Origin of the sequence: Vibrio sp. OPT24 (genome assembly GCF_015163545.1) — a bacterium.
GTDB classification, from domain to species: Bacteria; Pseudomonadota; Gammaproteobacteria; order Enterobacterales; family Vibrionaceae; genus Vibrio; species Vibrio cyclitrophicus.
This window is the reverse complement of record NZ_JADDYI010000002.1, coordinates 1-57,671: the sequence shown is the minus strand read 5'-3', so window position 1 is coordinate 57,671 and position 57,671 is coordinate 1. Positions and strand designations below refer to the sequence as shown.

56 protein-coding genes, 1 tRNA gene and 1 pseudogene (1 of these 58 running past the window's edge) are annotated in these 57,671 nt (G+C 44.3%); 29 read left to right on the top strand and 29 right to left on the bottom strand.

The window, feature by feature from the left end:
• The 5 genes from IQO02_RS00575 to ybaK form a co-directional block, all read left to right on the top strand.
• Positions 1 to 274 carry the 3' portion of a SirB2 family protein gene (locus IQO02_RS00575; protein ID WP_009848726.1) on the top strand. Its footprint begins 110 nt before the window's first position, so the window shows 274 of its 384 coding nt (coding positions 111–384); its start codon lies beyond the left edge, outside the window; the stop codon is at positions 272 to 274.
• Between the two features lie 6 nt (positions 275 to 280).
• On the top strand, positions 281 to 1,090 hold the full coding sequence (locus IQO02_RS00570) for a SirB1 family protein (protein ID WP_016767031.1): 810 nt from the start codon (positions 281 to 283) through the stop codon (positions 1,088 to 1,090).
• A gap of 22 nt (positions 1,091 to 1,112) precedes the next feature.
• Entirely contained in the window at positions 1,113 to 1,967 is an 855-nt protein-coding gene (kdsA, locus tag IQO02_RS00565) for a 3-deoxy-8-phosphooctulonate synthase (RefSeq protein WP_022570845.1), read from the top strand.
• Between the two features lie 473 nt (positions 1,968 to 2,440).
• Positions 2,441 to 4,102 (top strand): bifunctional UDP-sugar hydrolase/5'-nucleotidase UshA, encoded by a 1,662-nt coding sequence (gene ushA, locus IQO02_RS00560; RefSeq protein WP_010439183.1) that lies wholly within the window; start codon positions 2,441 to 2,443, stop codon positions 4,100 to 4,102.
• Positions 4,103 to 4,220: 118 nt separating this feature from the next.
• Positions 4,221 to 4,694 (top strand): Cys-tRNA(Pro) deacylase, encoded by a 474-nt coding sequence (ybaK, locus tag IQO02_RS00555; RefSeq protein ID WP_016792916.1) that lies wholly within the window; start codon positions 4,221 to 4,223, stop codon positions 4,692 to 4,694.
• 106 nt (positions 4,695 to 4,800) lie between these two features.
• Here ybaK and rluF read toward each other — a convergent pair whose 3' ends face one another.
• The 3 genes from rluF to IQO02_RS00540 all read right to left on the bottom strand — a co-directional run bounded on the left by rluF (position 4,801) and on the right by IQO02_RS00540 (position 7,010).
• The gene (gene rluF / locus IQO02_RS00550) at positions 4,801 to 5,940 is read right to left on the bottom strand and encodes a 23S rRNA pseudouridine(2604) synthase RluF (protein ID WP_010439188.1); all 1,140 of its coding nucleotides are present in this window, start codon (positions 5,938 to 5,940) and stop codon (positions 4,801 to 4,803) included.
• A 176-nt stretch (positions 5,941 to 6,116) separates the two neighbouring features.
• Positions 6,117 to 6,698 carry a DNA endonuclease SmrA gene (smrA, locus tag IQO02_RS00545; RefSeq protein WP_010439191.1) on the bottom strand — a complete coding sequence of 194 codons (582 nt, stop codon included), beginning with the start codon at positions 6,696 to 6,698 and terminating at the stop codon, positions 6,117 to 6,119.
• A gap of 171 nt (positions 6,699 to 6,869) precedes the next feature.
• A complete protein-coding gene (locus IQO02_RS00540; protein WP_004736246.1) occupies positions 6,870 to 7,010 on the bottom strand; it encodes a DUF3149 domain-containing protein in 141 nt (46 codons plus the stop codon).
• Positions 7,011 to 7,265: 255 nt separating this feature from the next.
• Here IQO02_RS00540 and IQO02_RS00535 point away from each other — a divergent pair.
• Positions 7,266 to 7,342: transfer RNA gene (locus tag IQO02_RS00535), tRNA-Pro, on the top strand.
• Between the two features lie 70 nt (positions 7,343 to 7,412).
• Here the strand turns inward: IQO02_RS00535 and IQO02_RS00530 are convergent.
• Positions 7,413 to 8,300: a TraB/GumN family protein gene (locus tag IQO02_RS00530; protein ID WP_010439194.1), complete on the bottom strand. Its 888-nt coding sequence runs from the start codon at positions 8,298 to 8,300 to the stop codon at positions 7,413 to 7,415.
• Between the two features lie 405 nt (positions 8,301 to 8,705).
• Between IQO02_RS00530 and IQO02_RS00525 the strand changes: the two genes are divergently transcribed.
• Both IQO02_RS00525 and IQO02_RS00520 read left to right on the top strand, forming a co-directional pair.
• Positions 8,706 to 11,357 carry a beta-N-acetylhexosaminidase gene (locus IQO02_RS00525; RefSeq protein ID WP_016796017.1) on the top strand — a complete coding sequence of 884 codons (2,652 nt, stop codon included), beginning with the start codon at positions 8,706 to 8,708 and terminating at the stop codon, positions 11,355 to 11,357.
• 535 nt (positions 11,358 to 11,892) lie between these two features.
• Entirely contained in the window at positions 11,893 to 12,585 is a 693-nt protein-coding gene (locus IQO02_RS00520) for an oligogalacturonate-specific porin KdgM family protein (RefSeq protein WP_010439198.1), read from the top strand.
• Positions 12,586 to 12,846: 261 nt separating this feature from the next.
• Here IQO02_RS00520 and IQO02_RS00515 read toward each other — a convergent pair whose 3' ends face one another.
• A complete protein-coding gene (locus tag IQO02_RS00515) occupies positions 12,847 to 13,287 on the bottom strand; it encodes a DUF411 domain-containing protein (protein ID WP_102282693.1) in 441 nt (146 codons plus the stop codon).
• Positions 13,277 to 16,060: a heavy metal translocating P-type ATPase gene (locus tag IQO02_RS00510; RefSeq protein ID WP_102282694.1), complete on the bottom strand. Its 2,784-nt coding sequence runs from the start codon at positions 16,058 to 16,060 to the stop codon at positions 13,277 to 13,279. Before IQO02_RS00510 ends, IQO02_RS00515 begins: the two co-directional genes overlap by 11 nt.
• A 331-nt stretch (positions 16,061 to 16,391) precedes the next feature.
• Between IQO02_RS00510 and gltX the strand changes: the two genes are divergently transcribed.
• Positions 16,392 to 17,819, top strand: a complete 1,428-nt coding sequence (gene gltX, locus IQO02_RS00505; RefSeq protein ID WP_016767036.1) for a glutamate--tRNA ligase — start codon at positions 16,392 to 16,394, stop codon at positions 17,817 to 17,819.
• Positions 17,820 to 17,939: 120 nt separating this feature from the next.
• Here the strand turns inward: gltX and IQO02_RS00500 are convergent, their stop codons facing one another.
• The 18 genes from IQO02_RS00500 to IQO02_RS00415 form a co-directional block, all read right to left on the bottom strand.
• On the bottom strand, positions 17,940 to 18,404 hold the full coding sequence (locus IQO02_RS00500; RefSeq protein WP_010439209.1) for an Sbal_3080 family lipoprotein: 465 nt from the start codon (positions 18,402 to 18,404) through the stop codon (positions 17,940 to 17,942).
• An 8-nt stretch (positions 18,405 to 18,412) separates the two neighbouring features.
• On the bottom strand, positions 18,413 to 19,636 hold the full coding sequence (locus IQO02_RS00495) for a beta-ketoacyl-ACP synthase (protein ID WP_010439211.1): 1,224 nt from the start codon (positions 19,634 to 19,636) through the stop codon (positions 18,413 to 18,415).
• Complete coding sequence (locus tag IQO02_RS00490; protein ID WP_016767037.1) at positions 19,633 to 20,358, bottom strand: 3-ketoacyl-ACP reductase FabG2; 726 nt, start codon at positions 20,356 to 20,358, stop codon at positions 19,633 to 19,635. Before IQO02_RS00490 ends, IQO02_RS00495 begins: the two co-directional genes overlap by 4 nt.
• Positions 20,355 to 20,819, bottom strand: coding sequence for a hotdog family protein (locus IQO02_RS00485; RefSeq protein ID WP_010439216.1), 465 nt, complete (start codon positions 20,817 to 20,819; stop codon positions 20,355 to 20,357). The genes IQO02_RS00490 and IQO02_RS00485 overlap by 4 nt, the downstream gene beginning before the upstream one ends.
• Complete coding sequence (locus tag IQO02_RS00480) at positions 20,812 to 22,011, bottom strand: beta-ketoacyl-[acyl-carrier-protein] synthase family protein (RefSeq protein ID WP_010439219.1); 1,200 nt, start codon at positions 22,009 to 22,011, stop codon at positions 20,812 to 20,814. Before IQO02_RS00480 ends, IQO02_RS00485 begins: the two co-directional genes overlap by 8 nt.
• 5 nt (positions 22,012 to 22,016) lie before the next feature.
• A complete protein-coding gene (locus IQO02_RS00475) occupies positions 22,017 to 22,640 on the bottom strand; it encodes a DUF3261 domain-containing protein (RefSeq protein WP_010439222.1) in 624 nt (207 codons plus the stop codon).
• Complete coding sequence (locus IQO02_RS00470; RefSeq protein WP_102270628.1) at positions 22,637 to 25,009, bottom strand: MMPL family transporter; 2,373 nt, start codon at positions 25,007 to 25,009, stop codon at positions 22,637 to 22,639. The genes IQO02_RS00475 and IQO02_RS00470 overlap by 4 nt, the downstream gene beginning before the upstream one ends.
• On the bottom strand, positions 24,981 to 25,679 hold the full coding sequence (locus tag IQO02_RS00465; protein WP_010439226.1) for a LolA family protein: 699 nt from the start codon (positions 25,677 to 25,679) through the stop codon (positions 24,981 to 24,983). The genes IQO02_RS00470 and IQO02_RS00465 overlap by 29 nt, the downstream gene beginning before the upstream one ends.
• Positions 25,666 to 26,169 (bottom strand): acyl-CoA thioesterase, encoded by a 504-nt coding sequence (locus tag IQO02_RS00460; RefSeq protein WP_010439228.1) that lies wholly within the window; start codon positions 26,167 to 26,169, stop codon positions 25,666 to 25,668. The genes IQO02_RS00465 and IQO02_RS00460 overlap by 14 nt, the downstream gene beginning before the upstream one ends.
• Before the next feature lie 56 nt (positions 26,170 to 26,225).
• Positions 26,226 to 27,773, bottom strand: coding sequence for an HAL/PAL/TAL family ammonia-lyase (locus IQO02_RS00455; RefSeq protein ID WP_016767041.1), 1,548 nt, complete (start codon positions 27,771 to 27,773; stop codon positions 26,226 to 26,228).
• Positions 27,751 to 29,574, bottom strand: a complete 1,824-nt coding sequence (locus IQO02_RS00450; protein WP_065612672.1) for a glycosyltransferase family 2 protein — start codon at positions 29,572 to 29,574, stop codon at positions 27,751 to 27,753. The genes IQO02_RS00455 and IQO02_RS00450 overlap by 23 nt, the downstream gene beginning before the upstream one ends.
• A complete protein-coding gene (locus IQO02_RS00445; RefSeq protein ID WP_102282695.1) occupies positions 29,567 to 29,929 on the bottom strand; it encodes a 3-hydroxyacyl-ACP dehydratase in 363 nt (120 codons plus the stop codon). Before IQO02_RS00445 ends, IQO02_RS00450 begins: the two co-directional genes overlap by 8 nt.
• Positions 29,930 to 30,018: 89 nt before the next feature.
• A complete protein-coding gene (locus IQO02_RS00440) occupies positions 30,019 to 31,401 on the bottom strand; it encodes an AMP-binding protein (protein WP_016767043.1) in 1,383 nt (460 codons plus the stop codon).
• 6 nt (positions 31,402 to 31,407) lie between these two features.
• Positions 31,408 to 31,965 (bottom strand): septation protein IspZ, encoded by a 558-nt coding sequence (locus IQO02_RS00435; protein WP_016767044.1) that lies wholly within the window; start codon positions 31,963 to 31,965, stop codon positions 31,408 to 31,410.
• On the bottom strand, positions 31,965 to 32,222 hold the full coding sequence (locus IQO02_RS00430; protein ID WP_004739745.1) for an acyl carrier protein: 258 nt from the start codon (positions 32,220 to 32,222) through the stop codon (positions 31,965 to 31,967). The genes IQO02_RS00435 and IQO02_RS00430 overlap by 1 nt, the downstream gene beginning before the upstream one ends.
• Positions 32,223 to 32,232: 10 nt before the next feature.
• Complete coding sequence (locus IQO02_RS00425) at positions 32,233 to 32,493, bottom strand: phosphopantetheine-binding protein (protein WP_004736154.1); 261 nt, start codon at positions 32,491 to 32,493, stop codon at positions 32,233 to 32,235.
• Between the two features lie 105 nt (positions 32,494 to 32,598).
• Complete coding sequence (locus IQO02_RS00420) at positions 32,599 to 33,369, bottom strand: lysophospholipid acyltransferase family protein (RefSeq protein WP_016767045.1); 771 nt, start codon at positions 33,367 to 33,369, stop codon at positions 32,599 to 32,601.
• Positions 33,366 to 34,094 (bottom strand): beta-ketoacyl synthase chain length factor, encoded by a 729-nt coding sequence (locus IQO02_RS00415; protein ID WP_016784739.1) that lies wholly within the window; start codon positions 34,092 to 34,094, stop codon positions 33,366 to 33,368. The genes IQO02_RS00420 and IQO02_RS00415 overlap by 4 nt, the downstream gene beginning before the upstream one ends.
• Before the next feature lie 93 nt (positions 34,095 to 34,187).
• Here IQO02_RS00415 and IQO02_RS00410 point away from each other — a divergent pair, with 93 nt between their 5' ends.
• The 3 genes from IQO02_RS00410 to IQO02_RS00400 are packed head-to-tail and all read left to right on the top strand — an operon-like array spanning position 34,188 to position 36,945.
• Positions 34,188 to 34,577: a hypothetical protein gene (locus IQO02_RS00410; RefSeq protein WP_010439254.1), complete on the top strand. Its 390-nt coding sequence runs from the start codon at positions 34,188 to 34,190 to the stop codon at positions 34,575 to 34,577.
• 28 nt (positions 34,578 to 34,605) lie between these two features.
• A complete protein-coding gene (locus IQO02_RS00405) occupies positions 34,606 to 35,679 on the top strand; it encodes a methyltransferase (protein WP_016767047.1) in 1,074 nt (357 codons plus the stop codon).
• A gap of 24 nt (positions 35,680 to 35,703) precedes the next feature.
• Entirely contained in the window at positions 35,704 to 36,945 is a 1,242-nt protein-coding gene (locus IQO02_RS00400) for an NAD(P)/FAD-dependent oxidoreductase (RefSeq protein WP_010439260.1), read from the top strand.
• Positions 36,946 to 37,070: 125 nt separating this feature from the next.
• On the opposite strand, the gene IQO02_RS00395 is transcribed toward IQO02_RS00400, so the two are convergent.
• The gene (locus tag IQO02_RS00395; protein WP_010439262.1) at positions 37,071 to 37,577 is read right to left on the bottom strand and encodes a hypothetical protein; all 507 of its coding nucleotides are present in this window, start codon (positions 37,575 to 37,577) and stop codon (positions 37,071 to 37,073) included.
• Between the two features lie 139 nt (positions 37,578 to 37,716).
• Complete coding sequence (locus tag IQO02_RS00390) at positions 37,717 to 38,850, bottom strand: flagellar assembly protein FlgT (RefSeq protein WP_016767048.1); 1,134 nt, start codon at positions 38,848 to 38,850, stop codon at positions 37,717 to 37,719.
• A 192-nt stretch (positions 38,851 to 39,042) separates the two neighbouring features.
• Here IQO02_RS00390 and IQO02_RS00385 point away from each other — a divergent pair, with 192 nt between their 5' ends.
• Together IQO02_RS00385 and flgP are read left to right on the top strand one after the other, a co-directional pair.
• Positions 39,043 to 39,678, top strand: a complete 636-nt coding sequence (locus IQO02_RS00385) for a FlgO family outer membrane protein (RefSeq protein WP_010439267.1) — start codon at positions 39,043 to 39,045, stop codon at positions 39,676 to 39,678.
• A 9-nt stretch (positions 39,679 to 39,687) separates the two neighbouring features.
• Positions 39,688 to 40,119 carry a flagellar assembly lipoprotein FlgP gene (gene flgP / locus IQO02_RS00380; protein WP_010439270.1) on the top strand — a complete coding sequence of 144 codons (432 nt, stop codon included), beginning with the start codon at positions 39,688 to 39,690 and terminating at the stop codon, positions 40,117 to 40,119.
• A gap of 296 nt (positions 40,120 to 40,415) precedes the next feature.
• On the opposite strand, the gene IQO02_RS00375 is transcribed toward flgP, so the two are convergent.
• The 3 genes from IQO02_RS00375 to flgA form a co-directional block, all read right to left on the bottom strand.
• Complete coding sequence (locus IQO02_RS00375; RefSeq protein WP_016784737.1) at positions 40,416 to 40,841, bottom strand: flagella synthesis protein FlgN; 426 nt, start codon at positions 40,839 to 40,841, stop codon at positions 40,416 to 40,418.
• A 66-nt stretch (positions 40,842 to 40,907) separates the two neighbouring features.
• A complete protein-coding gene (flgM, locus tag IQO02_RS00370; protein ID WP_010439274.1) occupies positions 40,908 to 41,225 on the bottom strand; it encodes a flagellar biosynthesis anti-sigma factor FlgM in 318 nt (105 codons plus the stop codon).
• Positions 41,226 to 41,404: 179 nt separating this feature from the next.
• Entirely contained in the window at positions 41,405 to 42,151 is a 747-nt protein-coding gene (gene flgA / locus IQO02_RS00365; RefSeq protein WP_029189138.1) for a flagellar basal body P-ring formation chaperone FlgA, read from the bottom strand.
• Positions 42,152 to 42,228: 77 nt separating this feature from the next.
• Between flgA and IQO02_RS00360 the strand changes: the two genes are divergently transcribed.
• The 15 genes and pseudogenes from IQO02_RS00360 to IQO02_RS00290 form a co-directional block, all read left to right on the top strand.
• Positions 42,229 to 43,155, top strand: coding sequence for a chemotaxis protein CheV (locus IQO02_RS00360; RefSeq protein ID WP_010439280.1), 927 nt, complete (start codon positions 42,229 to 42,231; stop codon positions 43,153 to 43,155).
• Positions 43,156 to 43,166: 11 nt separating this feature from the next.
• The gene (locus IQO02_RS00355; protein ID WP_004736174.1) at positions 43,167 to 43,994 is read left to right on the top strand and encodes a protein-glutamate O-methyltransferase; all 828 of its coding nucleotides are present in this window, start codon (positions 43,167 to 43,169) and stop codon (positions 43,992 to 43,994) included.
• Positions 43,995 to 44,248: 254 nt separating this feature from the next.
• A complete protein-coding gene (gene flgB / locus IQO02_RS00350) occupies positions 44,249 to 44,644 on the top strand; it encodes a flagellar basal body rod protein FlgB (RefSeq protein WP_004736175.1) in 396 nt (131 codons plus the stop codon).
• A gap of 4 nt (positions 44,645 to 44,648) precedes the next feature.
• Complete coding sequence (gene flgC, locus IQO02_RS00345; RefSeq protein ID WP_004736176.1) at positions 44,649 to 45,062, top strand: flagellar basal body rod protein FlgC; 414 nt, start codon at positions 44,649 to 44,651, stop codon at positions 45,060 to 45,062.
• Positions 45,063 to 45,079: 17 nt separating this feature from the next.
• The gene (gene flgD / locus IQO02_RS00340) at positions 45,080 to 45,793 is read left to right on the top strand and encodes a flagellar hook assembly protein FlgD (RefSeq protein ID WP_010439286.1); all 714 of its coding nucleotides are present in this window, start codon (positions 45,080 to 45,082) and stop codon (positions 45,791 to 45,793) included.
• 50 nt (positions 45,794 to 45,843) lie between these two features.
• On the top strand, positions 45,844 to 47,148 hold the full coding sequence (gene flgE / locus IQO02_RS00335; protein ID WP_010439292.1) for a flagellar hook protein FlgE: 1,305 nt from the start codon (positions 45,844 to 45,846) through the stop codon (positions 47,146 to 47,148).
• A 272-nt stretch (positions 47,149 to 47,420) separates the two neighbouring features.
• Positions 47,421 to 48,170 (top strand): flagellar basal body rod protein FlgF, encoded by a 750-nt coding sequence (locus IQO02_RS00330; protein WP_004736179.1) that lies wholly within the window; start codon positions 47,421 to 47,423, stop codon positions 48,168 to 48,170.
• 21 nt (positions 48,171 to 48,191) lie between these two features.
• Positions 48,192 to 48,980, top strand: coding sequence for a flagellar basal-body rod protein FlgG (flgG, locus tag IQO02_RS00325; RefSeq protein ID WP_010439295.1), 789 nt, complete (start codon positions 48,192 to 48,194; stop codon positions 48,978 to 48,980).
• A gap of 94 nt (positions 48,981 to 49,074) precedes the next feature.
• Positions 49,075 to 49,851, top strand: a complete 777-nt coding sequence (gene flgH, locus IQO02_RS00320; RefSeq protein WP_010439297.1) for a flagellar basal body L-ring protein FlgH — start codon at positions 49,075 to 49,077, stop codon at positions 49,849 to 49,851.
• Between the two features lie 127 nt (positions 49,852 to 49,978).
• Positions 49,979 to 51,070, top strand: a complete 1,092-nt coding sequence (locus IQO02_RS00315) for a flagellar basal body P-ring protein FlgI (RefSeq protein WP_010439299.1) — start codon at positions 49,979 to 49,981, stop codon at positions 51,068 to 51,070.
• A 10-nt stretch (positions 51,071 to 51,080) separates the two neighbouring features.
• Positions 51,081 to 51,998, top strand: a complete 918-nt coding sequence (gene flgJ, locus IQO02_RS00310) for a flagellar assembly peptidoglycan hydrolase FlgJ (RefSeq protein ID WP_016792926.1) — start codon at positions 51,081 to 51,083, stop codon at positions 51,996 to 51,998.
• 221 nt (positions 51,999 to 52,219) lie between these two features.
• Positions 52,220 to 54,100 (top strand): flagellar hook-associated protein FlgK, encoded by a 1,881-nt coding sequence (gene flgK / locus IQO02_RS00305; RefSeq protein WP_010439302.1) that lies wholly within the window; start codon positions 52,220 to 52,222, stop codon positions 54,098 to 54,100.
• Positions 54,101 to 54,109: 9 nt separating this feature from the next.
• Entirely contained in the window at positions 54,110 to 55,300 is a 1,191-nt protein-coding gene (flgL, locus tag IQO02_RS00300) for a flagellar hook-associated protein FlgL (RefSeq protein ID WP_010439304.1), read from the top strand.
• 420 nt (positions 55,301 to 55,720) lie between these two features.
• Positions 55,721 to 56,857 carry a flagellin gene (locus IQO02_RS00295; protein ID WP_010439307.1) on the top strand — a complete coding sequence of 379 codons (1,137 nt, stop codon included), beginning with the start codon at positions 55,721 to 55,723 and terminating at the stop codon, positions 56,855 to 56,857.
• 632 nt (positions 56,858 to 57,489) lie between these two features.
• Positions 57,490 to 57,671 (top strand): annotated as a pseudogene (locus IQO02_RS00290) (flagellin B); the annotation flags it as partial.

Below are 57,671 nucleotides of genomic sequence, written 5' to 3'. Positions count from 1 at the left end.
TTTCTTGCAGCGTTTCCCTCATATCAATGACTCGCTACTGTTGCTATCGGGTATTGGTTTGATTTTTATTACTGGCTTTATTCCATTTACACCAGCGGCACCATGGTTAACTGAAAAACTAACCTGTGTAATGGCTTACATCGCATTAGGTTTCTTTGCGCTTAAGTTAGGTAAGAACAAGCTATTGAGAGTTTTCTCATTCTTTGGAGCTCTAGGCTGGCTAGCAATGGCAGGCAAAATCGCAATGACAAAGACTCCAACATTTTTCGGTTAATGACGTATGTACGAATTTTTTGATGAAGACTTTGACCAGCTAGAACTTGCTGAAGGTGCATTGATCTTAAATAAGGCCATTGACCCTGAAACTCAAGATAGTTGGGCAGAGCAAGAGCTCGCAAGATTATTAAAAGACGCTGAGTTTGCATTAGTTAATGAAACCGACGAGCAACAGAAGTTTGAATCTTTTATTCGATTATTCTTTTACGAGTGGGGCTTCGTTGGCGATAAAGACGCTTACTTCTCATCGGAAAACGCGTTTATCGATAAAGTACTTGAGAGAAAGAAAGGGATTCCAGTCAGTCTTGGGGCAATCTTCCTTTTTCTTGGTCGCAAGCTAGGCTTCCCTGTAGAGGGTGTCTCTTTTCCGACTCAGTTTCTGCTTAAAGTCAGTTGGTATGGCCAAACTCCGGTCTATATTAATCCTTACAATGGCGAGTATGTTGGTCAGCAAACGTTACGAGCATGGTTAATTGGCCATGATGGCCCATTGGCTAAGCTTAAAAGTGAGCATTTGAAAGTCGCAGACCACCCAACCATTATTGGTAAGTGGTTGGCTTTATTGAAAAGTGCATTGCTGAGAGAAGAACGTTATACGCTTGCATTGAAGTGTACCGATCTTGCTTTGACGTTTGTGCCAGATGATCCATATGAAATCCGTGACCGTGGTTTCATCTATCAGCAACTGGATTGTCACCAGATTGCCGCCACCGATTATCAGTACTTTATTGATCAATGCCCAGATGACCCTGCATCTGAGTTACTTAAATCTCAAGTGAATGTCATGACGGAAAAAACCGTCGTCGTTCACTAATTAATTATTATTTAGAGAGAATATGATGGAACAGAAAATAGTTCACATTGGCGATATGCCAATTGCTAACGATAAGCCATTTACGCTATTTGCGGGCATGAACGTTCTTGAATCTCGCGATCTTGCTATGCAGATCTGTGAGCACTACGTGAAAGTAACAGAGAAGCTGGGCATCCCTTATGTATTTAAGGCGTCTTTTGATAAAGCGAACCGCAGCTCTGTTCACTCATACCGTGGTCCTGGTATGGAAGAAGGTCTCAAAATCTTCCAAGAGCTGAAAGATACCTTTGGCGTGAAGATCATCACTGATATTCACACTGAAGCACAAGCTCAGCCAGTTGCAGATGTGGTTGATGTAATCCAGCTTCCTGCGTTCCTTGCTCGTCAAACTGACCTTGTTGAAGCAATGGCTAAGACTGGCGCGGTTATCAATGTGAAGAAGCCTCAGTTCATGAGCCCAGATCAAGTGGGCAACATTGTCGACAAGTTTGCCGAATGCGGTAACGATAATATCATTCTTTGTGAACGTGGTTCTTGCATGGGCTATGACAACCTAGTCGTTGATATGCTAGGTTTTGGCGTGATGAAAAAATCGTCGAACGGCAGCCCAATCATATTCGATGTGACTCACGCGCTTCAAATGCGTGACCCATCAGGTGCTGCATCTGGTGGTCGTCGTGAGCAAACTGTAGAGCTTGCTAAAGCAGGTCTGGCTACAGGAGTTGCTGGTCTGTTTCTTGAGGCGCATCCTAACCCAGATCAAGCTCGTTGTGATGGTCCTTCAGCGCTACCTCTAGATAAACTAGAGCCGTTCTTGAAGCAGATGAAAGCACTTGATGACCTTATCAAAGGCTTCGATCATATTGATATCAAGTAGTTGATTAAAATTAAGTCGTTCGTTGATATGCTAAATAGCTGAGGCAGTTATTTAACACCAGTCGAAACAAAAAACGCCCACTTTTCGAAGTGGGCGTTTTTTTATCTAGAATCTGCGTTGAGGTCATGTTCTAGTTTAAAGAGTTGTTAATGAAGCGTGTAATATCTCCAAAAATGAGTGCATGAGTGTGAGGTCTGTCCTGTAAGTTGTAAATTGCTGACATGCATCACACTTTGTAAGTAAACGATTGCCTGTGATGCAGGGGAAGTTTGAGTGTAATCTCATAAATTTGTTACACTTAACTATTGATCTATGCGTGACCAATTCGACATAAATATGAAATCGTCGTGTTACATCCAGAATGTTAATTTAATATAAGTCATGTTGAAGTCTTATTGTTCGAACTCTAGGAAAGGGTCGCAATAGGTCATAAAAAAGCAGTGGATTCCCCTAAAAAGTTCAAAGGTATGACAATGAAGCAACGCCTTATTCTAAAGACAGCACTCAGTGCTGCAATCCTAGCGACATTAGCTGGGTGTGCGTCTCAATCAACCCATGATTGGAACCAAGACGAAACTTACAAGCTAACGATTCTTCACACAAACGACAACCATGGTCGTTTCTGGCAGAACAAATACGGCGAATACGGCATGTCTGCACGTAAAACGCTAGTTGATCAACTTCGCGCAGAAGTTGAAGCTGAAGGCGGTAGCGTGTTGCTTCTATCTGGCGGTGACATCAACACTGGTGTACCAGAGTCAGATTTGCAGGATGCGGAACCTGATTTCAAAGGTATGAATAAAATTGGTTACGATGCAATGGCATTGGGTAATCACGAGTTTGATAACTCATTAGACGTACTACAAAAGCAGATCGACTGGGCTAATTTCCCAATGCTATCTGCAAATATCTACGATAAAGCAACAGGCGAACGCAAGTTCCAAGCTTACGAGATGTTTGAAAAGCAAGGTATTAAGATTGCGGTTATCGGCTTGACCACTGAAGACACGGCAAAAATCGGTAACCCTGAGTTTATCGCGAGCATTGACTTCCGTGACCCTAAAGAAGAAGCGAAGAAGCTGATCGCGGAACTTAAAGAAACAGAAAAGCCAGATTTAATCTTCGCTGTGACTCACATGGGTCACTACGAAAACGGCCAGCGAGGGGTTAACGCTCCGGGTGATGTAGCACTTGCTCGTTACCTAAACGAAGGTGACCTAGACATGATCGTTGGTGGTCACTCTCAAGAGCCTGTATGTATGGAAGGCCCTAACGTTGCGAAGAAAAACTTCAAGCCGGGTGATGAGTGTAAGCCAGACGTTCAAAACGGTACTTACATCGTTCAAGCTCATGAGTGGGGCAAGTACGTAGGCCGTGCTGATTACGAGTTCCGTAACGGCGAACTAGAGATGGTGAGCTACGATCTGGTTCCAGTTAACCTTAAGAAGAAAGTTAAGATTGACGGTAAGAAGCAACGTGTTCTTATTCAAGATGAAATCGCACAAGATCCAGAGTTGCTTGAATTCCTACGTCCTTTCCAAGAGCAAGGTCAAGCACAGCTAGAAGTTCAAATTGCAGAGACAAATGGCAAGCTTGAAGGTGATCGTAACGTGGTGCGTTTCCAACAAACTAACCTAGGTCGTTTGATTGCGACTTCTCACATGGAGCGTGCAAAAGCAGACTTTGCTGTGATGAACTCTGGTGGCGTACGTGACTCAATTGAAGCAGGTAATGTCACTTACAAAGATGTGCTGAAGGTACAACCTTTTGCAAATATCCTGACTTACACGGACATGACGGGTAAAGAAGTTCTAGATTACCTAAATGTCGTGGCAACTAAACCAATCGATTCTGGTGCTTACGCTCAGTTTGCTGGTATCTCAATGACAGTAGAAAACGGTGAAGTATCGAATGTGTTTATCGGTGGTAAGCAGCTTCGTTTAGACGAAACTTACCGCTTCACAGTGCCAAGCTTTAACGCTGCTGGCGGTGATGGTTACCCTAAATTATCTGATCACCCTGGCTTTGTGAACACAGGTTTTGTTGATGCTGAAGTACTAAAAGAGTACCTAGAAGCGAACAGCCCGGTTGACGTGAACAAGTACGCACCTTCTGGTCAAATGGTTTATAAGTAATTGACCCCAGTTGATGAGTCAATAGGTGCTAAATTAGATTGACTCTAGCACCATGATAAATTTAACTAAAGCGACGCCTCGGCGTCGCTTTGTGTTTATCTATCGTTTGGATTTTGTTATGACCCCTGCAATCAACTTTGCCAAGAAAAAGAAAATTGTTCATACCGTGCATCAGTATCATCATGATGCGAATAACACGAACTATGGATTAGAAGCCGTTGAAGCGCTTGGTCAAGATCCCAAACGTGTATTCAAAACGCTCTTGTTCTGTTTGAATGGAGTGGCGAAAAATTTGGCGGTTGCCGTTATTCCCGTCGACCAGAAGCTAAATCTAAAGTTGGCAGCAAAAGTGGCGAAAGGTAAAAAAGCAGAGATGGCTGATCCTGATATTGCTCAGAAAACGACAGGTTATGTGGTGGGAGGAATCAGTCCTCTTGGTCAGAAAAAAGCATTGCCTACCTTTGTGCATTCCAGCGCTACCGATTTTGAAACGATATGTGTGAGTGCAGGGAAGAGAGGATTAGAGATAGAGTTAGATCCGAAAGACTTAGTACTACTTACGCGTGGCCAGTTTGCGGAACTATGCCTGTAGCTTGTACTTTCCATAACGATAAACGTACATACTCACAAATAAAAAAGCCCGCTAGACTAATCTAGCGGGCGTTTCTTTATCGACAGTCCACCGGAAAGGGTTGTGACTACTTTTTCAGGCCTAAAGTACCACCAACACGTTTAGCAGCTGGTTTGTTCGGTCTGTTTGAATCTTGGCTGCGGTTTGTCGGCTTACCGCTTCTACGTTCGTTATTGTCGCGATCTGTGCGATTGCGATCCGAACGGCTTTTATCTGAATTAGAACGCTCTGAACGAGAGTTTGATTTCCAGTTCTCGGTATTGCCACCGCCACTGCTTTCACCATTCGATGAATTACGGCCTCGTTTCGAGTTAGGTGCATGACGGAATTCGTCCGCATTGTTACCACGATAGGTGCGAGTACGATTTTCGTTTTGATTGCGGCGCGCTGTGGAAGTTTGGTTTTCTTCACGGCTGTCGAAAAGTTTTGCGTCTGTCGCTTTACGAATGCGTTGGCCCTTAGCGTTCATTTTTGACGCGTCTTCAGTACTTACAGAGCCTTCACACATCGCTAAAATTTCAGTGATCTCTTCGTCGCTCAGGTAGCGCCATTTTCCGTTAGGAATACCGTCTAGTGAGATGTTCATAATACGAACACGGCGCAGCTTAAATACTTCATAACCCAGAGCTTCACACATACGGCGAATTTGGCGGTTAAGGCCTTGCGTTAGTGTGATTCGGAACGAGAACTTAGTCTCTTTCTCTACCTTACATGGCAAGGTAACAGTATCGAGAATATGAACGCCAGCGCCCATTTGCTTCAAAAACTCAGTCGTAATTGGTTTGTCTACACGGACCACGTATTCTTTCTCGTGGTTGTTACCTGCACGTAGGATTTTGTTTACGATATCGCCATCGTTAGTTAAGAAGATAAGACCATCAGAAGGTTTATCTAGACGACCAATAGGGAAAATACGTTTGTGGTGGCCGATAAAGTCGACGATGTTGCCAGGAATATCACGTTCAGTGGTGCAGGTGATGCCTGTTGGTTTATTAAGAGCAATGTAGATCGGCTTCTCTTTTGAGCGAACAGGTTTATTGTCGATCTCAACATCATCACCGGGCAAGACTTTAGTACCCATTTCAGGGATCTTACCGTTAATAGTAACTCGGCCTGCATCAATGAGTTTGTCGGCTTCGCGGCGTGAGCAAAAGCCAGTTTCACTGATGTATTTATTAAGGCGTTTAGCTTGGGATTCTTGTGACATGATATTCTCTTAGCGTTTCACAACGGAAATATAGATAAACAAAAAGCAACCTTTGGATAGTTGCTTTGAGTTGGGGTTCGTTAACTAAAGACAATTTTAGCACTTGGTGTGAGTCTAGGCACTAAATATCGATCTTGATGCAAAATCGCTATCAGGTACTTATCTGTTTCAACGAGTTAACTGGTGCGTTTTTGATGGCGCTCTCTGTTCTCTAGCTTTTTGTCATTGCTCTTTCTGAGCATTACGTACACTGCGCCAGTACCACCATGAAATTGCTGAGCAGAATGAACACATTGAACATCGTTAATTTGCATGAGCCAATTCGCCACGTAGCTTTTCATCATAGCTGGTGGATTTGAGCGCTCACCTTTACCGTGAACAATGATGACGGTGCGAACATCCATTCTTAAACACTGGCGTAAAAATGAGAGCACTTCGTTACGAGCGTCTTTCAGTGTTTTTCTATGAAGGTCGAGTTTGGCTTGAATAGGATATTTTCCTAAGCGCAGCTTTTTGTATACGCCTTCTTGTACGCCATCTTTCTTATAAGCAATGACGTCGTCTGGTTTGACCATTGGAGAATAGTCGAGTGAAAGGTAATCTTTTTCATCCTCAGACAGCCACATCGCGGCTTCACGCTTGGCAAGGTGAGATTCGGTAACTCTATGTACCTTTTGATGTTCAGCGGTGTCATGGTCGATACGCTTAACATCGCCCATCATTTGTTGGAATAACTCTAAGTCGTCATCATGAGACATAGTGTTCATCTCAAGTTGGAGAAGGATAGGGTAAGTATACCTAAGTTGAGACAGGGTTTGAAAATGAAAAAACCGGAGCAGGCAAGAGATATCTACTCCGGTGCAAAGCGTTTTAACATTTATTTATCAAGAAAATGATACTTAAAAGTAAATGATCCAGGCTGAGCGATTCTAGTGAGGAGATTTTTCGGTCATAACTTTGTAGATGAAGAAGCCTCCATAGAACATCATGAGACCTAGAGCCCCGAATATTACTATCATTGAAGATAGTCCCACTGCATTACCAAATAGGAGTTCTAGCCAAAAGTCCATGTGTATACCTCAAAGTTATATGACACGGCTTAGTGTATTAACTGGTGTTATCAATTTACTGATCTGGATCAATCCTGTTTCATAAGTTAAATACTTGTTGGCAACTGTGTGTTTTTCGTCACATTGGCATTGGAGTTGTACGTCTTTTGTTCGAACGATTCGATATTGTAAAAAAGAGTGAAAAAAGCTCTTGCGCATAAATTCAGAATCCGTATTATACGCTTCATCGACAGGCAAACAGCCCGTTAGATATCTCGGTGAATAGCGCAGCTTGGTAGCGCATCTGGTTTGGGACCAGAGGGTCGGGGGTTCGAATCCCTCTTCACCGACCACATTTAGAAAGCCTGCTCATTGAGCAGGCTTTCGTCGTTTCAGAGCATTGAAAATGGGGTTTGAACCTCGCTAGTTTTTTGCATCTACCTCAAATTGACACTCGGCTTGTTGGCTTTGTGATTGTTGAGTGACAATGAAACCTTTCTCTTCTAATAACTGTAAAAGGTTGCCTTCTCCGATGAGGTGTAAAGTACCAACGACGAGCAAGTAGTGTCCCTTTGAATCCAGTTTCCAATCATTAGCGAAGAGCTTGTTTGCCCAGTCGATATTTCGATCGGTTAGGAATGCTTTTTCTAGGTCATGTGGCATTTCCGACAGTTTCGCAAACTGCTCTAGTTTCGCTATATCTCCCGCTTTCCAACTCTCGATTAAGCAGTGAGTGTCGTCATCAATATGATCGAATTGTTCGAGGCTAGTCGTTAACCATTCTTTACCAGAATCTTTTTGTCCTGAAATTAGATCTATTTGAAATTGTAGAGGCTCTAAGCTGATAACAGGCACATCTTGAATCGTCGCCTTGTAAGCCAAAGTAGCATCAACACCGCCGGCCGATGCGTAGCCAAGATTCTTCAACTGTTGCATTTGTATCGATATCGCTGTCGCCCAAGGTGGGGCATTAAGTAGTTGCTGAGTTGGCATGTCTAATGACTTTGTTATGTCGACCAGCATTTGTTCTTGCTCTTCGTTTAATACATCACTCGTAGTCACTTTAGGCGTGGGATATACAACGCCCTCTGACTTTCTGACATCCGTTTCGACAATTAGCCCGTCACTCTTTTTCAACGTGTCAGTGATCTGTGTGGGAAGCGGGTACATGCTCTCGTTACCTACATGTATCGATCCTAGGATAGTGAGCGTCAAATCATCCTTTTTTGCTTGCCAATAAAGAGGTTCGGCGACCGCTTGCTTTGCGGAAAAGGCGAGAGTGAGTAACGTAAAGTACAAGAATGTGCGCAAAGAGAGCTCCTTTAGAAAGAAATAAACTCGTTAAAAAGGGTTTTGACGGAGTTTTTTAACGGTTTTTTTTGAGAACGATGTCACGTTGTTTGTACGAAAAGTATAACAACACCAACAAACTGTTAAACCTTTCTCTCTACCAACGACATGATTTTATGAAATCCTTTGAAAAGATTGTGATTTAATTCTCAGTTATTACGTCAAAATAAAAGTGACGGAAGTGTCGTTAATCGTAACTTGATGATTTTATTAAAATTAAATTTATCAATATTTTTTAGATTTGAAGCTGATCACTGAATTGGCCTGATTTAATTCACGGCAAAAAATAAGCCCATATAGTTTATCTAACTTTCGAAGCGCTCCACTTTGCTTCTGACTCAATTTTTAAATTAATGGGTGAATACGATGTTGAAGAGAAACTTACTATCTGTAGCAGTATTGGCTGGCTTGACGGGTTGTGCAGTAACGCAAGCACCTGAGCAACGGGTTGTTAATGCACTGGCTGATAACCTTGATGTGCGATATGAAATCCTAACCAATCACGGTGCGAATGAGGGTATGGCTTGTCAGGACTTAGGTGCTGAGTGGGCGTCATGTAATAAAGTGAACATGACCTTGACCAATGACGGTGAAGCGATTGATTCGAAAGATTGGACTATCTACTTCCACAGTATTCGCCTTATTTTAGATGTTGATAACGAACAGTTTAAAATCACTCGTGTAACGGGTGACCTACACAAACTAGAGCCTACAGATAAGTTCGATGGTTTTGCGGCTGGTGATGAAGTGATTCTTCCACTGACGAGTGAATACTGGCAACTGTTTGAAACCGACTTTATGCCAGGTGCATTCGTAACCGCGCCAAACGCAGAACCTAAGATGATTGCTTCATTGAATACGGAAGATGTCGCGTCATTCGTAACGGGCCTAGAGGGTAACAACCTTAAACGTACACCTGATGACAATAACGTAATGGCTACAGCGGTGACGCGTTTCGAAAAGAATGCGGATCTAGCAACGCAAGACGTATCAACAACGCTATTACCAACGCCAATGTCGGTGGAAGCGGGTGAAGGTTCAGTCAGCATTGCTGGTGGTATTGCCCTACCAAAAGACGTATTCGATGCTGATCAGTTCGCTGCAATTGAAGAACGTGCAGATGTGGTAAACGTAGATGTGAGTGGTGACCTTCCAGTAAGTGTTACCGTTGTTCCTACTCAGTTTACGGGTGATTTAGCAAAATCTGGCGCTTATGAACTAAGCATCTCGGAAGAGGGGATTGCGATTAAAGCGTTTGATAAAACAGGTGCTTTCTACGCAGTTCAGTCTATTTTTGGCCTAATAGACAGTCAGAACGCTGAATCATTACCACAACTGTCGATCAAAGATGCGCCACGTTTCGATTACCGTGGTGTGATGGTGGATGTTGCTCGAAACTTCCACTCAAAAGATGCCATCTTAGCAACGCTAGATCAAATGGCAGCATACAAGATGAACAAACTGCACCTTCACCTAACAGATGATGAAGGCTGGCGTTTAGAAATCCCAGGTTTACCAGAGCTAACGGATGTAGGGTCTAATCGTTGTTTTGATTTGGAAGAGCAAAGCTGTTTACTGCCTCAGCTAGGTTCAGGTCCAACAACAGACAACTTTGGCTCTGGTTTCTTTAGTAAAGCGGATTACGTCGAGATTTTAAGCTACGCAAAAGCGCGCAGCATCGAAGTCATTCCGGAAATTGATATGCCAGCACACGCTCGTTCTGCTGTGGTATCGATGGAAGCGCGTTACACTCGCCTAATGGCGGATGGTAAAGAAGCGGAAGCAAATGAATACCGCTTGATGGATCCACAAGATACATCGAACGTGACGACTGTTCAGTTCTACGATAAGCAAAGCTTCATTAATCCATGTATGGAATCTTCAACTCACTTTGTTGATAAAGTGATCTCTGAAGTGGCAGCAATGCACCAAGAAGCGGGCGTTCCACTAACGACTTGGCACTTCGGCGGCGATGAAGCGAAAAACATCAAGTTAGGCGCTGGCTTACAAGATATTAATGCAGAAGATAAAGTGGCTTGGAAAGGCAACATCGATTTGTCTAAGCAAGATAAGCCATTCCAACAGTCTCCACAGTGTCAGTCTTTGATCACTGATGGAACGGTAAGCGACTTCGGTCATTTGCCAAGTCACTTTGCAGAGCAGGTATCTAAGATTGTTGCTGACAAAGGCATCCCTCACTTCCAAGCATGGCAAGATGGCCTTAAATACAGCGAAGGCGAGAAAGCATTTGCAACCGAAAGTACTCGCGTAAACTTCTGGGACGTTCTTTACTGGGGCGGAACTTCATCAGTATACGACTGGTCAGCGAAAGGGTATGACGTGATTGTCTCTAACCCGGACTACGTATACATGGATATGCCATACGAAGTTGATGCTGCAGAGCGCGGTTACTACTGGGCAACGCGTGCAACAGATACACGTAAGATGTTTGGCTTCGCACCAGAAAACATGCCACAAAACGCAGAAACATCATTAGACCGTGACGGCAATGGCTTCTCTGGTAAAGGCGAAATTGAAGCGAAACCTTTCTATGGTTTGTCTGCACAGCTTTGGTCTGAAACAGTACGTACCGACGAGCAGTATGAATACATGGTATTCCCTCGCGTACTTGCAGCAGCAGAGCGCGCATGGCACCGAGCTGATTGGGAAAATGACTACAAAGTGGGCGTTGAGTACTCTCAAGAAACCAACTTAGTGAATAAGCAGGCTCTAAACAGCGACTTTAATCGCTTTGCGAATATTGTTGGTCAACGTGAACTAGCTAAGCTTGAGAAAGCAGGCATTGATTATCGACTACCAGTACCGGGCGCTCAGGTTGTGGATGGCAAGCTAGCGATGAACGTTCAATTCCCAGGCGTAGAGCTTCAGTACTCTGCTGATGGCGAAAACTGGTTAACGTACGATGAGCAACAACGTCCATCGGTTTCTGGCGAAACTTACATCCGCTCTATCTCTGAAAGTGGCGAGAAAGTAAGTCGAGTAACCTCAGTTAAATAATCGATAAGCAACATTAATAGAAGAGCTCCCTCGTTATTATCTTACTCAAGGTAAAAAGTGGGAGCTCTTTTTGTTTGTTGCGAATTAGGCTCTCATCCAAAACGGAAACATATAGAAACCGTCTTGGTTTATAACGTCAACAGTGCACATAAGATGAGGTTTATCACAAAAGTGACGCACTTCTCATTATTCTCTTCAAAAAATAAGTCCTTCATAAAAAACTCTAAATCAAATGTGATTCAACTTACTGAATCTAATTTCGCACCGTAAAATAATGTGATCCCGATCTGTACATTTTTCCATCTTGAGTTTTTTATCAATTTTTATGTTTTTAAGTAACTGATTTTAATCTGTTAAATAAGTTGTTGTTTTTTGATAGTGAGAGAGATCACTCTGCCTACTCTTTTATTTTGAAACGCAAATTAATTCGAGCAACATAGATTTCATGCCAGGGAGGCGACCAACTACTCAAGCGGTGAAGGTGAATGATGTACCGAAGATATGCCGCTGAAAAATCAAACTAAGGCAGTTTACTATGAAAAAAATTATCGCTCTAAGTGCTCTTTCTCTTGCTTTCGCTTCTAGTGCTTTTGCTGGTTCTTCTTACGTAACAGGTAACATCCAAATTCATGACGATGGCCGTATTCACGGTTCTGACATGACCTCTACGCTAGAAGCTGGTCACACGTTTGACAACTCTCTAGGCGGCTTCACGGTTTACTCTGAGTTTGATGGCATCCAACTGGGTAAACTTGAATCTGAAAATGGCGGTGCAGGTAATACTACTCCTGGCATCACTGTCGGTGGTGAGCAATCTTTCAACATTACTGACAACCTATGGGTTGCTGCTGGTTACCAACACCTATTCTCTGCGGGTGAGAGCATTCAGTTCCGTCCACTAGTTAAGATTGGTTACAACTTCGATAACGGTATCTCTATTAGTAACCGTACTCGTGCACACATTGACGATACTTCTGCTGATGCTGACACAGACTACCGCATGGATAACCGCATTGCTTACACAGTGAATGCTGACCTAGCGCTTAGCTACAACAACGTATACATGATTGATGCTGAAGCGATGGACCACGAGTTACGTGCAACATGGACTCGTCAAGGCGTTCAACCTTACTTTGAGTTCCGTAGCCAAGCTAACGGTGTAGATTTCGCAAACGGCGACTCTAAGCAGAACAACGCCTTCGTATTCGGTGCTTCTTACGGCTTCTAGCTGATTCACTTGGCTGTTTAGTCGATTAGATTATTGGCCAAGTGAGCTTCTTCGTTAATTAGCTTTTTGTTAAATAGCGTATTCGCAAACTAGCGACGAAAATACAGCGGCACTAACAGCCCGGTTAGTGCTGCGATAAGATTTGCTTTACTGTCCAAAAGCAAAGAGCCTAGCAAGTAAACCACAGTCTTGGGTTTGCTTAATGCTAGGCTCTATTTTTATAACTTCTTAAATATTGCTGTGTGTCGGTTTATTTACGCTCTAATTACCATTGTAATGACGGTATTCAAACACCTGACCTTTCTCGTTAAACGCATACACAGAATACTCGTCTTTCTTATCGTCATGCTCCATTCCCGGAGAGCCCATAGGCATACCAGGAACAGCCAAGCCAATCGCATTACGTGGTGGGTTTTCTAAAAAGGCCTTCACGTCTTCTGCTGGAATGTGCCCTTCAAATACGTAACCGTCGATCTCTGCCGTGTGGCAAGAGGAAAGCTCTGGCGTTACACCTAGCTTTTGTTTGATTGGATTCATGTCATCGTGGAGCTTCTCTGTAACATCGAACCCGGCATCTTGCATATGTTCTGTCCATTCTGTGCAGCAACCGCAGTATGGTGATTTGTGGTTTAGAACATCAGTAGCTAAAGCTTGTCCTGAAATTGCAGCGAGTGCTGTAAGAGTCATAACTTTACGAATCATGGTTGACCTCATGAATATGGTTTTTATTGATATTAGAATGAGTGGGCTTGAACAATCTCAGCCTGTTGGCATTGCTCACTACTGTAATTGACGACATCGCCATCGCTGCGCCTGCAACGACTGGGCTTAGTAGAAATCCGAAAAATGGGTAGAGCACACCGGCCGCGATAGGAATACCAAGTGAGTTATAGATGAAGGCACCAAAGAGGTTTTGCTTCATGTTTCTCACGGTCGCTTGGGACAGCTCTATCGCGTTACTGACAGATAAGGGCGACGAGTTGAGTAGCGTCATTTGAGCACTTTCAATCGCGACATCGCTGCCGCTGCCCATTGCTATACCTATATCCGCCTGAGCAAGTGCGGGCGCGTCGTTAATCCCGTCTCCGACCATGGCTACGCTCTTATACTGTTGTTGAAGCTGAACAATATGCTGAGCTTTCTGCTCTGGAAGCACCTCCGAGATAACCTCGTCGATACCGACACTTTTACCTATCGCTTGAGCAACAGAATCGTTGTCGCCTGTTAATAGCACGGTGTGAATTCCGGCGGATTTTAGTTGAGCAATGGCTTGTTTGCTATCTATTTTTAATGCGTCTGAAATGCCAAATATACCTTCCAGTTTTTGATCGATTACAACGAAGATGGGTGTCCATGCTTGTGTACGACAAAGCTCGATAAAGTCCGCGCCAATTTTAGTGTCAATGCCGAGTTGGGTGAGGTACTTTAGAGAGCCGACTTGAACGTTTTTGCCGTTAATTATTGCTTGTACGCCAAGCCCTCGTTGATTTTCGAAATCACTATGGGGTAGTGCTGAAACTTGTAAGCTCTCTGCATATTGGCAAACGGCTTTGGCTAATGGATGCTCTGACCCTACCTCTACCGAATAGGCGTACGCTAGCAGTTCTTGCTTTGATAAATCGCCATAAAAGGCTTGCTGAACGGTTGGCTTACCTTGGGTTAGGGTGCCTGTTTTATCAAACACGACAGCATCAATTTTGCTTGCAGATTGCAACACATCGGCATCTTTGATCAGAACGCCAAACTCAGCGGCTTTGCCAACGCCTACAGTAATTGAGAGCGGCGTTGCTAGGCCTAAGGCACATGGACAAGCGATGATCAGCACGGTAGTCGATACCACAAGCATGTAGCTTGCACTGGGTTGCGGGCCGACCAAAAACCAAACTAAGGCAGCAGTTGCTGCGATCGCGACCACAACAGGTACGAAAACAGCAGAAATAGAGTCAGCAAGCTTCGCAATCGCAGGCTTGCTGCTTTGTGCTTGGCGAACCATCTGAATGATTCGAGCCAACATGGTGCTTGAGCCAATCCCGGTCGCTTCAATGATCAGGCTGCCATCACCATTAATGGTGCCCGCCGAAACGCCATCATTAATCGATTTAACGTTGGGAAGCGGCTCGCCAGTCAGCATCGACTCATCGATATAAGATTCGCCAGATACCACGACACCATCGACAGGGACTTTTTCTCCCGGTTTCACTCGTACTTGCATACCGACTTGGATGACCTCTACGGCGATAGTTTGCTCTTTACCATCGACGATAACCACGGCTTTTTGAGGCTGTAAGTTTATCAGCGCCTGTAAAGACTTAGTGGTACGTGCTTTGGCTTTGGCTTCAATGTAGTGACCCAAAGAAATAAGGCCAACAATCATGGCGCTGGCTTCAAAATAGACATGACGAGAAGCTTCAGGGAACCACGATGGGATCAGAACAACCAACATTGAATAGAACCATGCTGCGCCTGTACCCAGAGCGACCAAGGTATCCATGGTCGCACGTTTATGCATCAGAGATTGCCAAGCATTGGTGAAGAAGCTGCGACCTGAGGTTGCAAGCAGTATCAAACAAACGACACCAACCAAGCCCCAAGTCAGTTGGTCGTTAAACGTGGCAATGGTCATGCTGCCACCGAACACGCCCCAAGCCATTAGCGGAGCACCGATAAGCAGCGCACTTACTGAGTTTCTAAGAAAGGCTTGTTGAGTACAAAGTTGTTGTTCTTGCTGTTTTTTTTGTTGAGTTGCCGCGTCATCAACGAACTCGGCACCATAACCTGCGTTTTTCACCGATTCTATGAGAGCGTTCTCGATGACGTTACGTTTTTTAGACGTGAAGACCAAGGCTGTCTGCTCTGCGAGGTTGATCTGAGCTTGGTCGACGAACTCATTCTTTTTCAGCGCTTTCTCTACCGAAGAAACACAACTCGCACACGTCATTCCCTCAAGAACCAGGTGATAGGTATATTGGCTAGCAGCAGGTTTATCTTGTGTCGGCTCCACTAGCGCTGTTTTTTTATCGTCTTCTGAATCTGAATTAGATAAAGGCTCATTAACTTCAGTGTAGGGAGCCGCGTGATAACCCACGCTTTCGATCAGCTCAATAAGATCGGGTTCTGAAAGCAGAGTAACCAAGGACAATTCATGTTTGCTGATTTCTAGGTCTGAGATTTGCTCGGTGTGTTCAAGTGCTTGAGTCAGCTTGCTCACGCACTTACCGCAGCTAAGACCGGATAACGAAAGGTGTAGTTTATTGCCCATGCTATAACCAAGCGTCGCTAACTTTTCGTTGAGTTGAACGTAACTAAAAGGAGTCGAAATATCGATGTATGTCGGCGATATATCATTGATCGTCGTATTGTCGACTTCGCCAAACAGTGTGCGAACTTTCTTCGCACAACCCATGCAATTTAGGCCGTTGAGCGCAGTTGTGTAATGGTTCATATCGATACTCCAATTCTCATCTACGCCTAACATAAACCTTCCCGTAAGGGTAAGGTCAAACATAAATTCAAGAATTTGATATTAGTGGCATATTAATGGGTGGGGTACGCTGGTGAAATAAGCGGGAGTTAAAGAAAAGCGTGGCTATAATTTATTGGCTCAGACTATAGATTTGCTACATCGAAGCTGAATTTGGCCTTTCTACAGTGGCTTTCGCACAAGATCCGCGCATTAATCATTCACTACTGATTGTAGATTTAAGCGGTGGTGATAAAATAGCGCCCAAAATTTAGTGATATTTGGCTATTACAGACTTTGTATTAGACCCCACTAAAAGAATCACCTACATAATCAAGGTATTTAAATGACGGTTAAAACTCGTTTTGCTCCTAGCCCAACTGGCTATCTTCACGTTGGTGGTGCACGTACTGCACTTTACTCTTGGCTATTCGCTAAGAACCAAGGTGGTGAATTCGTTCTACGTATCGAAGACACGGACCTTGAGCGTAACTCTCAAGAAGCGGTTGATGCAATTCTAGAAGGCATGCAATGGATGGGTATGGAATGGGATGAAGGTCCTTACTACCAATCTAAGCGTTTTGACCGTTACAACGAAATGGTTGATAAGCTACTTGCTGAAGACAAAGCATTCAAATGTTACGCGTCTAAAGAGCTGCTTGACGAAATTCGTACAGAGCAAGAAGAAAACAAGGAAATGGCTCGTTACGATGCGAACCACCCTAAAATTGTTGCAGCAAACAAAGCAGCAAAAGAAGGTGATGCGTGCGTTATCCGTTTCCGTAACCCTAAAGAAGGCAGCGTAGTATTTGATGACCAAATTCGTGGTCGCATTGAAATTTCTAACAGCCAACTTGATGACCTAATCATTCGTCGTACAGACGGCGCTCCAACTTACAACTTCGTAGTTGTAGTGGATGACTGGGATATGGGTATTACACACGTTGTTCGTGGTGAAGATCACATCAACAACACACCTCGTCAAATCAACATCTACGAAGCACTAGGCGCGCCAGTTCCAACTTTCGCTCACTGTGCAATGATTCTTGGTGATGACGGTGCGAAACTTTCTAAGCGTCACGGTGCTGTTTCTGTAATGCAATACCGCGATGAAGGTTACCTACCAAATGCACTGAACAACTACCTAGTTCGTTTAGGTTGGTCTCACGGTGACCAAGAGATCTTCTCTCAAGAAGAGATGATTGAGTTCTTCAGCCTTAAAGCAATCAGCAAGTCTGCATCTGCATTCAACACTGAAAAGCTACTTTGGTTGAACAACCACTACATCAAGACTTCTGAGCCTGAGTACGTTGCAAAATACCTGCAATGGCACCTAGACGCACAGAAGATCGATACAACAAACGGCCCAGCGATCACTGAAGTGATCAAGCTAGTTGGCGAGCGTTGTAACACGCTTATCGAACTTGCTGAGCAGTCTCGTTACTTCTACGAAGATTTCTCTGAGTTTGAAGCTGGCGCAGCTAAGAAGCACCTACGTGGTGTTGCTAAAGGCCCACTAGAACTTGCTCTTGCTAAGGTTGAAGCACTTGAAGATTTCACTACTGTAAACATCAAAGATGGTGTAATTGCAGCGGTATGTGAAGAGCTAGAGATCGGCATGGGTAAAATCGGTATGCCACTTCGTGTAGCAGTAACAGGCGGTGGCCAGTCTCCTTCTGTTGATGCTGTGATGGAGCTTGTTGGTAAAGAGCGCGTAATCGCTCGTATCAAGATGGCTCTTGAGTTCATCGCTGAGCGTGAAGCTAACGCTTAATTGAGCGATTGCTAGATTTAAAAAAGGGTCAGTAACTTGGTTACTGACCCTTTTTATTTGTCTTGAGCTTCGTCGCTTAGAGCTTTGTCGATTAGAACAGTGTCGATTAGAGTTGAATCGTTATAGCTTGTCGTCAGTAATCAGTTGGGTCGCTTGAGCCGCTGTTTTTTTATCGAACAAGATATCCATCATCGCTTTGATGCGTTCGATATCGTCGCCAAACTTTGATAAATTGCCGCTATTGGGCGCCTTAAATTCTACGTTGCCTACGCGCTGTTGATCTTGATAAGCTGAGATCTTGGCGTCTGCCACAAAGGTTCTGAAATCCCAACTCCAGCGAGATACGTAATCAAGCGTAATATCCTCTGGGTTATGTTCTGAACCGTCTGCAACGACTTTACATTTCACCTGATTGTTCAGGCACCAGTCGAGCATGGAATCGAGGAAAATGCTGCGTGTTTTTACATCTTCTACGATAGTGATATTTTCGACGTTATTTGCTTCAGGAAGTGCATTTCCTGAATACTTCGGGGCACTACAACCTGCGAGCAAAACGACAACAGCAACAACTAACCAGTTTTTCATTATCTATCCTAGATTTTTTTGAAGATGATTGAAGTGTTGATACCGCCAAAGGCAAAGTTATTGCTCATTAGGTATTCAACATTTAATTCACGGCCAGATCCTGTGATGTAATCAAGCTTGCCGCAGCGTTCGTCGATGTTCTCAAGGTTCAATGTTGGGCTGAACCAACCTGAATGCATCATTTCGAGGCTTAACCAAGCTTCAATCGCACCACATGCACCAAGTGTATGACCAAAGTAGCTTTTCAATGAACTGATTGGCACTTCGCCAAAAATGTTCGCCGTAGCATTACTTTCTGCAATATCGCCTTTTTCAGTGGCGGTACCGTGCGCAGAAACATAACCAATTTTTTCTGCCGGAAGTTGCGCATCTTTCAGAGCTTTTTCCATACAGATTTGCATGGTTTCCATCTGAGGTTGGGTCACATGAGCAGCATCGCAGTTGCTGGCAAAGCCGATGATCTCCGCGTAGATCTTTGCACCACGAGCCACGGCATGTTCATACTCTTCAAGAACAAGCGTGCCGGCACCTTCACCAATAACTAAGCCATCGCGCTCGCTGTCGTAAGGACTAGGGGACTTTTCTGGCGTGTCGTTTTTTAAACTGGTAGCAAAAAGGGTATCGAAAACAGCAGACTCAGTTGGGCATAGCTCTTCACCACCACCGGCAACCATTACGGTTTGGTAGCCGTGTTTGATCGCTTCATAGGCGTAACCAATCGCTTGGCTTCCTGAAGTACAGGCACTGCTGGTGGGAATCACGCGGCCGCGCAGGCCAAAGAACAATCCTACGTTGACCGCTGCGGTGTGTGGCATCATTTGCACGTAAGTTGTTGCGGTGATCGCTCGTGTCGACTTCTCGTTGAGCATTACGCCAAACGCGCCTACAGCATCAGTACTGCCGGTTGAAGAGCCGTAAGCAATGCCTGTTTCGCCATTGGTCAAAATGTCGTGGCCAATCAGCCCTGCTTGCTCTAGTGCATTTTCTGTCGCAACGGTGGCTAGACGCGATACACGGCCCATGCCACGTACTTGCTTACGTTTATAGTGTTTAGGCAGTTGGAAGTCATCAATGGGCGCAGCTAGCTTAGTGTTGAGGCCATCATACTGCTCAAAGCTTGGCATATACTGAGTGGCATTTTCACAGGCTTTTAGTTTTGGTTCGATGTGCTGCCAATCATTACCAAACGCGGTAACACCAGACATGCCAGTTACAACAACGCGGCGGGTCATACTAAGCCTCCATTGACTGAAATCACTTGGCGAGTGACGTAGCCTGCAATATCAGACATTAGGTAGCTGACTAGGCCTGCCACTTCTTCCGGCTCACCCATTCGGCGCAGTGGTACTTGAGGAAGCGCATGATCTTTCACATGCTCATCCACCATACCTGTATCGATCAAACCCGGAGCGACACAGTTTACTGTGATTTTACGTTTCGCTAGCTCTAAAGCCAGAGACTTAGTTGCGCCAATCACGCCCGCTTTTGCTGCTGCATAGTTGGTTTGACCGCGGTTACCCATGATGCCGGATACAGAAGCCAGAGTAACAATTCTACCGCCTTTGCGTTTTTGAACCATAGGCATCACGCACGGGTGAAGAACGTTGTAGAAGCTGTCGAGGTTGGTATGGATAACGCCGTCCCACTCTTCTTCCGTCATGGCTGGAAATGCGGTGTCACGAGTAATACCGGCATTATTCACAACACCATAGTAAGCGCCATGCTCGGCAATATCTGACTCAAGTGTTTCGCGACATTCGCTGCGATTACTGATATCAAATTGGATTAGACGTCCAGCACCACCGAGCTCAGTGATCGACTTTAATGTGTCTTCGGCACCCTGTTTGTCACCCATGTAATGAACGGCGATTTCAAATCCGTCTTTTGCGAGTTGAATAGCGATCGCTTTACCAATGCCTTTGCTGGCACCAGTGACTAAAACCTGACGGGTCATGATGGGCTCCTAGTTTTCATTTCTTGTAATTTTTGTTCAGTTGGCACATAGACATTAAGTTGGCATTGAGCCACCAATTCGCCTTGGTCTTCAACTCGGGCGGTAAACACAGCCATGCCACTGTCTTCCATCAGTTGCTCGGCGTAGATATCAAGGGTCTGACCTTGAGTGAACTCATCACACAGTGACTTGTAACGGCGAGAACCCAGCAAGAAGCCGATCGGGGGAGTAGTGCTGTTTTTTAATGCGTGGTATCCAGACCACGCGGCAACCGACTGCGCCATAAACTCGATACCAACATAAGCGGGTACGGTTTGAGTGTCTGCGTTAAAGAACAGGTTATGTGCTCCAATATCCACTTGGCAGTGAATCGATAACGCCTCTACGCTGATGGCACGATCGATTAATATCATCGGGTCATCATGTGGGAGAAGTTGGTCTACAGAGGGGATATCAGTCATTTACTACACCAAAAATCAGGCTAATGTTGTTGCCACCAAAAGCAAATGAGTTACTTAAGATGTTCTTTACTTTAAGTTTCTGGGCACAGTTTACCAAATCAATCTCAATATCCTCAGCTTTATCCTGACATTTTTGTAAGGGAAGCGGTAAGTCATATTTTAAAATATGCCATGCTATTGCAGCCTCTATCGCACTTGCAGCGCCAAGAGTATGCCCGGTGAGCGGCTTGGTTGAGCTAACGGGAACCTTGTTTGCAAAAATACGATGAATGGCTTTGCTTTCCATCGAGTCATTGAGCGGTGTTGCGGTGCCATGAGCATTGATGTAACCAATGTCATCCGCTTGTAACTGTGCAGAATATAAAGCTTTTCTCATAGCTTGTTCTGCGCCATTTCCTTCAGGGTGGGGCGCTGAAATGTGGTGTGCATCAGAGCTATCACCACAGCCTAATAAAGCAATGCTAGGTATATTCTGGTTTGTATCAGCGACATTCACTTTTGTTTTACTGAGCAACATAAATGCCGCTGCTTCACCGATGTTGATGCCATTTCGAGAGGCACTAAATGGCTGACAATGTGTGGTCGAAAGTGCTTCCAGACCATGAAAGCCATTGAGCGTCAGCTTACACAAGGTGTCTACACCTCCAACCAACACAGCATCAGCCATGCCTGAATCCAACAAGCGTTGAGCGGCCAGAAATACACGGCCACTGGACGAGCAAGCGGTCGAGATTGCGTAGCTTGGCCCTGTTAATGAGCAATATTGACTAACAAACTCAGAGGTATTCCCTAGCTCTTGTTTTGAGTAGTGATAGTGCTCAGGAAACTCACCGTTTACCAATTTATGTTTGAAAGCGGCTTCACCATCAGAAATCCCCGAGGTGCTTGTGCCGATAATCACAGCAATTCTATCTGCGTCAAATTGTGACTTTGCTTGCTCGATAGAATCTTTGATTTGCTCAAGAGCCGATAAAGCTAACTGATTGTTGCGAGTAGCGTATTCGGCAAGGTGCTGAGGGATTTCAGGCAGTTCACCAGTCACCTTACCGATGACAGTCGACTTGCCATCATTCAGCATATCACTGACTTCAACCATATTGGATTTACGTATGTCTTTGAGGCAGCCGTGAATGTCAGCAACGCTCGAGCCTAGCGCCGAGTGGAAACCACAATCTTGGATGTAAATAGGCATAGTGTTCAGCTCTTACTTGGGTTATCAGTAATCGTTGAGTTCAACGTTTGTATGGTGATGGTGTAGCCTTGGACCAAATGCTTGAAAACAATGTTTCCAGAGAGCTTCGGTTCATTAGTTTTTGCTTGATACTCGATACGAATAATGGCTCGTTGGCTGCTATCAAACACGGTTCTTGTACTGTTAGAATCTACTATGTGCCAACCTATATTTTGCATAGGCTGAGTCCACGCTTCAACTGGCCATAGAGTCAGCATTAAATTGAATAGCACCTGCTCCGGTTGTGGCAAAGTTGCACCAAGCCCAGACAAAATTTGCGTATCAATCACTTGGTCTTGGTACTGCAGTGACAAAATTCGAGTGCCCCAAGATGAAAAACCAGCTAGCACCACTTTATCTGGTGTCACTTCAACTTGGACAGGAAGTTGTTGAGTTTCGTCTTGCCAGGTTGCGCTAATCAACTGACTTGCCGTAAATGAAAATTCAAGCTCAGAAGGCAAGGGTAAGGTTAATTCGGTATCATTGTCGACAGACACACTTGCGCCAGCCGGCTGCTGAGAAACCATTGAACAGGCAGTGAGTAGAATACCCACTAGTGTGGCGAAGGTTATCTTATATATCTTGCTCATCGAAAAGCCTCTCGAGAGGTTGGTCGTTCTACGTTTTTACTACTGTTGATCGCGAGCGGCGAAAGTAGCCACGCGACAAAGATCCCTGTCAGAACAGTAACACCGAAGCTATGAATGGCATGAGTCTGACTTAGCGACAATAAGCCAAATGAAAGCAACGTTGTGAGACCCGATAGGGTAATCGCTAATAAGGTGCTTAGTGATTTTTTCTGCTCAGCAAAGAACAGGGTATAGTCGATACCAATCCCTAAAATTAGAATGAGTCCAAGCAGGTTAAACAGATTCAGTGTCGAGCCTAAAATGCCCGTGACCGCTAGCCCTGCGACTCCGGCAATCAATGAAGGCAACAGCATTAATAGGCTTTGCTTCACACCGTAGCGCCAACCTAAAACCATTCCAATTGCTACCAATGCTATCAATAGTAGTTCGGTGATCTTGACTCTATATTCAGCAAAAAGCGACGAGATTTCATCGGCTTTATTAAGGTATTTAACACCTTGTTGCTGAGCAAAGCTTGAATCGAGCCATTGAGAGAACAGTGCTGAGTTTGTAACGTCTTTGATCAAAATGACTGACGCCGCTTGTCCATCGATAGGTTTTAACCAAAGTGGTCGAACAGGTTCTGACACCGGTGATTCTAAAAATCCAGATACTGTGATTGCTTCGAACTTAGGTAATTCTGGAAAGCTAGGCCAACCAAGCGTGTTCTGTAAGATATGGCTTTGCTGGCGATAGAGTTGTTCAACCAATTGATAGTTATCATGCTGGTCTTGTTTACTTAACAACTGCTGATTGATGCTGCGATATCCTGAGATACCTTGGCTATCGATTAAAGAGTCTAAGCTCGCGGTGATTTCCGACAGTTTTTTGAGTAGCTTTTGGTCGCTCTTGGCAGTCACCAAAAGCATACTTTGACCACTGCCTAATCCTGATATCTCAGTAATGGCTTGTTCTTGCTGTTTGAGTTGATTAGGCATCGCTTGAAGTTGACGAATATCGTCGTCGTAGCGAATTTGGCTGAGTGACATCAAGCTAACGACAGTCACTATTAATGGTAAGCCAATTCTAAATTTTTGGTTGCTCCACAGGCTTAACCAAGTATGCCAAAGCTTCGACAAGGGAAGAGGGCGTTCTTGGCTTGGTTTTGCCGCTAAAACCGGATACCAACACACCACACTGGCGTAAGCGGCGAACAGTCCAATCGACGAAAAAAGAGCAAGTTGCTGTAAACCCGGGAAAGGTGCCACCAACAGACCTAGGTAACCAATCAAGCTGGTGATCAGACCCAAGGTGATCGCAACAATAATATGTTTCAAGCCTTTGTCGCTTTGCCACTTGCTTCCTGCTGCCAAGCGATCAGTCAGGTAGTGAAAGGAGTAGTCGATGGATACGCCAATCAAGCTGGCACCGAACACCAAACTAAACAGGTGAACCTTGCCGAAGATAGCGACGGTACTTGCCAGCGCGACCAATAAGCCGCTACTGATTGAAAGTAAGGATAAGGCAAGTGGGAGGGCGCTACGAAATGTTAGCCACACCAATAAAATTACACCTACCAATGAGCCCAAACCAATGGTGCTGATTTCTGATTTCGCACTTTCGGTACCGTAATTGGCGTAGAACACCACACCGGTATGCTGCACTTTGACACCAAACTGCTTTTCGATCTGGCGCTCAATTGAATCAAGATCTGGAAGCTGCTCTTGAATCGCTAAACTATAAGGCGAACCTGCCAGAGTCGCAGTCACCAAAATATGAGTTTGCTCATTAGACTGGACTGTGAGGTAGCCTTCTTTCAGAACAAAGTTGCTTGATTGAACGCCAACTGCACTGATGTAGTCGCGAAATAGCAGAAATGGGTCGAGAGATAGCTCTGCTGCAGTGACGCCTGAGAACGGATTGTACAGAGATTGAATGACATATTGAGCTCGCGAATCCGGCGAGTAGGTCAGCGTCTCTTTTTGTTGTTGGGTTAGAAGTTGAGCTCGGTGACGAAAATAGAAATCGCTCCACTGGCTTTGAGTGCTGGCGTTGATTTTGCCTTGAACTTGCTTAAACAGAGTTGGCTGATTTGAGAAAGCTCTTTGGTTAAGTTTTTTTTCAAAAGCGTCAGTCGCTGTCATAGCCTGTTCGACGTCGGAGGCACTTATGATAAACACCACTTGCTCACTCATCGAGCTAGATATTTGCTGAAAGGCTTGCTCTACCATGGGGTCTTGCTGGTTTTCTGGCAGCAATTTCATGATGTTGCTTTCAATGGGTACTGACGAAGAAAAAGCGAATTGTTTGATCAACAATCCGCTAAATAGCATTACGACAACAAGCCAAGCAAGGGCTAGGCTAGAATTGGAATTGTTGCGCTTCAGCATCTGATAATACTTCCGGTAGATGGCTTAACTGGCTAAATTCGATCACTGTGCTATCTCCACGAATTTCCTTTAGCTCAATGCGCTCAATATCATTGTGTCCTTGCAGCGTGATGGCTTCAAACACCGCATTCATTGGAGAACTTTTTGGTATTAGAGTGAGTGTCCATGACGCACTCTCTGTGCTTTTATTTGCACTTTCATCTGAGCTTGGCTCGTTCGCTGGTTCAAATGACAGAGAGAATTGTTCTTGAAGTTTTTGCGTATCGCCGTGGAATACTGACAAGAAGATATGGCTGAAATAAAATGCCATTGGGTTTTCTTTGTCAGTAATTATCTTAGCAGGTTGATCAGCAAACCTTTGACTCAGTTTGTTATCTGTGAGCACTAGGCTCACAGGAAACGGGGTTGCTTGCGTCCAAAGTAAACCACTCGACTTATCTAATAAAAACGTTCCTTGTGACGTCAGAGGTTGGGCAAACATTTCCATATTGCGTGTTTGAGTAAACTCGCCACGGACAATACTATTTGCGCTCAACACCGTTTTCAGTTCTGAAATAGAAGTTACGCTAGTTGTGTTCTCATTAGCGGTAGTAAGGCCACTTACCATCACAGAAGCAAGCCCTAGCAGCGCGATGCTAATGTGTTTGCGACTGCGTTTAAACAGACTCATGTTTCACCTGTTGGTTGTTAGAGGCTTGAGATTTATGTTCAGCAGCTAGAGGTAAGCAACCGAATTGGTGCCAATGCTTAACTTTATCGGTAAATATTTTCGGCGAAGCAAAACACATCTCTTGCTCTTCAATGGTTACCGCAACTTGCATGGTATGAGCGCGTGTCATACGAGCACCTGTGTTGGCATCGTGAATTTCGTAGTCAACACGCAAGCGGTTTTCCCATTCAGTTAACTTAGCGGATACCTTGATCTGATGATTAAACGGTATCGCTTTGATGTACTTTACACGCGTGTCGATGATCGGCCACATGTAGCCTGAATCCTTCATCTCATGATAGTTGTACTCAATCTTATCCATCATGATGCGCCTTACTTCTTCAAAAAATCGGAAGTAATTACCGTGATAGATCACGCCCATTGGATCGGCATCTTGGAATGAGGTTACTAAAGTAACCTCAGATTGTAATGGATGAAGGATTTCAGACATAAATCGCTCTCAACAATATTGCGTAAAGGGGTAGCTACTTTATGAAGTTAACCACTCTATGAGTAAAGTGACCAATACTGACTTTGAATACGAGAAATAAAGTGGCGTAGATCGCCTTCAAGCGGACGATCCTCGACAATAAACTCAAACTCTTTGAGTACTTCGTCGCGAATGTGCTTCAGATTTTCACTCATGTGGTGCTCATCAAGCTCATTGTGGCGCTTACGAAGTTCAAGCGCTTGTGTACCCGCGAGAAGTGATGCTGCCGCTACTTGTTCAGTCAGTTCTAGAACACGTAGGCAATCACGAGCCGCTATGGTGCCCATGCTGACTTTGTCTTGGTTATGGCACTCGGTTGAACGAGAGAACACGCTTGCTGGCATGGTGTGTTTCAATGCCTCTGCTGTCCAAGCTGAAACGCCAATCTGTACTGCTTTGAAGCCGTGGTTAATCGGCTTACGTTCGCCTTCTGCACCGGTTAGGTTAAATGGTAAGCCGTTGTTGAACTTGTAATCCATCAACTGCGCCATTTGGCGATCAAGTAGGTCAGCAAGGTTGGCTACTGCTGTTTTTAGCGTATCCATTGCCATTGCGATATGACCACCGTAAAAGTGTCCACCATGCAGTACGCGCTCATTATCACCATCGATAATTGGGTTGTCGTTGGCGCTGTTTAGCTCGTTCTCGATCATTTGGCGAAGCCAAGGTAGGGAGTCTTGAACGACACCGATAACGTGTGGAGCACAACGCAATGAGTAACGATCTTGCAGACGGTCACTGTTGCGAGGTGGGCGTTCTGCTTGAAGGTCGTCGCGTAACCACGCTGCAATTTGTTGTTGACCAGGGTGAGGTTTCACTGCGAACAAGGCTTCATCGAAGTGGAAGTCATTTCCTTGCATACCCACAGATACCATCGCCGTTATCTTAGTCGATAGTTGTGCTAGGTATTCCGCGCGTTTGTAGGCGATACAAGCCAAAGCTGTCATTACTGACGTGCCATTCATCAAAGCTAAGCCTTCTTTTGGCTTAAGCTTGATAGGGTTAATGCCTAATTCTTTGTAGACGTCACTGGTCGGGCGAACTTCGCCTTTATAGATAACATCGCGCTCACCAATCAGTGCTGCCGCTAAGTAAGACAACGGCGTTAAATCACCACTGGCCCCAACCGATCCTTCTTGAGGAATACGTGGTGAGATATCTTGGTTAATCAGAGTAACGATCTGGTTGAGTAGATCGTGAGTCACACCAGATACACCTTGTGACAATGAACACAGGCGCGTTGCTAATACTGCACGAGATTGTTCGTGAGACAATATTTCGCCTAAACCACAGCCATGAAAGCGCGTTAGATGCAGTGGGAGTTCGTCGACTAGGTTTGGCGGAATCGCAACGGTACATGAATCTCCGTAACCGGTTGTCACGCCATAAATCACGCCTTCTTCTTTCAACAGACGTTCTAAGAAAGCGACACCACGGTCGATCTTAGATGTGAAGGCTTCACTTGAGTTCATCGAAGCTTTTGCGCCTTGTGAGATAGCTACAACATCCTCAATTGTGAGGCGTTCGGCACCAAAGGTGATGCTATTTGGATTCTTTTTCGTCATGGTGCTTGCTCAATGTCCAAAAATTAAAAAAGTTATACCACTGAAGCGGTGCTTTCAGTGTGTAGTGCTGAAGTCGATCTGCGTATTTTTGCACGACTTGCTGTAAAGATTGTTCGCGTGTCTTTCTTGGCAGCTCGATCTTGTCGCTGAAATGCTCGAAATAAACATTAAAGTGCGGCTTAGGTTGTGAGTCGTCACGCAGCCCAAATAATAAAAATACCGGCGCTTTGAGAACAGAGGCTAACATAAATGGTCCTTGAGGGAAGGGAGCTTCCTTACCCAAGAACTCCGCCCATACTGAACGGCTCTCTTTGCTGGTGGAGGTTCTATCGCCAACAATCACAATCCATTCGCCTTGTTCTAGTTTCTGCTGCAACAAGATAGCGGTATCTGGCCCCATTGAGGTCACTTGGATTAGGTTTAAATCAGACTGCGGATTGACTGCTTTCATTACCGAATTAAAACGCTCAGCGTGTTCGGTGAAAACCAGCGCATTGATTTTGATGTTCGAGTGTCTGCGACCCAAAGCTCGGCACAGTTCGATATTACCAAGGTGAGAACCCAGAATCACGACACCTTGTTGGTTGGCTACCATGCTCTCGAATTGCTCTTGACCATGTATGGTGAGGTTATCTACCGAGAAATCGCCTTTCCATGCCGCTAACTTGTCTAGCATCGTATGACCAAAAGAAAGCAGATGGTTATAGCTGGTTAATTCAGTGGGTAACTCAATATTCTGTTGTTCAGCGTAGGTTTTCAGTTGAAATAGATACTGTTCTGAGGCGTTTCGTGCACGTTTTCCCGTTAGATGGTAGTAACCCATCACACCGCGTAAAATCAGATTGAATACGCCTCTGCCTAACAAGGTATAAACGGCCAATAACAGTTTGATTCCCAGCACAGTGCCGCGCTCTTGAGTTCGCGACCAATGGGGTTGTTCTGAACCCATTTGTTCGGAATTTACCTGTCTTGAATCTGCCGAGGAACCTTGGCTATTTTCAGCCGATAAATTGTTCGCTGAGTCCGACTTGAAATGACGAGTAATCAGTTTTGGCGCTCTTGGCAGCATGCCGAAGAACAGTCTTGTGTGCATCCAGCTGATTTTTACGTTATCCCACAGAGCGTCGAAATGAGAAACACCATTTTCAGGATAAATAACTCGTGTCTCAATAAAGTCGATGTCGCAACCTTCCCAGTAAAGGCGAACCAGAATCTCAATATCGAAGTCCATTCGAGACCCAACATCGTATTTGCTGAGCACTGCCCGTGTTTGGTTGATAGGGTACGCTCGAAAGCCGCACATGCTGTCTTTAATTGATAACGAAAGGGTTTCTATCCATACCCAGATATGTGTCGCGTAGCGTCCGTATAGCCTTGCCTTAGGAACGCTCTCGTCATAAACAGGCTGACCTGATATCAAGCGCTGAGGTTTGTCTTGCGAAGCCTGGATTAATGCGGGTAGCGCTTCAAGGTCGTGTTGCCCATCAGCATCAATTTGAATAGCGTGGCTAAAACCGAGATCTTGCGCTCGCTTGATACCCGCTTTTACTGCGCCACCTTTGCCTTGGTTCTGCTCAAGTGTCACCAGAGTTACGTTTGGATTATCAGCAAGGGGAGTCAAAAACTGTTTGGTCGCGAGTTCACTGCCATCATCAACAATAATGATCGGAAGTTTGAAATTAAGAAGTGATGAGACCACCGAGGGCATGGTTGCGCCGTGGTTAAAGCACGGAATTAGGAAGCAAGCCTTGTAGTTGCTTTCTTCAAGTGCGTGTTGAGAAACAGCCTCAGCGCTATTCACTTTTCTCTCCCAGCTTCATTTTGCCTGAAGAGTGAATCTGTTCGCCGTTGTTTGAGGTGTAACTAAAGCTCAGTTTGTCTTTGTCAGCGTCCCACTTTAATGACAACTGAATAGTCGAGTCTGGCAGGATCGGTTCTTGGAATTTGATGACTTCCATGCCTTTAAAGAAACTAGGGACACTCAGTTCTTGGACTGCGTAGTGAAGTGCCCAATCAATCTGTGTAACACCAGGAAGAATAGGAAAGCTCTTGAAGTGCCCCTTAAAATCGGTGATGTCACCAGCAATATGGAGTGTCAGGGTCGATTCTTTCTCTGCAGTGTCAACAGCAATGACGTTTGGTTTTCTCTTATCCATAGCGTGTGCTTAGAATCCTTGGGCTGAAAATGGGTGTTCTGACCAAAATATAAAAAGATAATCTCAGTGTAAAATACGAACAGCGGTTTCTATGATTTTATTAGCTGTTCGATATGAGAGGTTAGTCGCTTACCTTGGCTGTTGAGGGGAATTTCATCAACAATGCGATATTTTCTTGGGATAGCGATCGGTTCTAACCATTTTCTAAGTTCTGAACGCAGCATCAACCAGAACTTACCTTTACTCATGGTGGTGAGAGTCGCTTGGCCATCCTCTGATAATACCAAAACCGACGCCAAGATTAAGCGTTCAGGTTCTTCGAATGGAATGACGACACATTCGCTTATCCAAGGCAGCTGCTCTAGTCGCTTTTCGACTTCAACCAGTGATACTCGTTTTTCTTCTATCTTGATCACTCGGTCGGTTCGGCCTTTCAATATAAATTGATTCTCCGAGACCATTTCGCACTCATCGGCGGTTTGATACCAGTTATTGTTATCGATGTACGGCGACAATAACTTAATGCAATTCTCACTGTTGAGACTTGCCTCAATACAGTCAAAAAGTTGCCAAGGCGTTTGAGCGCTCTCTTGCTGGCGAAATGCGATGCCACCAGTTTCTGTGCTGCCAAAAACCTCGATAGGTAAATGACCAAGCAGATTCCGAGATTGGTGAGCCGATTCGGTGGGCAAAGGTCCACCTGAAGAGAACACACCAGCAAGCTGCGCGGTATTGATTTCGTTCTTTAATCGTTTGAGTAGAGCAGGGCTGCTGATCAGCACACAGTTTTTATTGGCGTGAGACAGAATCTGCTCAGGGTACTCAAGGTTGCTTCGAGCAAATGGAACACCAGAGCATAGTGGCCATAAGATTCTAAACAGCAAACCATAGATATGCTGGTGCGAGACCGTACTGTGGACTCGGTTTCCCTTAAGTAAGTCGCCCCAGTTTTTATCTAGCTGAGCCGTTTCAATATCTAGGTGTTCTAATGTTTTATTGATTGCCTTGGGTGTACCGCTTGAACCTGAAGTAAACAGGGTCAAATGGATTTCTGCCAAATCAACGGGCGGAAGATTATCGGTTCGAGGCTCGCGTGTTTCGGTGTCTAATAAGGTTTGGATATTGCGAACGTCACTCACCTCAACTTCGCCAATCGAGTCATCAACTAGCAGGCAATCAAACTGTTCGCTTAACTCAGCAAGTGCACAAGGTTGGTAGTTACCCGGTAAGATGATGTGTTTGTTAGCTGCTGCACACGCCAAAAATGCTATCGAAAATAGGTAGCTGTCTTGGGTACAAATCGCGACTCGTTGAAAAGGGGATGAAGATAAAAGGTGTACGAGTCGAGATAAGTCGTCGTTAAATGTTTGCCACGTAATCTCGCTCTTGTCGTCAAAGCAGACAATAGAATCAGGCGATCTGTTCTGACTGAGAAGTTCAGACAAGGAAGTGTAAGAGACGGTTTGGGTCATAACAATTTAACTCTGACGAATGCGCTGTCTTACTACCCACTCTCCTGCAAAAAGTAACCCGGCGAATACATAGCTGAGTAAGCCATTGTATAGGGTCCATATTTCAAGCGGTTGGAAGCAAGTGTAAAGTGCGATTGAGCCATTAATAACGAAGAACAGACACCAAACTTTGGTGACTTTTCGTGTGTAATCAACGCCACTTTGCGGAAGTTCAGGCTCTTGGATGCGAGCAAGGCGTTCGATAATTGTTTGAGGTTGCCATAGGCTTGTAGCAAATACAGCCAACATACAAACGTTAACGATAACGGGATAGTAGGTTAACCAACCATGTTGCTTGAACGTTAACCCTAATACCAACAGAACAATTCCGGCACTTCCACTGATCCAAGCTAAGTGTTTTAGCTCTTTGATTTTAGCCTGACCACCAGTGAAAATGCGTACAGTAAAGATAACGGCCAGAACAATGCCAACGGTTTGTAGACCAAACTTGTTGAGCCCAAAGTAAACCGCTATTGGATAAGTGAAAAGTATGATTGCCGACAATAAAGTCAGCAGAGGACGCATTATGCGTCCTTCAATAGTTCAACCACAGACTCTACAACGTCATTAACGGTGCGTACTGCTTTGAACTCTTCAGGTTTGATCTTTTTACCCGTTACGTTTTGTAGATGTACGACTAGATCAACGGCATCAATGCTGTCTAGGTCAAGATCGAGATAAAGGTGAGCTTCAGGAGTGATATCTTCAGCATCAAGCTCAAACAGCTCAATCAGCGCATCTTTAACCTGGTTGTATACTTCTTGTTGGTTAGCTTGTGTCATAAAGATCTGTCTAGTTGTTCGTTTGAGATGAGATGTAATTAGCTAGGTTTTCAACCGAAGCAAAGTGCTGGCGAGTGTTTGAATCGTCGGCATCGATAACAATGTTATATTTTTTCTTGATAGCAAGACCAAGCTCAAGGGCGTCGATAGAATCCAGTCCAAGTCCATCGCCAAATAGTGGAGCCTCTGTTTCAATTTCATCAATGCTCATATCTTCAAGGTTCAGTGCGTCGATGATCAGTTGTTTTAATTCGTTGTGTAATGTTTCCACTTTGGCCTACTTAGTGCTTTATCTGAAATACTGCTTCAAGGGGGCGATTCTACATTATGCGTTGTATTTTCGAAATGCTGATATCGCCGTCGTTTTATTGAAGAGCTAAATACTTTCTTCGGAAGGGAAAATACTTTGTGCAAGATGATGGTTAAGGCGTCTTGCTGCCGAAGTTAAGTTGTTCGAATTCTCAATAAATGGTGCGACTTCTATTTTACCTTTCACCGCGACATGAAAAAAGGGTTTCGTAGCAGGAACTTGATACCATTTTTTCTCTTTCGTTAAGAATGTCGGAGAAACCGTAATGTGAATCACGCGTAAATCGGTTTGCGTTCGAGTGGCTATTTGTGCTGCACCACGTTGTAATGATGGTTCAATTCCTGGCGTTGTGCGAGTTCCTTCAGGAAAAACAAGCAACACGTTGCCACGTGAAAAACGTTCTTCACAGCGCTCTAAAAGGTCGTCAGGTGCTTGGTTAGGTATGTATCCCGCCGCTTTGACGATCCTTTTCATAAAAGGGTTTTCCCATATTGCAGCCTTAACGAGGCAATCGCATTGCGGCAGTTGAGAGGCGATCAGCACGTAGTCAATCAAACTTGGGTGATTGGCGATGATGATGCAGTTGCGATCTTCACGGAGCAGTTCGGCGCCATCAATTCGATAGTCAATAGCGCCAGTGAACTTCATTATTTGGCAAAAAGCATTGAATGAAAAGCGAATCAGTCGTTGAGCTTTAAGCTCTTTTTTAATGGTGTTAGATGTGGTGAGTGCGATCGACGGCAAGATCAAGAAGCTGAGAACTAAGCCTCCTAGACCAAAGATGGAGAAGCAAAGCCCTGTCGCGAATACTCGCCAATATTGATCGACCTTACTCATTCTTGAGTTCCAGTTTTTACGTTGTTGACCCACGACCAAGCTTGGTGCTTGCCTGCAATCGTCCAACGTTGGGTATCCAAAAGGATATGTTGTAGCGCTTGAAGGCCTTGTGGCAACTCGGATACTGATTGACTTGTTTCTACTGCTCTATAAATAGAGTAGTCATCGCCCGCAGTGAGAATTAAGCCTAACGCGTAATCTGCGTAGTTTTGCGTCTCATATTCCTGGTAGAGCTCTGGCAGAGGTTGGTCGAAATCAATGACTAAAACACGGTGCGATGGATGTTGGTAGAGGTAAAGGTACGCCTCAATCAATGCATTATGGAAGGTGTCTTGTCCGGCCGCTATTGAGGTCAGTGGAATTGGTGCTTTCGCGGCAATCGTTGTGAGGCCAGCAGCCGTGTTGTGTACTGATTGCGAGAATGCCATTGGCGAGGCATCATCACCTTCTAATATAGATTGAATTAAGATGGCGGTTCGGTGCAGTTCACCATGCCGACTGGCAAACACTAGGTAATCAATCGAGGTGTCTTTTAACAGAACCAATGCGGTTTGGACAGCAAGCTTGCTTTGTACGCTCATTCGGCGGCGCATCATTGGCGGGATGGCTTTAAATTCAGCTGTACCATTGTCTGGCCAAGCTAAATTAGCGCTCCATGTTTGCCATTCGGCATCAGAATTAAGACCGGCCGCATTTGCAGACCATTTCTCAATATTAAACGACATTAATTTGGATTGATTTGACATAGAGTATTGATTTGCTTTGGGTCTAACTAAATACTATGCGCGCTTATAAATAAACACAGGTAAGGGATTTAAATGAAATTACTAAAAATAGCCGTTTCAATATTGTTCATATTCGTTCTTGCAGGCTGCGGACGTGTACAGCCAGTAATGAATGTTGAGGATACTCCAGTTGCACTGAATCTTCAAAGTAAACAGGTGAAATCAGCTATTTATGAATCAGCTGAGAACCGAGGTTGGTTGGTTTCTGAGATAAAGCCTGGCTTGATCCGTGCAGAGCTGTATGTTCGCTCACACCATGCTGTGGTTGAAATTCCTTATAGTGACAAATTTTACTCTATTCTTTACGTTGAATCAGAGAATTTGAAGTATGACGATGGTGAAATACACCGTAATTACAACCGTTGGGTTAATAACTTAAACGTTGATATTAAACGTAAGCTTGCACAAATGGCAGCTGAGTAATCCTCTATTATTTAAAGTTAGGTTTTTCGTGTCGGAATATAAATTAGATCCATTCAACGCTTTAGAAGCAAAAACAGAAGCGCAGAAATTGTCTTTCGCTCCCATTGTTTTTCATACTGCCCGTACACTTCGTGATTTAGGTATCTTGCAATCGTTAGATGACGCGGGTATTAGTGGTTTACCTGCGGAGACTCTTTCGGAAATAACGGGCGTATCTGAGTACGGCGTAAAAGTTCTGCTCGATATGGCGTTAAGTGCTCATATTGTTATTTGGGACAAACCTAACTATAAAATGGCTAACCTTGGTTTCTACCTTCTGCACGATGGGATGACCAACGCGAACATGGACTTCACGGCTGATGTTTGTTACGCCGCGATGATGCATTTAACGGAAGCGATTGAAGAAGGCACACCTGCGGGCTTAAAAGAGCTAGGTGACTGGGAAACCATTTACCAAGGTTTGTCTCAATTGCCAGAAAAAGCAAAAGAGAGCTGGTTTAAGTTTGATCATTTCTATTCAGACCGTTCGTTCCCTGTTTTGCTTGAGAAGGTCTTCAGCAAGAAACCTAAGTCGCTGGTGGATATCGGCGGTAATACGGGTAAATGGGCGATGCAGTGCTGCAACCACGACTCAGATGTTGATATAACGATTGTAGATTTGCCACAGCAACTAGAAATGGCAATGGCAAACGCGACACTACATGGCCATCAAGACCGAGTAACGCCATTCCCAGCCAACATGCTCGACAAACAACAAGTGTTGCCGACGGGTGCGGATGTGTGGTGGATGAGCCAGTTCCTTGACTGCTTCTCGCCAATGGAAATTCTAAGCATATTAAAACGAGTTCGCTCTCATATGTCAGAAGAGGCGACTGTCTATATCCTGGAACTGTTTTGGGATGCACAGAAATACGATGCGGCGTCTTATAGTTTAAATGCGACTTCTCTTTACTTTACTTGTTTGGCCAACGGTAACAGCCGTTTTTACCGCAGTGAAGATTTCTTAGAAATCGTTGAGGAAGCTGGCTTTGAAGTGGTGACTCGTACCGACGATATCGGCCTCGGTCACACACTGCTTGAATTGAAAGCTAGCGCGCAATAAAAATAACAAATATGGCTTAAATAAATGAAGAAAATATCAACTCAAGTGGTGATCATCGGAGCTGGACCATCAGGGTCTGTTGCCGCGTCTTTGCTTCACAAGAAAGGCATCGATGTTCGAGTGATTGAAAAGAGTCTTTTTCCTCGCTTTTCTATTGGCGAAAGCCTGTTACCTGCTTGTATGGAAGTGATTGAACAAGCCGGTATGAGCAAAGCAGTAGCTGAAGCTAACTTCCAATTTAAAGATGGCGCGGCTTTCCGTAAAAATGACGTTTATACGGCGTTCAATTTTGAAGATAAGTTCTCTTCTGGACCGGGAACCACGTTTCAAGTTCAACGAGGCGCCTTTGATAAGGTGTTAGCCGATGCTGCTGAAGCACAAGGTATTACTATTGATTATCAACATGAGTTGATGGGCATTGATTTCACCGAAGGCAGCACGACTTTAGATGTCCAAGTTCTTGATGGAGAGCGTTATCAGCTCGAAGCTCAGTACGTTTTGGATGGCAGTGGCTTTGGCCGAGTACTGCCTAAAATGCTTAACTTGGAAGAGCCGTCATCGCTTCCTCCACGCAAAGCTATTTTCACGCACATTAACGATCATGTTTTAGACGTTGATACTGAACTAGAATATGACCGCAATAAAATTCTCATATCAGTGCATCCATCTAATCCTGATGTTTGGTACTGGTTAATTCCGTTTAGCAACGGCGTCTCATCATTTGGTGTCGTCGGTGAGCCTAAGTTCTTCGAGTCATACCCAGAAGATAAGATTGCCGCTCTTAAGCAATTAGCAACCGAAGAGCCTGGATTAGCTGAAATTTTAGCAAATGCCGAATACCCAAACCCTGCAGGTGAAATAGGTGGCTATTCTGCCAACGTAAAGCACCTTGCAACGGATAAGTATGCGCTGTTGGGTAATGCCGGTGAGTTTCTTGACCCTGTATTTTCATCAGGCGTTACGATTGCGATGAAGTCGGCCCAGTTTGCCGTTGAGTGTGTGGAAAAGCAGCTTAATGGTGAGAACGTCGATTGGGAGCGCGATTATGCGGCTCCGTTGATGGTGGGCGTAAACACTTTTAGAACGTATGTTGAGGGGTGGTACTCAGGTACTTTGCAGGATGTGATTTTCTATCAAGATCCAAACCTGAAGATTAAGCAAATGGTATGCTCGATTTTAGCTGGTTACGCATGGGATCAAACTAATCCGTACGTGAAAGAATCGCAGCGTCGATTGGCGACACTGGCAGAGATATGCCGAAGCTAGGTAGTCTATTCAGTGTGTGAGAGTATCTTCAAGCGCTAAGGTGACTAACCTACAAACAAAAACAGCCGCAAATGCGGCTGTTTTTGTTTCTGAAAATATGGGATTTTAATTCAATTGAGTGAAGACTACTTCAAGTCGATGCTGTTCAGTCGTCCCATAAATATCAACAGATCAATCACATCTTTATGGGCATCAAGCAGGGCGCGTTTGGTTTGGCTATAAGCGGCAAGTCGTCCATGCTTTCTGATTGAGCACACTTTGGTTTTGTATTTGTAGTCGCCGTTATCTGAGAATACACGCCACTTAGCGATGTAGCATTCGTCGCGGTGTTCAGGATCAGTCTGGGTAGGATTAGGCTTGAATACAATTTTTGGCTCTAAACTATGAGGTAGGCGCGTCATCAGATAGGGCTCTTTGAGGACTTTGGGCCAAAACTTGCCCCAAAGCTGTCTGCCCAGTTCGTCTCGTAACTTGATGGTTTTCTTTAGTGCTTTGTCTTCACCCATGCGAACAAAGCCGACAGAACGATGCAGTACCGTATCATCGGGTGTATGGATGTGAATTTTAAAAGCGGTTTTACCTTTCGATATGAAGCGGTAACCGGTAGCACCAATTAGATTATTCAGGCTCATAGTTTGCTAAATGATGATTATGTTATTAATAAGATTACGACAAATACGTAAAAACCGAAACTAATCATCATGAAAAAAATAAAGCCTTAGTACTTTTGCTAAGGCCTTATTAGAAACTATGAGCTGGGAGTGACACTAACTACATGATTTTCTGCATCACATCACCAATTTGAATGCTTCCTGCAAGGCTAGGCTGATCAATCGTGAGTTCGGCTTCATTTTCATAAACACGAGAAACCGTCAGAGTGATATCACTTTGAGATACTTTGTTACGTGGTAAGCCTCTTTGGTCGATAAACGAACCCGTGTGCCACAATTGCAGTTTGTCACCTTGTTGCACGCCATGCATTCGACCAAGATCAATGGTTACTGTATTGCCGTAGACCGCCGCAACTTCCGGAAGGGTAATCTTACACGATACTTCTGATTCCAAGTCCAGCATGATATTACGGCTGACGCGAAGCATCATGCTGCCATAAGTGGATGCCCAGAAGCGCGCGCTGCGTGTATCGACTTCACTGGTTTTAGCAAATGGCCATTTTGCTACTTCACGATAGCTACGATTGTAAACTTGGTGACCTGTTTTACCGTCGAACACTTGCATCTCTAGTGCAAACTGTCGGTTGATAACGTCATCTTTCAACAACTTAGATTCGACGGTTGCCGTTAAGTCGGTAATGTCGCCACCAATGATGTACTGCGCGCCTGTGTCTTGAGCGATCATCTTGATTATGTCAGGTCGACGCTTATCGATGTCATAATTTGTTGTACCAACCGAGACAAAGCTACGAGACTCTTTTGCCAACTGTCGATCAACGACATGGCCGAAATCATCACCGATGTTATAAATTCTTCCCATTACGGCTTGTTGAGGGGAGGTCACATCAATGTTGCCGACCAAAAATGTCTTCTTGTACTGACTTTCATGGCAAGCATTTGCCGAAGGATAGATGTCGATCCTTGCGGTGATCATTAGGTTGCCACCGCGAGTCTTTACTTTATCAACCAATATGTAGCGTACTTCGTGATTAGTAAACTGGAACTCTTTTTTACTCGCATCCAGATAAGGCGTGAGGTTGGAGATACTACCGATATCAGCACCAGAGAACTGAACCGCTTTATATACCGCGTCTTCCAGAGCGTGGACTCTTGCGGATTCTTCCGACGATACGATGGCTGCTGTACCGGTAACCTCATACCAAGAGGCATGAGCACTGAAGCTTATGGTTATCAGTGAACTTATTGAAAATAAGTAAGAAATTATTTTTTTCATCTATTCGTTACCAGTTGGGTATAAATATTGCTTAACAAATAACTATAAGCTTGAAGCTGACTTAAGTGCGTTTTTCTTAATCTGAACTATTAACGAAAAGCAAAGACTGTTCCAACATTGTAATCCATTGAAAAGAATAATGGTGAGAACATATTGGAACAGGCAGCACTAAAACTATCTGGAGATTAGATAATGAAAAAATGGCTCGTAGTTATGAGTGTCGTGTTACTGACATCATGCGCTTATTCGCCGATCTATAACGGCAAGTCTGAATATTCAGGCAGTCAGTTTATGTTGATGGACAGCCCTCGTCACACCATGGATTTTTTCGTGGAAAGTATGACCGAAGATTTAATCGTGTCGAATACGAGTATCTCAGCAAGAACACCGATTGCGATTACCTCGTTTGTTGATCTACAACACATGGATACAACCAACTGGCTAGGAAATTCGGTATCGGAAGGTTTCATTCATCAGTTTCAGCGTCGTGGCTTCAAGGTTGTCGATTTTAAAACGACGGGTTCTATCCAAGTGACTCACCAAGGTGACTTTGCGTTAAGCCGTGATTGGAAAGATTTAGCTCAAGAGCAAGACGTCCAATACGTGCTGACGGGGACTATGCTTCGCCAAGAGGGTGGTGTTCTAGTTAACGCTCGTGTAGTTGGAATGCAAACTCGTATTGTGGTTGCTTCTGCACAAGGCTTCTTGCCGGCAGACCGTATTGGTCGTGACCTTGATACTCTGAACAGTATTCGAACTCAAGATGGCGTTATTATTCGTTCTGACCCAACGATCAGCCAGCCTTACACTGTTATTCTTCGCCCTTAGGAGTTCGAGATGAAGAAGTTAATATTTGTTGTTGCCGCTTTATTGCTTGTTGGTTGTCAGCCACTGCAAAGTATGAGGCCTGATGATTTCTTGGTTGCGGTTGGTTACGCGAGTATCAGTGAGCAAAAAGGTCGTAACGACGAAGAAAGGCGCATCCGTGCGATGAGAGCCTCTAAGATTGACGCTTATCGTGAGCTTGCTGAACAGGTTTACGGTATGCGAGTAAGCGGCCGAGCTGAACTTGAAGATCAGCGCCTTGGTACTGAACGAACTTCAGGTGCGGTTGATGGTGTTATTCGTGGCGCAGAAGTAGTACGTAGTTACCCTGTGGGTGATAGTTATGTAACGGAACTTCAATTAGATATTCGTAAGATGGACCAACTACGTAATTACGGTGAAGTGCAGGCTGTGCCAGAAAAGAGACAACAAACGCTATTCTAGTTGTATGATCTCTTAGGCTGTAGGTTAATGATCATCGAGTTCTGTTTATCTAGTTAAAAGATTACCCAGTTATATGAGTTGCCACTCGTTTTCCAGATGACGTAGCGGCAATTGATAACTGACGTAAATAAAAAAGCGGCAAGTATGAAGATACTTGCCGCTTTTTTATTTATCGATTTTGTCAGGGCGCTCAAAGGCTGATTAGACGTTTTGATAAAGAATAACGACAGGAATAGTCTGGGATACAGATACAGGCAGAAGGTTAATAAGGGGTATTACTGAAGAGGGAGGCTTAACTAGGCTTTTACGTTGGTTCCCAGCGTAGAAATCGTATGCGTTTGACCACCGGCATTGTAGGTCATGCCAATTTTACCGTGGCTTTGTTGCATCATATTACTGAGTTTTTTGAAGCTAAGGTGTGCTCGATTCAAGGCTTCGCCATTAACCAGGTTCGCTTGATGGCAATCGTGCACTATGGACTTGATGGTTGCGACTAACTGAGCTAGTTCAGGGTTCTCGGTCAGTTCTGAGATATTGGTATGGGCTGCGATTCGTTGATCGGTTGACCTTAGTTGCTCAACTAGGACCACTTTTTCTTTGGCGATTCTCTCAATATCGTTTGATTGTCGGCTCGTGATCGCGGTTTTCTCTGAACTTAATAATTCAGATAAGGCTTTGGCATTTTGAAGTTGAAAATTAACTAAATCTGCTAGTGCCGCCATAACGTAAACCTATTCATAACCTCGTGTGCTTTAAGGCAATCACTTTAATCAAAAGTGATAGTTGGCTTAAAGACCTTTTAATTCATCTTCGAACTTGATCATATTGTCTGCCAGTTTTTCTGGATCGACAGTGTATGAACCGTTCGCAATCGCTTCTTTGATCGCCGCAACTTTTACAGAGTCAAAACTCGGTTGTGCCGCCATATCTTGGTGGAGTTGACCAATGGCTTTGCCTTGTTGGCTAAGCGAAACCGCATCTTTGCTTGCTGGTGATTTAGTTGATACATCAGAGCGTGATGCCTCAGAGCTAGAATCAGAGCGTACTGCTGATCGGTTGGGGGTCGTTAGGGTTTGCCCTGAACGAATATTATCAATGCCTGCCATAGTTAAGCCTTTTTCTTCAAAAATGGGAACCTGTACAGTCATTATCGACCATGAGTTCGAATACTTTAGCAATTTTTAGCTCAATAGTCGAAAAGGGACAAAACACTGTAGCCGTTATATTTGGCGTTAAGAGTGGAGAGCAAAATGGCTAACGATACCGTCAATTTAGAAGTAGAGAGTTAAAAGTAAACCGTGACTTCAGACATGCTGGTAACAATACCTTCAATTATACGTTGTGATTTATCATTTTTCACTCTTACTTGATCGCCCATTGAGCCATCCGTAAGTGCAGTACCTTTAGTGGTAATGGTCATGCCACCTTTAACTGCCTGTATGATAACCTTCTCATTTCGGCAAACGACACAAATATCGCCTCTTTCAACGACATCACCCGGTCTTAGGTTCTTTTTTACTTTGGCACCGATAACCTGTTGTGGGTTGGTGAAACCTTGGCGGCGAAATTTGTTAAGAGAAATCATGTCGGTAGTCACATCGTATTGACCGACAATCTCGCCTCTTGCAATTGAGCGCGTGGTGGTGACGAGTGGGACTGACATTGATAAGCGTACGGGCACATAAACTCGCCACTCGTCAGGAATGCATTGCACTAAAACCGTAATGCTACTGCGGGTATTGGTGGTGGTTGATGCGCTAGTTTCAAGCGGCACTGGACAGTCTGTTGCTTTAATTCTTGAGTCAACATTTGCTGAATTAACAAAGAGTTCGCCGCCTTGTGGCTGCTCAACCGTATCATGGATGTGTTGCTCGGCCGCAGACTGAATCATTTCAATTTGCTCTGGAGTCGCAGCTTGCACAAAAAAACTAAACAATATTGATAAAATGCCGATAAACTTAGCGACAGTTTTAAAAGTAGCTCTACACATTGCTATGGAAAGAGGTGGCAAATTTATTTTATAATATGTCATTCCGTTTCTCTGGTGGTTCGTAGCCTGCAGTAGACTAACACTTTTTATACAAAAAAGTTTGATATGGAGATGAGCTCATGACGGGTATTCTTGATTCGGTGAATCAGCGTACGCAACTCGTCGGTCAAAACCGATTAGAATTACTAACCTTTCGCCTAATGGGGCGTCAGCGCTACGGCATTAATGTCTTTAAAGTAAAAGAAGTGCTTCAATGCCCTAAGCTGACAAAGATGCCAAACTTGAACCCACTGGTTAAAGGTGTAGCACACATTCGTGGCCAAACGATCTCTGTTATCGATTTGAGCTTAGCGATTGGTGGCCGTCCTACAACGGATGTTGAAAAGTGTTTTGTGGTTATTTCTGAGTTTAACCGAACTATTCAAGGTTTCTTGGTCAGTTCAGTAGAGCGCATTATTAACATGCACTGGGAGTCAATTCTTCCGCCGCCGGATGGCGCTGGTCGAGCGAACTACCTGACAGCGGTAACTAATATCGATAATGAATTAGTTGAAATTCTTGATGTTGAAAAAATTCTTGCTGAAATTTCGCCTGTTGATGAAACAATGGACAGCAGAATTGCTGAAGAAATCGCAGAAGTAGAACAAGAGAAAGAATTGGTTCGCCGTATCTTGATTGCTGATGATTCAACTGTTGCTCGTAAGCAAGTTCAACGCGCCATTGAATCGATCGGATTTGAGGTTATCGCGGTGAAAGATGGTAAAGAAGCCTATGAAAAGCTGGTGCAAATGTCATCAGAGGGTAGTATTTACGATCAAATTTCATTAGTGATCTCGGATATCGAAATGCCAGAGATGGATGGATACACGCTGACTGCTGAGATTCGTCGTCACGCCGAACTTAAAGATTTATACGTAATTTTACACTCATCCTTGAGTGGTGTATTTAACCAGGCCATGGTTGAGCGTGTTGGGGCGAACTCCTTCATTGCAAAATTCAACCCTGATGAGCTTGGGGCAGCGGTTAAAGCTGCGTTAACTAACTAAAAGAGACATTAATGACTGCTATAACAATAAGTGATCAAGAGTATCGCGATTTCAGCCGTTTTTTAGAATCTCAATGTGGCATTGTATTAGGTGACAGCAAGCAATATTTAGTGCGCAGTCGTTTAAGCCCATTAGTAACGAAGTTTAAGTTAGCTTCGTTATCTGATTTGTTGAGAGATGTAGTAACTGGTCGAAACCGTGAGTTGAGAGTGGCAGCTGTCGATGCCATGACGACGAACGAGACACTTTGGTTCCGAGATACTTACCCGTTTGCTGTACTTGCGGATAAGCTACTACCGGAAATAGCGGCAAATAAACGACCTATTAAGATTTGGTCTGCAGCAAGCTCTTCAGGCCAAGAAGCATACTCAATGGCAATGACGATTCTTGAGACTCAAGCTCGCAAGCCGGGTATGTTGCCAAATGTATCGATTACCGCAACCGACATCTCTGCAAGTATGTTGGATATGTGCCGCACAGGCGCATACGACAACCTTGCATTGGGACGTGGACTTTCTCCTGAGCGCCGTCGTACTTTCTTTGAAGATGCGGGCGATGGTCGTATGAAAGTCAAAGACAACGTTAAGCGCATGGTGAACTTCCGTCCACAAAACTTGATGGACAGTTATGCGTTATTAGGTAAGTTCGACATCATTTTCTGTCGTAATGTATTGATTTATTTTTCGCCAGACATGAAGTCAAAGGTACTTAACCAGATGGCAAACAGCCTCAATCCTGGTGGTTACTTGTTGTTGGGTGCATCTGAATCGTTAACAGGCTTAACGGATCGTTTTGAAATGGTTCGCTGTAATCCAGGCATCATCTACAAATTAAAGTAATGAGTGGCACCAGTATTAGGTGTAACGTTACTGTCTAACTTCAAAACCCAGCCAAGTGCTGGGTTTTCTTTTTCCGGCTTAACCTATATCTTTAAGTCAGAGTGACATTCCAACCCACTCTATTTTTGGCTTGTATATTGCAAGTTTACCTACGAGTAACCTGTAAAAGTAATGGTCGGCCACTTTGTTTTAAAAGTTGGTATATATATTGCTTTGGTTATCTCATAACAGTCAGTTCTTGAGTTGAGGTTTACATGGCTATTTCTTTTGATAATGCTTTAGGCATTCACCAGCACACAGTTGGTGTACGTGAGCGTAACGCTGAGGTGCTTTCCACCAATATCGCGCAAGCAAACACGCCTGGGTATAAAGCAAAGGGACTAGATTTTAAGAAATCACTGCAAGCGGCAAGTTCTGGGGCAAGCATTGGTCTTAGCCGTACAGATGGTCGGCACATTTCTGCCTCAACAACGGTGAACGGGGAAACGAAGTATCGAATTCCTACCCAACCTGATACAGGAGATGGCAATACGGTTGATTTGGATTTGGAAAGAAACCTTTTCATGCAAAACCAAATTAGGCATCAAGCCTCTCTCGACTTCTTAGGAAGTAAGTTCAAGAATTTAACTAAAGCGATTAAAGGGGAATAATTAGATGAGCTTATTTAATGTATTCAATGTGACCGGTTCTGCGATGAGTGCTGAATCTGTTCGTCTAAATACGACCTCGAGCAACCTTGCGAACGCAGACAGTGTAAGTAGTTCTGCTGAAGAAACTTACAAAGCTCGTCACGCAGTGTTTGGCGCTGAGTTAAATAAAGCACGCAATAGTGGTCACACTGTGCCGGTGAAAGTATTAGGTATTGTGGAAAGCGATAAGCCGCTTAGTGCGGAGTACAACCCAGATCACCCACTAGCGAACAACGAAGGCTATATCTACAAGCCTAACGTGAACGTTATGGAAGAAATGGCAAACATGATTTCGGCATCACGTGCGTACCAAACGAACGTACAGGTTGCTGACTCGAGTAAACAAATGCTGCTGCGTACGCTGCAGATGGGTCAATAAGGATAAGGAGGTAGCATATGGCTGGAATCAACAACAATGTTGGTCAAAGCGGCTTGTCCTATGTTGACCAGCTGAAGAGTCTTCAAGATGGCGCTAAGAAGCCCGACGAAACAACAGGTAAGCAGGATCTTAAACAAGAAGATTTCTTATCTCTGTTGACTAAGCAACTTGCACAACAAGACCCTTTTAAGCCGGTTAGCAATGACCAGATGATTGCGCAAATGGCTTCATTTGCGACCGTAGATGGCATTGGTAAAATGAATACACAGTTTGAAAGCTTGAATTCATCAATGACTTCTAACCAAGCGCTTCAGGCCTCTTCTTTAGTAGGTCGTGATGTATTGGTTCCTGGTGCGGCAGGTGTGAAACCCGGTGATGGCGGTATGGCGGCAATGGTTAAGCTCCCTCAAGCCATGGACAATGTAATGGTCCGTGTTGAGAACGAAGTTGGTCAGTTGGTTCGTACATTTGATATCGGTTCTAAACCATCAGGTGACACGCGTGTTGAATGGGACGGAAAAGACGAAGACGGTAACCCATTGCCGGCTGGTAAATACAACGTTAAAGCGTCGGGTTTACTGGATGGCGAGAACACAGAGTTCCAAGTTTCCAGTTATGCGAACGTGAACAGTGTGCTTCTTGGTAAGGGTGATGGCAACGTACTACTCAATCTGGCTGGTTTTACATCGCCAGTACGACTTGCTGAAGTACTAGAAGTTGGTAAAGCGTAACTCTTTAAAAGAGTGATTATGCTAGCTAGATAGATTAGGAGAATATTGGAATGTCATATGTAGCTTTGAGCGGCCTATCCGCTGCACAATTAGATCTGAATACAACCAGTAACAATATTGCGAATGCAAACACGTTTGGCTTTAAAGAGTCTCGAGCAGAGTTCGGCGATGTGTATTCAAGCTCGTTGTTTACTAACGGAAAGACTACCCCTGGTGGTGGTGCTCAAGCAAATAAAGTTGCGCAACAGTTTCACGAAGGTTCAAGTATTTATACAAATAACCCAATGGACTTACGTGTCAGTGGTACAGGTTTTTTTGCAGTATCGAAAGACCGCATGGTGCCAGAGATCAACGAACTAACGCGTAACGGAGCTTTTCACTTAAATAAAGACAACTTCATGGTAACCTCGAATGATGAATTTCTTTTAGGTTACGATGTTGACCCAAACTCGGGTGAAGTTCTTTCTTACGCGCCAAAGCCTCTCGACATTCCTGCTGAGTTTGGTAAGCCAAAACAGACAGAAAACATTGAAGTAGGAGTTAACCTTCCTGCAAATGGTGATCTTAAAGACCCGGCTGCATTTAACTACCAAGATTCTGACACTTATAATCGAGCAACGTCTTCGACGGTATACGATTCTATGGGTCAGTCTTACAAGTTAACGACTTACTACCTCAAAGATCAGACTCAACCAAACACTTGGCAGACGTACTACACCATGTCAGATGAGAACGGTGAAAAGCCGGTCAACATTACTGGTGGTGATGCGACGAATGCACAAGGTCATGTTGGTCACACAATGAAGTTCAACAACGACGGTACGTTAGCAAGCCTGAACAATGGTCAGCCGATTAACTCGGAACCACTTGGTGCTGGCGCGAACCCAATTGACTTGAACGGTGCTGATCCAACTCAAGTGCTTAAGTTTGGTCTGGATTCTTCAACTCAGTTTGCTGCTCCGTTTGAATTGACTAAGTTTGATGAAGATGGTGCAACAACAGGTTTCTTAACAAAAATCGATTTCGATGAGTACGGCAGTGTTCTGGGTACTTACTCAAATGGTGAAAACGTGATGCTTGGCCGTGTAGGCTTGGTTCGCGTACCCAATGAGCAAGGTCTAGATAAGAAAGGCGGCACTCAGTGGGATTCTACTAATGACTCAGGTTCTAAAATCTGGGGTGAATCGAACAAAGGTTCATTTGGTAGCATCAACAACGGTTCGCTAGAGCAGTCGAACATCGATATGACTCAAGAATTGGTTGATTTGATTTCTGCTCAACGTAACTTCCAAGCGAACTCACGTTCTCTAGAAGTACACAACCAACTGCAACAGAATATTCTTCAGATTCGTTAATCGTTTCGAGCGTTTGAATCATCTGCGAATACCCAATTCAATGTTATTGAATTGGGTATTGTTGGTGAATTTAAATATGGCTGTTTGTCTTCTTATTTGCCGCCCCTATTGCCGCACGGTAATGCCACTGGCAATAACTCCTCCTCAATGATCCTTTAATGATCACCCCTCTTTGTTTGTTTCCTATTTAAATTATTGATAAATAACAGTTAAAAATATTGGCACAGTGTTTGCTTTATAAGCTTTAGAAGATGATTTTTTGGAGCAAAATTATGGATCGCGCACTGTTTCTTGCCATGAGTGGCGCAAAGCAAAATATGCAGGCTTTGCAGCTACGTGCAAACAACCTTGCCAACGTTAGTACAACGGGTTTTCGTGCCGATTTAGCACAAGCACGTTCAATGCAAGCGTATGGTGAAGGCATGCCTACTCGTGTTTTCAGCATGACAGAACGTCCGGGTCATAATTTCGCACAAGGTAGTGTGGTCACTACTGGTCGCGATCTCGATGTCACGATACAAGGTGATGGCTGGATTTCGGTAATGGACAACACTGGCCGTGAAGGTTTAACACGTAACGGTAACCTAAAGGTTGACCAAAACGGTTTGCTAACTAACGCAAGCGGCCATTTGGTGTTAGGCGAGAATGACGCACCCATCACGTTACCTATTCCTATTAGTAAAGTAGAAATCGGCACAGACGGTACTATTTCGGTGATTCCTCAAGGCGCTCCAGCTGAAGAATTAGCGATTGTCGACCGAATCAAACTTGTGCGTCCAGATAATCAAAGCTTATTTAAAGATACGAATGGTCTATTCCGTTCGAAAAACCCAGATCAGGCATACGAAGCAGATGCAGCGGTAACGTTGCTAAAAGGTGCCATTGAAGGCAGTAACGTAAATGCTGTCGGTGAGATGACCAGCCTAATTGACTTACAACGTCAATTCGAAATGCAGGTCAAGATGATGAGCACAGCAGAGGAAATGGACAAGTCGTCTGATTCACTGCTTCGTATGAGCTAATAGAATTTAAAGGAATTTGCTATGCATCCAGCATTATGGGTAAGTAAAACAGGCTTAGACGCCCAACAAACCAATATCTCAACCATTTCAAACAACCTTGCCAACGCCTCAACCATTGGCTTTAAAAAGAGTCGTGCGGTATTTGAAGATTTGTTCTATCAGAACATCAATCAGCCGGGTGGCCAATCGTCGCAGAATACCGAGCTGCCAAGTGGTTTGATGTTGGGTGCCGGTTCTAAAGTCGTGGCAACTCAAAAAGTTCACACCCACGGTAACGCACAAACGACATCGAACAGCCTAGATATGATGATCGAAGGTGACGGCTTCTTCCAAGTTGAAATGCCAGACGGTGAGACAGGCTATAGCCGAAATGGTCAGTTCACGCTGAACGGTGAAGGCGCAATCGTAACCTCAGGTCAAGGTTATGCTCTACAGCCAGAAATCGTGATTCCAGAAGATGCGATCTCGGTGACGGTTGGTAACGATGGTGAAGTATCAGTTCGCCTACGTGGTGAGCAAAACAACGTCGTGGTTGGCCAAATCACCATTACTGACTTCGTAAACCCAGGTGGTTTAGAGCCTGTAGGTCAAAACCTTTATTTACCAACGGGAGCAAGTGGCGATCCGCAAGAGGGCGTTCCGGGCTTTGATGGTTTGGGTAACATCCGTCAGTCGATGTTAGAAACATCGAACGTAAACGTAACCGAAGAGCTGGTTAATATGATTGAAGCTCAACGTGTTTACGAAATGAACTCGAAAGTTATCTCGTCGGTAGACAAGATGATGAGCTTTGTTAACCAACAGCTGTAATTGGTTTATTTGCCGTTTACGTACTTATTCATAATTAATAGATCTGCTTCTAGTCATTGATCTATTTACCATTGCCTGCTGAGAGTATATCGCCATGAAACGTATTTTTTGTTTAGTTTTGTTAGCTTCTATGACCGGGTGTACTGTGTTGGATCCGATCGAGACTCCGGCACAAGAAAACGCAACCACAGTGGTTGATGCGGTAGAAGGCGATAAGTCGGCTGATGAAAGCTCAGGCATTATCGATACACTTCGTGGTAGAACAGACCCAATTGCAGGCGATCCTGCATGGGCGCCGATCAATCCAAAAGAAAAACCAGAGCATTACGCAGCGGCAACAGGTTCACTGTTCAATATCAACCATATTGGCAGTATGTACGATGATTCAAAGCCTCGCGGCATTGGTGATATTATTACCGTTGCGTTAGATGAAAATACTCGAGCGACCAAAAAAGCTAATGCTGACATGTCTAAGTCTAACGATGCATCGATGGAGCCTTTGGCTGTTGGCGGCCAAGAGTTGACTATTGACAAGTACAACTTCTCTTATGATCTGAGCAATACCAACACCTTTGCTGGTGATGCATCAGCCAACCAAAGTAACAGCATTAGCGGCTACATTACCGTTGAAGTCATCGAAGTATTAGCCAATGGAAATCTAGTGGTTCGTGGTGAAAAGTGGATGACACTGAATACAGGTGATGAGTATATCCGCCTAAGTGGTACTATCCGCCCTGACGATATAGATTTCGAAAATACCATCGCTTCAAACCGTGTTTCTAACGCACGAATTCAATACTCAGGGACTGGAGTGCAAAAAGATATGCAAGAGCCTGGATTCTTGGCACGATTCTTTAATGTATCACTGTAGAGCTTGAGAGGATGTCGGCTTACTGACAGCCTTTACCACTCGGCCATATTTAGCTAAGTTTTTGTAAATTAAATTATTATAATTACATAGCTACTATAAATTGAAAGCAATACAGACAGGTTACTCAATGAAAAAACTAACACTCGTACTACTTGGCATGCTATTTCTTGCCACCAGTGCCCATGCTGCACGTATTAAAGATGTGGCAAAAGTGGCGGGTGTTCGTAGTAACCAACTTGTCGGTTATGGTTTGGTCACGGGCTTGCCGGGTACAGGTGAGACAACTCCCTTTACTGATCAAACGTTTAACGCAATGCTGCAAAATTTTGGCATCCAATTGCCGCCCGGCACTAAGCCAAAAACCAAAAACGTAGCGGCAGTAATTGTTACCGCTGAATTGCCAGCCTTCTCTAAGCAAGGTCAGGAAGTTGACGTAACGGTGTCTTCTATCGGTTCAGCAAAAAGCCTTCGTGGTGGTACCTTACTGCAGACTTTCCTGAAAGGTCTAGACGGTCAAGTGTACGCGGTAGCACAAGGTAACTTGGTGGTGAGTGGCTTTAGTGCTCAAGGTAATGATGGTTCTAAGATTGTCGGTAACAATCCTAATGTCGGCATCATATCTAGCGGCGCGACGGTCGAACAAGAAATCCCAACGCCATTCGGTCGTGGTGACTACATCACGTTCAACCTAATCCAATCAGATTTCACAACGGCGCAGCGCTTAGCTGATGCAGTTAATAATTTTCTAGGCCCACAAATGGCTTCAGCGGTTGATGCGACTTCAGTAAAGGTTCGCGCACCACGTGAAATCAGCCAGCGTGTGGCTTTCTTATCGGCAATCGAAAACATCGAGTTCGATCCTGCAGAGGGTTCAGCAAAAATCATTGTTAACTCTCGTACTGGTACGATTGTGGTTGGTAAACATGTTCGCTTAAAAGCGGCAGCGGTAACACACGGTGGTATGACGGTAGCAATCAAAGAAAACCTCAACGTGAGCCAACCGAATGCATTTTCTGGTGGTCAAACCGTAGTGGTTCCTGATTCTGATATCGAAGTCACAGAAGCCGATGGCAAGATGTTCAAGTTTGAACCGGGTCTAACGCTGGATGATTTGGTTCGTGCAGTCAATGAAGTGGGCGCAGCGCCTTCTGATTTAATGGCAATCCTTCAAGCACTGAAACAAGCCGGTGCAATTGAAGGTCAATTGATCATTATCTAAGGAATAAAGCATGATTAAGAATAACAATGACATCGGCTTTATTCACGATATCGGTAGCTTAGATCGTCTTCGTCAACAAGCAGTAAATGGTGAAGAAGGCAGCGAAAAAGAGGCACTAACTGCTGCGGCAAAACAGTTTGAATCGATTTTCACTTCGATGCTGTTTAAGTCGATGCGTGATGCGAACTCTAGCTTTAAGTCGGATATGCTGAACAGCCAGAACGAGCAGTTTTATCGTCAGATGCAAGATGACCAAATGGCGAGTGAGTTGAGTGCTTCAGGTTCATTAGGCCTTGCGGACATGATCGTTGCTCAGTTAAGCGCCGGTCAAGCAAGCGATGCGACAGAAGATAAGGTTCGTAGTGAAGGTTTTGATACTTCACTGCAAAGACCTCAGTATTCAGGCCGTTCAGAAGACAGAGTATCTGAAGTTCAACCTGCTTCCGCTGTTAAACAATCAGTATCCTTCGATTCTCCAGAGTCGTTTGTTACCTCAATGAAGCCTTACGCTGAAAAAGCGGCGAGTGCACTTGGTGTGGATTCATCTCTGCTATTGGCACAAGCGGCACTTGAAACAGGTTGGGGTTCTAAAATGGTTAAGAATTCTTTGGGGAACAGCAATAACTTATTCAACATCAAAGCAGATAGAAGTTGGAAGGGCGATAAGGTTGCTACGCAAACTTTAGAGTTCCATGGCAAAACTGCCGTTAAAGAATTGGCATCTTTCCGTTCTTACTCAAACTTTGAAGACAGCTTTAATGATTACGTGAAGTTCTTGAACGAAAATCCAAGATACGAAACGGCATTACAGCATCAAGGCAATTCAGAGAGCTTTATCAAAGGCATCCATCAAGCTGGTTACGCAACTGACCCTAACTATGCAGACAAGGTGTTGCGCGTTAAAGCTAAAATCGATGAGATGAATTAGCCCCATCAATTAACAATGAGAGCTTGCCATGGCAGGCTCTTCTCTTATCCGCTCCTTCATATCTGGCCCTATTGTTTTTAGTTATTTCCTTACACTTCAATAAATTATGGTCTTTTAATCTTTTATTGTCTCTATTGGCACATATGTTGCTTATTATCTTGGTAATATGCTGTTGTAGTTAATCAGTTCATCCTGATTTTATTAAGTTTTTTGGGGGCATTATGGCGTCGGATCTTCTGAATGTAGGGGCACAAAGTGTTCTTACGGCTCAGAGACAGCTAAACACCACAGGTCATAACATTTCTAACGCCAACACAGAGGGCTATAGCCGTCAGTCTGTGATTCAAGGTGTGAATGACCCGCGCCAGTATGGTGGGCAATCCTACGGTATGGGTGTTCATGTGGAAAATGTTCGCCGCTCTTGGGATCAGTTTGCCGTTAAAGAACTTAACTTATCGACAACCAATGCCGCTAACAAAGGCGATACCGAAGCCAACCTCGATATGTTGTCGAGCATGTTGTCATCGGTTGCTTCAAAGAAGATCCCAGAAAACCTCAATGAATGGTTTGATTCTGTTAAAACTCTCGCCGATACCCCGAATGATGTGGGTGCGCGTAAAGTCGTTTTAGAGAAAGCAGGGCTTGTCACTAAAACCTTGAATGAATTTCATGAAACGGTACGTCAACAGTCTGATTCAACGAACAAAAAATTAGAAGTCGGCATTGAACGAGTAAACCAAATTGCGGTTGAGATTCGTGATGTTCAGCGTCTGATGATGCGAACGCCAGGGCCTCATAATGATTTACGAGACCAACACGAAAAGCTGATCAATGAGCTATCTGGTTACACCAAAGTGACGGTAACGCCGCGCTCGAATGCGGAAGGATTTAACGTCCATATTGGTAATGGTCATACCTTGGTTTCTGGTAGTGAAGCAAGTCAACTGAAGTTGGTTGATGGCCTACCTGATACGCATCAGCGCCGACTAGCGATAGTTGAAGGTAAGTCTTTGAAGCCGATTACCAGCAATGATATCGATGGAAAAATCGGTGCCATGCTCGATATGCGAGACGAACATATCCCTGACATCATGGATGAATTAGGACGTTTGGCGACGGCTTTCTCTGAGAAAGTAAACTCACTTCAATCACAAGGTTTGGATCTCAATGGCAACGTTGGCCAAGATATCTTCACCGATGTGAACTCTGAGCGGGTGGCTAAATCACGCGTGACGGCTGGTAGCCAATCAAAGGCAGACGTAGCGGTATATATTGATGACACCTCTGCCTTAAAAGGCGGCGAGTATGGCCTTAAGTATGACGGCAGTGACTATGTCGTGACCAAGCCTGACGGCGAAACGGTCAAAGTCAGCACCAATTCAACAGGTAATGCTTTTTATCTAGATGGTATGCGAGTCGAAGTTCGAAACCCGCCGGAATTGGGTGAGAAACTGTTACTGCGCCCAACTCGTAACTTTGCTGCTCAGATTCAGATGGAAACCAAAGACCCTAGAGATATTGCCGCACAAAGTTATGAGGCATCGACCACGTTCGCGAAAGGCTCGGCGGGGTTCAAGATCCTAGCGGCCGGTCAATTGCGTGAGTTTGAAGTGATTGTTTCACCAAAAGGTGAGCAGTTTGCCGTGACTGATCCGAAAGGCAATATTTTAATGCAACCGCAGCCGTACCCACCTGAAGGGCCGGTTACGATTAATGGCACGACTTTCGAGTTGACCTCTGGCGCGGTGGCAAACGATAAATTTACGGCAAACCTTGTCCCATCAGAGGGTGACAACGGTAACTTGCGTAAGCTGCAAGATCTCCAAACCGGTAAGATCTTGAATGATGGTGAGTCTACGATTTTAGACCTTTATCACAACTTGAATACCAACACGGGCCTGAAAGCGTCGACGGCAAATCGCTTAAGCGATATTGCCACCTTAGAAAAGGAATCCGCTCAGGAACGTATTGCTTCAGTGTCGGGGGTTAACCTCGATGAAGAAGCGGCAAATATGATGAAATTTCAGCAAGCGTACATGGCTTCTTCACGCATCATGCAAGCAGCTAATGATACGTTCAATACTATTTTGGCTCTGAGGTAGGAAGTATAAATGTTGAATCGTATTTCTAGCTTCCACAACTACCAATCTGTTCAGAACGACTTGCGCCGTCAAGAAAACAAAATACATCACAACCAAGCACAACTTGCTTCTGGTAAGAAGTTACAGTCGCCAAGTGATGATCCTTTGGCGACCCACTATTTACAAAATATTGGTCAGCAATCAGAGCAGCTTAAGCAATATAGTGATGCAATCGTCTTAGTTCGTAATCGATTGGAGCATCATGAGGTATTGATCTCCAACACCGAAGGCTTTGCTGATGAAGCAAAACGAACCGTGATGGAAATGATTAACGGTGCGCTTTCTCCAGAGGACCGTTTAGCGAAAAAGCGCGAGCTCCAAGAGTTATCGAATAACTTTCTGCATTTAGCTAACTCTCAAGATGAGTCGGGTAACTACACGTTTGCGGGTACTAAACCGAAGAATCAACCCTTCTTTAGAGATAACCAAGGCAACGTCAGTTATCAGGGCGATGACTATCAGCGAAAAATGCGTGTAGCGAGTAGTTTCGAGATGGCGATGAATGATCCAGGCAGCAAGTTATTTATGGAAATAGATAACCCGTTTGGTGATTACGAACCTCAGTACGAGCTTGAACCCGCGTCTGAATTGCTTTTGGAACGTGCGACGAACTCAGCTGACGATGGGTCAACGTATAAAGTCACTTTTGTTGATATGCAGACAGGAAATTATGCTTACCAACTTGAAAAGGATGGTGCAGTGGTTGCCGCTGAAGACTTTGATCCCTCTACTGGCATTGTCTACGAAGGGTTGAATATTCAAATAAAAGGTCAGATCACCAAAGGCGATTCGATCACGTTAGAGCCAAGAGAGACATTCTCTATCTTTGATACGTTCAAAGAGGCGTCTGAACAGGCTGAAAACCCGGTATCAGATGCTTCAGCCACTGCGAAATTACATCAAGTGACTGAAGAATTTCATGCTGCGTTTATTCATCTAACGAAGGCTAGAACCGATGTCGGTGCACGCTTGAGCACATTGGATATTCAAGAGCAGCAACATGAAGATTTTAAGTTGTCTTTAGCGAAAGCGAAAAGCAACTTTGAAGACTTGGATTATTCGAAAGCCATTATTGAATTTAATGAGAACTCTCGAGCACTCCAAGCTTCACAACAAGCGTTTGGTAAAACAAAAGACCTAACCTTGTTTAACTATATTTAACGACCAATCGGTATTTAGTGATGAATCAAGGTTCATCATTGAAGTCGATTCTTTGCCTTATGTGCTATGCCATAAGTGCGAATCACTTCAACGTTTGCCGTTTTTTTATACAGAATACAATGTGTTCGATATAAGCGGCAAAAAGCGGCAATGAGCGAAGGAGTTCAACTCACTATTTCGCTCTAGTAGTATAATATCGAGCCAGATTTATCTTTAACTTATTGATTTTAATGTTTTATAAAAATAATCAATAGAAGATTAAACTTGGCATACAATTTGTATCTGTATTTGTCATAAATGATTTATACAGTTCTTAATCCTTGAATAAGGTTTAACGAGTAATACACGGTCAGTGCTTATCCATATGAGAGTAAAGCTGGCCGCTTCGCAGAAAGTTTGCGAACTCATAAGGAGAGCAAAATGGCTATCAATGTAAGCACTAACGTATCTGCTATGACAGCACAGCGTTACCTGAATAAAGCGTCTAATGACTTAGCGACTTCTATGGAGCGCTTGTCATCAGGTCATAAAATTAATAGCGCAAAAGACGATGCAGCGGGTTTGCAAATCTCTAACCGCTTAACAGCGCAGTCTCGTGGCCTTGATGTGGCAATGCGTAATGCCAATGATGGTATTTCGATTGCTCAGACCGCTGAAGGTGCGATGAACGAATCAACGAACATATTACAACGTATGCGTGATTTGGCGATTCAATCATCAAACGGCACTAACTCGCCGGCAGAACGTACCGCGCTAAACGAAGAGTCAATGGCACTTCAAGATGAGCTTAACCGTATTGCGGAGACAACGTCGTTTGGCGGACGTCGTTTGTTGAATGGATCATTTGGTGAAGCATCATTCCAGATAGGTTCTAGCTCCGGTGAAGCGATGATTATGGGATTAACCAGTGTTCGTGCTGATGATTTCCGTATGGGTGGTACTACGTTCGATTCAGAAAACGCGAAAGACAAAGATTGGCAGGTGCCACCGACAGCAAGCGATCTTAAGTTCGAATTCAGAACCAAAGATGGTGAAGACATCGTTCTAGATATTAACACCAAAGCGGGTGACGATATCGAAGAACTCGCCACTTACATTAATGGTCAATCTGATTTGCTGAACGCATCGGTTACTGACGAAGGTCGTCTACAGCTATTCGTTGCTGAACCTGATCTTGAAGGTGCAATGTCGATCTCTGGTGGTCTAGCATCTGAACTAGGCATTAAGAGTGAAGGCCGCCCTACATCAGTTCAAGACATTAGCTTAATGACTGTTGCTGGTTCACAGAACGCAATCAGCGTGATTGATTCAGCAATGAAGTATGTAGATTCACAACGTGCTGATTTGGGTGCGAAACAGAACCGTCTAAGCCACAGTATTAACAACTTGGCGAATGTTCAAGAGAATGTAGACGCTTCTAACAGTCGAATCAAAGATACGGACTTTGCGAAAGAGACGACGCAAATGACGAAATCACAAATTCTGCAACAAGCAGGTACTTCTATACTTGCTCAAGCAAAACAGTTGCCTAACTCTGCAATGACACTATTGCAATAGTTATTGGTTGAACTTGCTGCTCGTGTTCAGACGTGAGCCATGCAGCAAGGGAAACTGGCAAGCATACTTACTATTGAATGTTTAGCTCTCTCATCTCTCACCTGCTATCCATTTTTACAGTAAGAATGCAACGGCAAGTCGGAAATGTGTTCATTTCTCGATGATCTCCACACAGGCTCTGACGCGCCAACTAGCCCCGGTTCTCTCAAAGGAAAAGGGGCTTTTTCCTTTCTGTCTTCCCACTATTTTCTAGACTTAGTTTTCTGATCAGTACTTCTTCGATTTAACCAACTCGTTTTACCTCAAATAACCCTCTTTGCGACACAAGATCGACGTTGGTCTGAGATCTTTGGTGATTGTTCATTTCTCTACGTTGAGTAGTTCAAATAGTAATTAGTGTGTTTTTTGAACGTTTTTAGATCTTTTCTCTGTTGAAGTCTTCCGCTGCTTTAGAAAATAATAAATATTAAGTTACTGATAAATAATGGTTTAATATTTTTTTTGTGGTTTTCTAAAAGTTTTTCTAAAGCTTCTGTATTTCGAGCCGTTATTAAAAGTAACTTTGAGAGAACTACTTGGTTTTCCGAGACGTCGGAAACCGCTATACCGGAAAATCAATTGGAGAAATCACCATGGCAGTGAATGTAAATACCAACGTTTCAGCGATGACAGCGCAACGTTACCTAAACAATGCTAACAGCGCACAACAAACATCAATGGAGCGCCTAGCTTCAGGCTCTAAAATCAACAGCGCAAAAGATGACGCTGCGGGCCTACAAATCTCTAACCGTTTGAACGTTCAGAGCCGCGGCCT

Bases quoted from the DNA above. Each gene is read 5' to 3' on its own strand.
- IQO02_RS00570 (WP_016767031.1), top strand. From the start codon at position 281: ATGTACGAATTTTTTGATGAAGACTTTGACCAGCTAGAACTTGCTGAA.
- kdsA (WP_022570845.1), top strand. From the start codon at position 1,113: ATGATGGAACAGAAAATAGTTCACATTGGCGATATGCCAATTGCTAAC.
- ushA (WP_010439183.1), top strand. From the start codon at position 2,441: ATGAAGCAACGCCTTATTCTAAAGACAGCACTCAGTGCTGCAATCCTA.
- ybaK (WP_016792916.1), top strand. From the start codon at position 4,221: ATGACCCCTGCAATCAACTTTGCCAAGAAAAAGAAAATTGTTCATACC.
- rluF (WP_010439188.1), bottom strand. From the start codon at position 5,940: ATGTCACAAGAATCCCAAGCTAAACGCCTTAATAAATACATCAGTGAA.
- smrA (WP_010439191.1), bottom strand. From the start codon at position 6,698: ATGTCTCATGATGACGACTTAGAGTTATTCCAACAAATGATGGGCGAT.
- IQO02_RS00540 (WP_004736246.1), bottom strand. From the start codon at position 7,010: ATGGACTTTTGGCTAGAACTCCTATTTGGTAATGCAGTGGGACTATCT.
- IQO02_RS00525 (WP_016796017.1), top strand. From the start codon at position 8,706: ATGTTGAAGAGAAACTTACTATCTGTAGCAGTATTGGCTGGCTTGACG.
- IQO02_RS00520 (WP_010439198.1), top strand. From the start codon at position 11,893: ATGAAAAAAATTATCGCTCTAAGTGCTCTTTCTCTTGCTTTCGCTTCT.
- IQO02_RS00515 (WP_102282693.1), bottom strand. From the start codon at position 13,287: ATGATTCGTAAAGTTATGACTCTTACAGCACTCGCTGCAATTTCAGGA.
- IQO02_RS00510 (WP_102282694.1), bottom strand. From the start codon at position 16,060: ATGTTAGGCGTAGATGAGAATTGGAGTATCGATATGAACCATTACACA.
- gltX (WP_016767036.1), top strand. From the start codon at position 16,392: ATGACGGTTAAAACTCGTTTTGCTCCTAGCCCAACTGGCTATCTTCAC.
- IQO02_RS00500 (WP_010439209.1), bottom strand. From the start codon at position 18,404: ATGAAAAACTGGTTAGTTGTTGCTGTTGTCGTTTTGCTCGCAGGTTGT.
- IQO02_RS00495 (WP_010439211.1), bottom strand. From the start codon at position 19,636: ATGACCCGCCGCGTTGTTGTAACTGGCATGTCTGGTGTTACCGCGTTT.
- IQO02_RS00490 (WP_016767037.1), bottom strand. From the start codon at position 20,358: ATGACCCGTCAGGTTTTAGTCACTGGTGCCAGCAAAGGCATTGGTAAA.
- IQO02_RS00485 (WP_010439216.1), bottom strand. From the start codon at position 20,819: ATGACTGATATCCCCTCTGTAGACCAACTTCTCCCACATGATGACCCG.
- IQO02_RS00480 (WP_010439219.1), bottom strand. From the start codon at position 22,011: ATGCCTATTTACATCCAAGATTGTGGTTTCCACTCGGCGCTAGGCTCG.
- IQO02_RS00475 (WP_010439222.1), bottom strand. From the start codon at position 22,640: ATGAGCAAGATATATAAGATAACCTTCGCCACACTAGTGGGTATTCTA.
- IQO02_RS00470 (WP_102270628.1), bottom strand. From the start codon at position 25,009: ATGCTGAAGCGCAACAATTCCAATTCTAGCCTAGCCCTTGCTTGGCTT.
- IQO02_RS00465 (WP_010439226.1), bottom strand. From the start codon at position 25,679: ATGAGTCTGTTTAAACGCAGTCGCAAACACATTAGCATCGCGCTGCTA.
- IQO02_RS00460 (WP_010439228.1), bottom strand. From the start codon at position 26,169: ATGTCTGAAATCCTTCATCCATTACAATCTGAGGTTACTTTAGTAACC.
- IQO02_RS00455 (WP_016767041.1), bottom strand. From the start codon at position 27,773: ATGACGAAAAAGAATCCAAATAGCATCACCTTTGGTGCCGAACGCCTC.
- IQO02_RS00445 (WP_102282695.1), bottom strand. From the start codon at position 29,929: ATGGATAAGAGAAAACCAAACGTCATTGCTGTTGACACTGCAGAGAAA.
- IQO02_RS00440 (WP_016767043.1), bottom strand. From the start codon at position 31,401: ATGACCCAAACCGTCTCTTACACTTCCTTGTCTGAACTTCTCAGTCAG.
- IQO02_RS00435 (WP_016767044.1), bottom strand. From the start codon at position 31,965: ATGCGTCCTCTGCTGACTTTATTGTCGGCAATCATACTTTTCACTTAT.
- IQO02_RS00430 (WP_004739745.1), bottom strand. From the start codon at position 32,222: ATGACACAAGCTAACCAACAAGAAGTATACAACCAGGTTAAAGATGCG.
- IQO02_RS00420 (WP_016767045.1), bottom strand. From the start codon at position 33,369: ATGAGTAAGGTCGATCAATATTGGCGAGTATTCGCGACAGGGCTTTGC.
- IQO02_RS00415 (WP_016784739.1), bottom strand. From the start codon at position 34,094: ATGTCGTTTAATATTGAGAAATGGTCTGCAAATGCGGCCGGTCTTAAT.
- IQO02_RS00410 (WP_010439254.1), top strand. From the start codon at position 34,188: ATGAAATTACTAAAAATAGCCGTTTCAATATTGTTCATATTCGTTCTT.
- IQO02_RS00400 (WP_010439260.1), top strand. From the start codon at position 35,704: ATGAAGAAAATATCAACTCAAGTGGTGATCATCGGAGCTGGACCATCA.
- IQO02_RS00395 (WP_010439262.1), bottom strand. From the start codon at position 37,577: ATGAGCCTGAATAATCTAATTGGTGCTACCGGTTACCGCTTCATATCG.
- IQO02_RS00390 (WP_016767048.1), bottom strand. From the start codon at position 38,850: ATGAAAAAAATAATTTCTTACTTATTTTCAATAAGTTCACTGATAACC.
- IQO02_RS00385 (WP_010439267.1), top strand. From the start codon at position 39,043: ATGAAAAAATGGCTCGTAGTTATGAGTGTCGTGTTACTGACATCATGC.
- flgP (WP_010439270.1), top strand. From the start codon at position 39,688: ATGAAGAAGTTAATATTTGTTGTTGCCGCTTTATTGCTTGTTGGTTGT.
- IQO02_RS00375 (WP_016784737.1), bottom strand. From the start codon at position 40,841: ATGGCGGCACTAGCAGATTTAGTTAATTTTCAACTTCAAAATGCCAAA.
- flgM (WP_010439274.1), bottom strand. From the start codon at position 41,225: ATGGCAGGCATTGATAATATTCGTTCAGGGCAAACCCTAACGACCCCC.
- flgA (WP_029189138.1), bottom strand. From the start codon at position 42,151: ATGACATATTATAAAATAAATTTGCCACCTCTTTCCATAGCAATGTGT.
- IQO02_RS00360 (WP_010439280.1), top strand. From the start codon at position 42,229: ATGACGGGTATTCTTGATTCGGTGAATCAGCGTACGCAACTCGTCGGT.
- IQO02_RS00355 (WP_004736174.1), top strand. From the start codon at position 43,167: ATGACTGCTATAACAATAAGTGATCAAGAGTATCGCGATTTCAGCCGT.
- flgB (WP_004736175.1), top strand. From the start codon at position 44,249: ATGGCTATTTCTTTTGATAATGCTTTAGGCATTCACCAGCACACAGTT.
- flgC (WP_004736176.1), top strand. From the start codon at position 44,649: ATGAGCTTATTTAATGTATTCAATGTGACCGGTTCTGCGATGAGTGCT.
- flgD (WP_010439286.1), top strand. From the start codon at position 45,080: ATGGCTGGAATCAACAACAATGTTGGTCAAAGCGGCTTGTCCTATGTT.
- flgE (WP_010439292.1), top strand. From the start codon at position 45,844: ATGTCATATGTAGCTTTGAGCGGCCTATCCGCTGCACAATTAGATCTG.
- IQO02_RS00330 (WP_004736179.1), top strand. From the start codon at position 47,421: ATGGATCGCGCACTGTTTCTTGCCATGAGTGGCGCAAAGCAAAATATG.
- flgG (WP_010439295.1), top strand. From the start codon at position 48,192: ATGCATCCAGCATTATGGGTAAGTAAAACAGGCTTAGACGCCCAACAA.
- flgH (WP_010439297.1), top strand. From the start codon at position 49,075: ATGAAACGTATTTTTTGTTTAGTTTTGTTAGCTTCTATGACCGGGTGT.
- IQO02_RS00315 (WP_010439299.1), top strand. From the start codon at position 49,979: ATGAAAAAACTAACACTCGTACTACTTGGCATGCTATTTCTTGCCACC.
- flgJ (WP_016792926.1), top strand. From the start codon at position 51,081: ATGATTAAGAATAACAATGACATCGGCTTTATTCACGATATCGGTAGC.
- flgK (WP_010439302.1), top strand. From the start codon at position 52,220: ATGGCGTCGGATCTTCTGAATGTAGGGGCACAAAGTGTTCTTACGGCT.
- flgL (WP_010439304.1), top strand. From the start codon at position 54,110: ATGTTGAATCGTATTTCTAGCTTCCACAACTACCAATCTGTTCAGAAC.
- IQO02_RS00295 (WP_010439307.1), top strand. From the start codon at position 55,721: ATGGCTATCAATGTAAGCACTAACGTATCTGCTATGACAGCACAGCGT.